The sequence below is a fragment of the Candidatus Pacearchaeota archaeon genome, from assembly GCA_038874355.1.
GTDB lineage: Archaea > Nanobdellota > Nanobdellia > Pacearchaeales > GW2011-AR1 > JAVZCO01.
The window spans coordinates 1-56,763 of sequence record JAVZCO010000001.1 but is presented as its reverse complement, the minus strand read 5'-3'; the positions used below and the strand labels follow the sequence as shown (position 1 = coordinate 56,763).

The 56,763-nt window shown below is 23.8% G+C and carries 64 protein-coding genes and 4 tRNA genes; 35 read left to right on the top strand and 33 right to left on the bottom strand.

What is annotated here, in order from left to right:
- The first annotated feature begins 134 nt into the window (after window positions 1-134).
- The 5 genes from QW117_00340 (at window position 135) to QW117_00320 (ending at window position 3,070) form a co-directional block, all read left to right on the top strand.
- Entirely contained in the window at window positions 135-446 is a 312-nt protein-coding gene (locus QW117_00340) for a DUF5320 domain-containing protein (protein ID MEM3405414.1), read from the top strand.
- Between the two features lie 58 nt (window positions 447-504).
- On the top strand, window positions 505-816 hold the full coding sequence (locus QW117_00335) for a DUF134 domain-containing protein (GenBank protein MEM3405413.1): 312 nt from the start codon (window positions 505-507) through the stop codon (window positions 814-816).
- Between the two features lie 172 nt (window positions 817-988).
- Complete coding sequence (locus QW117_00330) at window positions 989-1,285, top strand: DUF4405 domain-containing protein (GenBank protein MEM3405412.1); 297 nt, start codon at window positions 989-991, stop codon at window positions 1,283-1,285.
- Window positions 1,286-1,296: 11 nt separating this feature from the next.
- On the top strand, window positions 1,297-2,724 hold the full coding sequence (gene metG / locus QW117_00325; GenBank protein ID MEM3405411.1) for a methionine--tRNA ligase: 1,428 nt from the start codon (window positions 1,297-1,299) through the stop codon (window positions 2,722-2,724).
- A gap of 7 nt (window positions 2,725-2,731) precedes the next feature.
- The gene (locus QW117_00320) at window positions 2,732-3,070 is read left to right on the top strand and encodes a hypothetical protein (GenBank protein MEM3405410.1); all 339 of its coding nucleotides are present in this window, start codon (window positions 2,732-2,734) and stop codon (window positions 3,068-3,070) included.
- Between the two features lie 171 nt (window positions 3,071-3,241).
- Here QW117_00320 and minD read toward each other — a convergent pair whose 3' ends face one another.
- From minD to QW117_00300, 4 genes are all read right to left on the bottom strand, one after another.
- Entirely contained in the window at window positions 3,242-4,003 is a 762-nt protein-coding gene (minD, locus tag QW117_00315) for a cell division ATPase MinD (GenBank protein MEM3405409.1), read from the bottom strand.
- Window position 4,004: 1 nt separating this feature from the next.
- The gene (locus QW117_00310) at window positions 4,005-4,439 is read right to left on the bottom strand and encodes a hypothetical protein (GenBank protein ID MEM3405408.1); all 435 of its coding nucleotides are present in this window, start codon (window positions 4,437-4,439) and stop codon (window positions 4,005-4,007) included.
- A gap of 59 nt (window positions 4,440-4,498) precedes the next feature.
- Window positions 4,499-4,972: a hypothetical protein gene (locus QW117_00305; protein ID MEM3405407.1), complete on the bottom strand. Its 474-nt coding sequence runs from the start codon at window positions 4,970-4,972 to the stop codon at window positions 4,499-4,501.
- Window positions 4,973-5,059: 87 nt separating this feature from the next.
- Entirely contained in the window at window positions 5,060-5,215 is a 156-nt protein-coding gene (locus QW117_00300; GenBank protein MEM3405406.1) for a hypothetical protein, read from the bottom strand.
- Between the two features lie 75 nt (window positions 5,216-5,290).
- On the opposite strand from QW117_00300, the gene QW117_00295 reads away from it, so the two are divergent.
- From QW117_00295 to radB, 9 genes are all read left to right on the top strand, one after another.
- The gene (locus tag QW117_00295; GenBank protein ID MEM3405405.1) at window positions 5,291-7,660 is read left to right on the top strand and encodes a valine--tRNA ligase; all 2,370 of its coding nucleotides are present in this window, start codon (window positions 5,291-5,293) and stop codon (window positions 7,658-7,660) included.
- A gap of 34 nt (window positions 7,661-7,694) precedes the next feature.
- Entirely contained in the window at window positions 7,695-8,783 is a 1,089-nt protein-coding gene (gene prf1 / locus QW117_00290) for a peptide chain release factor aRF-1 (GenBank protein ID MEM3405404.1), read from the top strand.
- 11 nt (window positions 8,784-8,794) lie between these two features.
- Complete coding sequence (locus QW117_00285; GenBank protein ID MEM3405403.1) at window positions 8,795-9,397, top strand: SMC-Scp complex subunit ScpB; 603 nt, start codon at window positions 8,795-8,797, stop codon at window positions 9,395-9,397.
- A 100-nt stretch (window positions 9,398-9,497) separates the two neighbouring features.
- A complete protein-coding gene (locus QW117_00280) occupies window positions 9,498-10,619 on the top strand; it encodes a glycosyltransferase (protein ID MEM3405402.1) in 1,122 nt (373 codons plus the stop codon).
- On the top strand, window positions 10,613-11,299 hold the full coding sequence (locus QW117_00275) for a hypothetical protein (protein ID MEM3405401.1): 687 nt from the start codon (window positions 10,613-10,615) through the stop codon (window positions 11,297-11,299). Before QW117_00280 ends, QW117_00275 begins: the two co-directional genes overlap by 7 nt.
- Window positions 11,300-11,347: 48 nt before the next feature.
- Entirely contained in the window at window positions 11,348-12,226 is an 879-nt protein-coding gene (locus QW117_00270; protein ID MEM3405400.1) for a hypothetical protein, read from the top strand.
- A 140-nt stretch (window positions 12,227-12,366) separates the two neighbouring features.
- A complete protein-coding gene (locus QW117_00265; GenBank protein ID MEM3405399.1) occupies window positions 12,367-12,633 on the top strand; it encodes an RpoL/Rpb11 RNA polymerase subunit family protein in 267 nt (88 codons plus the stop codon).
- A 1-nt stretch (window position 12,634) separates the two neighbouring features.
- Window positions 12,635-13,192 (top strand): AmmeMemoRadiSam system protein A, encoded by a 558-nt coding sequence (gene amrA / locus QW117_00260; protein ID MEM3405398.1) that lies wholly within the window; start codon window positions 12,635-12,637, stop codon window positions 13,190-13,192.
- 133 nt (window positions 13,193-13,325) lie between these two features.
- Window positions 13,326-14,054 (top strand): DNA repair and recombination protein RadB, encoded by a 729-nt coding sequence (radB, locus tag QW117_00255; GenBank protein ID MEM3405397.1) that lies wholly within the window; start codon window positions 13,326-13,328, stop codon window positions 14,052-14,054.
- Here radB and topA read toward each other — a convergent pair.
- From topA to QW117_00225, 6 genes are all read right to left on the bottom strand, one after another.
- Window positions 14,051-16,228, bottom strand: a complete 2,178-nt coding sequence (gene topA / locus QW117_00250) for a DNA topoisomerase I (GenBank protein ID MEM3405396.1) — start codon at window positions 16,226-16,228, stop codon at window positions 14,051-14,053. The genes radB and topA overlap by 4 nt on opposite strands.
- Window positions 16,229-16,238: 10 nt before the next feature.
- Entirely contained in the window at window positions 16,239-16,844 is a 606-nt protein-coding gene (locus QW117_00245; GenBank protein ID MEM3405395.1) for a metallophosphoesterase, read from the bottom strand.
- The gene (locus tag QW117_00240) at window positions 16,841-17,266 is read right to left on the bottom strand and encodes an NUDIX domain-containing protein (protein MEM3405394.1); all 426 of its coding nucleotides are present in this window, start codon (window positions 17,264-17,266) and stop codon (window positions 16,841-16,843) included. Before QW117_00240 ends, QW117_00245 begins: the two co-directional genes overlap by 4 nt.
- A 247-nt stretch (window positions 17,267-17,513) precedes the next feature.
- Window positions 17,514-18,803 carry a serine--tRNA ligase gene (serS, locus tag QW117_00235; GenBank protein MEM3405393.1) on the bottom strand — a complete coding sequence of 430 codons (1,290 nt, stop codon included), beginning with the start codon at window positions 18,801-18,803 and terminating at the stop codon, window positions 17,514-17,516.
- Between the two features lie 30 nt (window positions 18,804-18,833).
- Window positions 18,834-19,061: a hypothetical protein gene (locus QW117_00230; GenBank protein ID MEM3405392.1), complete on the bottom strand. Its 228-nt coding sequence runs from the start codon at window positions 19,059-19,061 to the stop codon at window positions 18,834-18,836.
- Between the two features lie 310 nt (window positions 19,062-19,371).
- Window positions 19,372-20,544, bottom strand: a complete 1,173-nt coding sequence (locus QW117_00225; GenBank protein ID MEM3405391.1) for a methionine adenosyltransferase — start codon at window positions 20,542-20,544, stop codon at window positions 19,372-19,374.
- A 188-nt stretch (window positions 20,545-20,732) separates the two neighbouring features.
- Here QW117_00225 and QW117_00220 point away from each other — a divergent pair, with 188 nt between their 5' ends.
- Both QW117_00220 and QW117_00215 read left to right on the top strand, forming a co-directional pair.
- Complete coding sequence (locus QW117_00220; GenBank protein MEM3405390.1) at window positions 20,733-20,999, top strand: winged helix DNA-binding protein; 267 nt, start codon at window positions 20,733-20,735, stop codon at window positions 20,997-20,999.
- A 153-nt stretch (window positions 21,000-21,152) separates the two neighbouring features.
- Window positions 21,153-21,227 (top strand) — tRNA-Lys (locus QW117_00215).
- Window positions 21,228-21,291: 64 nt separating this feature from the next.
- On the opposite strand, the gene QW117_00210 is transcribed toward QW117_00215, so the two are convergent.
- Window positions 21,292-21,600 carry a transcription factor S gene (locus tag QW117_00210; protein MEM3405389.1) on the bottom strand — a complete coding sequence of 103 codons (309 nt, stop codon included), beginning with the start codon at window positions 21,598-21,600 and terminating at the stop codon, window positions 21,292-21,294.
- Between the two features lie 46 nt (window positions 21,601-21,646).
- On the bottom strand, window positions 21,647-22,246 hold the full coding sequence (locus tag QW117_00205; GenBank protein ID MEM3405388.1) for a signal peptidase I: 600 nt from the start codon (window positions 22,244-22,246) through the stop codon (window positions 21,647-21,649).
- Between the two features lie 111 nt (window positions 22,247-22,357).
- Between QW117_00205 and QW117_00200 the strand changes: the two genes are divergently transcribed.
- Both QW117_00200 and QW117_00195 read left to right on the top strand, forming a co-directional pair.
- Window positions 22,358-22,834 (top strand): hypothetical protein, encoded by a 477-nt coding sequence (locus tag QW117_00200; GenBank protein ID MEM3405387.1) that lies wholly within the window; start codon window positions 22,358-22,360, stop codon window positions 22,832-22,834.
- Window positions 22,835-22,836: 2 nt separating this feature from the next.
- A complete protein-coding gene (locus QW117_00195; protein MEM3405386.1) occupies window positions 22,837-25,134 on the top strand; it encodes a CDC48 family AAA ATPase in 2,298 nt (765 codons plus the stop codon).
- Between the two features lie 24 nt (window positions 25,135-25,158).
- On the opposite strand, the gene map is transcribed toward QW117_00195, so the two are convergent.
- Genes map through QW117_00180 form a run of 3 tightly spaced genes read right to left on the bottom strand, consistent with a single transcriptional unit; the run spans window position 25,159 to window position 27,202 of the window.
- Window positions 25,159-26,046: a type II methionyl aminopeptidase gene (gene map, locus QW117_00190; GenBank protein ID MEM3405385.1), complete on the bottom strand. Its 888-nt coding sequence runs from the start codon at window positions 26,044-26,046 to the stop codon at window positions 25,159-25,161.
- Complete coding sequence (locus QW117_00185) at window positions 26,043-26,258, bottom strand: hypothetical protein (protein MEM3405384.1); 216 nt, start codon at window positions 26,256-26,258, stop codon at window positions 26,043-26,045. Before QW117_00185 ends, map begins: the two co-directional genes overlap by 4 nt.
- Window positions 26,255-27,202, bottom strand: a complete 948-nt coding sequence (locus tag QW117_00180; GenBank protein ID MEM3405383.1) for an RsmB/NOP family class I SAM-dependent RNA methyltransferase — start codon at window positions 27,200-27,202, stop codon at window positions 26,255-26,257. The genes QW117_00185 and QW117_00180 overlap by 4 nt, the downstream gene beginning before the upstream one ends.
- 54 nt (window positions 27,203-27,256) lie before the next feature.
- On the opposite strand from QW117_00180, the gene QW117_00175 reads away from it, so the two are divergent.
- Window positions 27,257-27,835, top strand: a complete 579-nt coding sequence (locus QW117_00175; protein ID MEM3405382.1) for a rubrerythrin family protein — start codon at window positions 27,257-27,259, stop codon at window positions 27,833-27,835.
- Between the two features lie 16 nt (window positions 27,836-27,851).
- Here the strand turns inward: QW117_00175 and QW117_00170 are convergent, their stop codons facing one another.
- Both QW117_00170 and QW117_00165 read right to left on the bottom strand, forming a co-directional pair.
- Window positions 27,852-30,329, bottom strand: a complete 2,478-nt coding sequence (locus QW117_00170; GenBank protein MEM3405381.1) for a right-handed parallel beta-helix repeat-containing protein — start codon at window positions 30,327-30,329, stop codon at window positions 27,852-27,854.
- 50 nt (window positions 30,330-30,379) lie between these two features.
- The gene (locus QW117_00165; protein MEM3405380.1) at window positions 30,380-32,821 is read right to left on the bottom strand and encodes a DNA-directed DNA polymerase; all 2,442 of its coding nucleotides are present in this window, start codon (window positions 32,819-32,821) and stop codon (window positions 30,380-30,382) included.
- A 109-nt stretch (window positions 32,822-32,930) separates the two neighbouring features.
- Between QW117_00165 and QW117_00160 the strand changes: the two genes are divergently transcribed.
- The 5 genes from QW117_00160 to QW117_00140 all read left to right on the top strand — a co-directional run bounded on the left by QW117_00160 (window position 32,931) and on the right by QW117_00140 (window position 36,110).
- Window positions 32,931-33,305 carry an FHA domain-containing protein gene (locus QW117_00160; protein ID MEM3405379.1) on the top strand — a complete coding sequence of 125 codons (375 nt, stop codon included), beginning with the start codon at window positions 32,931-32,933 and terminating at the stop codon, window positions 33,303-33,305.
- A 1-nt stretch (window position 33,306) separates the two neighbouring features.
- Window positions 33,307-33,702, top strand: a complete 396-nt coding sequence (locus QW117_00155) for a hypothetical protein (protein MEM3405378.1) — start codon at window positions 33,307-33,309, stop codon at window positions 33,700-33,702.
- 7 nt (window positions 33,703-33,709) lie between these two features.
- A complete protein-coding gene (locus tag QW117_00150; GenBank protein ID MEM3405377.1) occupies window positions 33,710-34,246 on the top strand; it encodes a hypothetical protein in 537 nt (178 codons plus the stop codon).
- A gap of 35 nt (window positions 34,247-34,281) precedes the next feature.
- Window positions 34,282-35,307 (top strand): flap endonuclease-1, encoded by a 1,026-nt coding sequence (gene fen, locus QW117_00145; GenBank protein MEM3405376.1) that lies wholly within the window; start codon window positions 34,282-34,284, stop codon window positions 35,305-35,307.
- A gap of 89 nt (window positions 35,308-35,396) precedes the next feature.
- Window positions 35,397-36,110 (top strand): hypothetical protein, encoded by a 714-nt coding sequence (locus QW117_00140; protein MEM3405375.1) that lies wholly within the window; start codon window positions 35,397-35,399, stop codon window positions 36,108-36,110.
- Between the two features lie 53 nt (window positions 36,111-36,163).
- On the opposite strand, the gene QW117_00135 is transcribed toward QW117_00140, so the two are convergent.
- Complete coding sequence (locus QW117_00135; protein ID MEM3405374.1) at window positions 36,164-36,775, bottom strand: hypothetical protein; 612 nt, start codon at window positions 36,773-36,775, stop codon at window positions 36,164-36,166.
- 156 nt (window positions 36,776-36,931) lie between these two features.
- Window positions 36,932-37,705, bottom strand: coding sequence for a hypothetical protein (locus QW117_00130; protein ID MEM3405373.1), 774 nt, complete (start codon window positions 37,703-37,705; stop codon window positions 36,932-36,934).
- 199 nt (window positions 37,706-37,904) lie between these two features.
- Here QW117_00130 and QW117_00125 point away from each other — a divergent pair, with 199 nt between their 5' ends.
- A complete protein-coding gene (locus QW117_00125) occupies window positions 37,905-38,687 on the top strand; it encodes a hypothetical protein (GenBank protein ID MEM3405372.1) in 783 nt (260 codons plus the stop codon).
- Between the two features lie 113 nt (window positions 38,688-38,800).
- Here the strand turns inward: QW117_00125 and QW117_00120 are convergent, their stop codons facing one another.
- Window positions 38,801-39,055, bottom strand: a complete 255-nt coding sequence (locus QW117_00120) for a hypothetical protein (GenBank protein MEM3405371.1) — start codon at window positions 39,053-39,055, stop codon at window positions 38,801-38,803.
- A gap of 77 nt (window positions 39,056-39,132) precedes the next feature.
- On the opposite strand from QW117_00120, the gene QW117_00115 reads away from it, so the two are divergent.
- The gene (locus tag QW117_00115; protein ID MEM3405370.1) at window positions 39,133-39,939 is read left to right on the top strand and encodes a hypothetical protein; all 807 of its coding nucleotides are present in this window, start codon (window positions 39,133-39,135) and stop codon (window positions 39,937-39,939) included.
- On the opposite strand, the gene QW117_00110 is transcribed toward QW117_00115, so the two are convergent.
- Complete coding sequence (locus QW117_00110; GenBank protein ID MEM3405369.1) at window positions 39,936-41,141, bottom strand: PD-(D/E)XK nuclease family protein; 1,206 nt, start codon at window positions 41,139-41,141, stop codon at window positions 39,936-39,938. The two genes, QW117_00115 and QW117_00110, sit on opposite strands and share 4 nt — an antisense overlap.
- A gap of 104 nt (window positions 41,142-41,245) precedes the next feature.
- On the opposite strand from QW117_00110, the gene QW117_00105 reads away from it, so the two are divergent.
- On the top strand, window positions 41,246-41,809 hold the full coding sequence (locus QW117_00105) for a hypothetical protein (GenBank protein MEM3405368.1): 564 nt from the start codon (window positions 41,246-41,248) through the stop codon (window positions 41,807-41,809).
- Between the two features lie 39 nt (window positions 41,810-41,848).
- On the opposite strand, the gene QW117_00100 is transcribed toward QW117_00105, so the two are convergent.
- Entirely contained in the window at window positions 41,849-43,159 is a 1,311-nt protein-coding gene (locus QW117_00100) for a DUF87 domain-containing protein (GenBank protein MEM3405367.1), read from the bottom strand.
- A gap of 146 nt (window positions 43,160-43,305) precedes the next feature.
- Here QW117_00100 and QW117_00095 point away from each other — a divergent pair, with 146 nt between their 5' ends.
- Window positions 43,306-44,217: a thioredoxin domain-containing protein gene (locus tag QW117_00095; protein ID MEM3405366.1), complete on the top strand. Its 912-nt coding sequence runs from the start codon at window positions 43,306-43,308 to the stop codon at window positions 44,215-44,217.
- 141 nt (window positions 44,218-44,358) lie between these two features.
- Here the strand turns inward: QW117_00095 and QW117_00090 are convergent, their stop codons facing one another.
- On the bottom strand, window positions 44,359-45,516 hold the full coding sequence (locus QW117_00090) for a replication factor C large subunit (protein ID MEM3405365.1): 1,158 nt from the start codon (window positions 45,514-45,516) through the stop codon (window positions 44,359-44,361).
- Window positions 45,517-45,575: 59 nt separating this feature from the next.
- Window positions 45,576-46,541: a replication factor C small subunit gene (locus QW117_00085; protein MEM3405364.1), complete on the bottom strand. Its 966-nt coding sequence runs from the start codon at window positions 46,539-46,541 to the stop codon at window positions 45,576-45,578.
- Window positions 46,542-46,808: 267 nt separating this feature from the next.
- Here QW117_00085 and QW117_00080 point away from each other — a divergent pair, with 267 nt between their 5' ends.
- Window positions 46,809-47,105, top strand: a complete 297-nt coding sequence (locus tag QW117_00080; GenBank protein MEM3405363.1) for an MGMT family protein — start codon at window positions 46,809-46,811, stop codon at window positions 47,103-47,105.
- Between the two features lie 2 nt (window positions 47,106-47,107).
- Here the strand turns inward: QW117_00080 and QW117_00075 are convergent.
- The 4 genes from QW117_00075 to QW117_00060 all read right to left on the bottom strand — a co-directional run bounded on the left by QW117_00075 (window position 47,108) and on the right by QW117_00060 (window position 47,799).
- Window positions 47,108-47,180, bottom strand: a tRNA-Glu gene (locus tag QW117_00075).
- Between the two features lie 19 nt (window positions 47,181-47,199).
- Window positions 47,200-47,547 carry a Sua5/YciO/YrdC/YwlC family protein gene (locus QW117_00070; protein ID MEM3405362.1) on the bottom strand — a complete coding sequence of 116 codons (348 nt, stop codon included), beginning with the start codon at window positions 47,545-47,547 and terminating at the stop codon, window positions 47,200-47,202.
- The gene (locus QW117_00065) at window positions 47,538-47,717 is read right to left on the bottom strand and encodes a Sua5/YciO/YrdC/YwlC family protein (GenBank protein MEM3405361.1); all 180 of its coding nucleotides are present in this window, start codon (window positions 47,715-47,717) and stop codon (window positions 47,538-47,540) included. Before QW117_00065 ends, QW117_00070 begins: the two co-directional genes overlap by 10 nt.
- A 9-nt stretch (window positions 47,718-47,726) precedes the next feature.
- Window positions 47,727-47,799 (bottom strand) — tRNA-Gln (locus QW117_00060).
- Window positions 47,800-47,866: 67 nt separating this feature from the next.
- Between QW117_00060 and QW117_00055 the strand changes: the two genes are divergently transcribed.
- The 4 genes from QW117_00055 (at window position 47,867) to QW117_00040 (ending at window position 49,003) form a co-directional block, all read left to right on the top strand.
- Window positions 47,867-48,151 (top strand): hypothetical protein, encoded by a 285-nt coding sequence (locus tag QW117_00055; GenBank protein ID MEM3405360.1) that lies wholly within the window; start codon window positions 47,867-47,869, stop codon window positions 48,149-48,151.
- Window position 48,152: 1 nt separating this feature from the next.
- Window positions 48,153-48,347, top strand: a complete 195-nt coding sequence (locus QW117_00050) for a hypothetical protein (GenBank protein ID MEM3405359.1) — start codon at window positions 48,153-48,155, stop codon at window positions 48,345-48,347.
- A 34-nt stretch (window positions 48,348-48,381) separates the two neighbouring features.
- Window positions 48,382-48,466 (top strand) — tRNA-Thr (locus tag QW117_00045).
- A 48-nt stretch (window positions 48,467-48,514) separates the two neighbouring features.
- A complete protein-coding gene (locus QW117_00040) occupies window positions 48,515-49,003 on the top strand; it encodes a hypothetical protein (GenBank protein ID MEM3405358.1) in 489 nt (162 codons plus the stop codon).
- Here the strand turns inward: QW117_00040 and pheT are convergent.
- Genes pheT through QW117_00025 form a run of 3 tightly spaced genes read right to left on the bottom strand, consistent with a single transcriptional unit; the run spans window position 48,984 to window position 52,406 of the window.
- Window positions 48,984-50,618: a phenylalanine--tRNA ligase subunit beta gene (gene pheT / locus QW117_00035; GenBank protein ID MEM3405357.1), complete on the bottom strand. Its 1,635-nt coding sequence runs from the start codon at window positions 50,616-50,618 to the stop codon at window positions 48,984-48,986. The two genes, QW117_00040 and pheT, sit on opposite strands and share 20 nt — an antisense overlap.
- A 1-nt stretch (window position 50,619) precedes the next feature.
- On the bottom strand, window positions 50,620-50,880 hold the full coding sequence (locus QW117_00030) for a hypothetical protein (protein ID MEM3405356.1): 261 nt from the start codon (window positions 50,878-50,880) through the stop codon (window positions 50,620-50,622).
- Window positions 50,877-52,406 carry a phenylalanine--tRNA ligase subunit alpha gene (locus tag QW117_00025; protein MEM3405355.1) on the bottom strand — a complete coding sequence of 510 codons (1,530 nt, stop codon included), beginning with the start codon at window positions 52,404-52,406 and terminating at the stop codon, window positions 50,877-50,879. Before QW117_00025 ends, QW117_00030 begins: the two co-directional genes overlap by 4 nt.
- A 50-nt stretch (window positions 52,407-52,456) precedes the next feature.
- Between QW117_00025 and amrB the strand changes: the two genes are divergently transcribed.
- Window positions 52,457-53,284 (top strand): AmmeMemoRadiSam system protein B, encoded by an 828-nt coding sequence (gene amrB, locus QW117_00020; GenBank protein ID MEM3405354.1) that lies wholly within the window; start codon window positions 52,457-52,459, stop codon window positions 53,282-53,284.
- Between the two features lie 6 nt (window positions 53,285-53,290).
- Here amrB and QW117_00015 read toward each other — a convergent pair whose 3' ends face one another.
- Both QW117_00015 and pyrH read right to left on the bottom strand, forming a co-directional pair.
- Window positions 53,291-53,746: a hypothetical protein gene (locus tag QW117_00015; protein ID MEM3405353.1), complete on the bottom strand. Its 456-nt coding sequence runs from the start codon at window positions 53,744-53,746 to the stop codon at window positions 53,291-53,293.
- A 99-nt stretch (window positions 53,747-53,845) separates the two neighbouring features.
- Entirely contained in the window at window positions 53,846-54,532 is a 687-nt protein-coding gene (gene pyrH / locus QW117_00010; protein ID MEM3405352.1) for a UMP kinase, read from the bottom strand.
- Between the two features lie 207 nt (window positions 54,533-54,739).
- Here pyrH and QW117_00005 point away from each other — a divergent pair.
- The coding region (locus tag QW117_00005; protein ID MEM3405351.1) for a hypothetical protein at window positions 54,740-56,763 on the top strand (2,024 nt) is incomplete at its 3' end.

Genomic DNA, 56,763 nt, shown 5'->3' with positions numbered 1-56,763 from the left:
AACAAATTTAAAAATAAAAAGATTTCTTTCTTATTATTTTAAAATCTTATAAAAAAGTAAATAAAAAATAGAAAGATTTATAAACTATTATGAATATATATTCATAAATAAATTTATATAAGGAGGTAATAAAAATGCCGGGAGGAGATGGAACAGGACCATTAGGAGAAGGAAAAATGACAGGAAGAGGATTGGGTTATTGCGCAGGATTTAATATGCCTGGATATATAAACAATTTTCCTTGTTTGAGATTTGGGTTAGGGTTTCGAAGAGGTTTTGGAAGAAGATCTTTTAGGGCAAGAAGGATGCAGCAAATAATTCCAATTACTAATTATCCAATTAAAATGACAAAAGAACAAGAAAAGCAATTCCTTGAGAGAGAATTAGAAATATTAAAAGAAGATATGAAGGAAATAGAAAAGAGATTGAAGGAAATATCTAAATGAATTATTTTTTATCTTTTATTTTAGTTATATTTATATATAATATTAATATTAATTCGATATGGTCAGACCAAGAAAATGTAGAAGAATCTTCTTTAAAACACAAATAACTTATTTTAAGCCAAGAGGAATTCCATTAAGAAATTTAGAAGAAGTTGTATTAACTTTTGACGAGATAGAAGCGATAAGATTAGTAGATTATGAAGGAATTGAACAAAAAGAAGCAGCAAATAAAATGAGAATATCTCAACCAACTTTATCAAGATTATTACTTTCTGCAAGAAAGAAAATATCATCTTCTTTAATTGAAGGAAAAGCGATAAAAATTGAAGGTGGAAATTTTATACTACAAAAAGAAGGAAAAAAATCTTAAAAAATTTCAATAAAAGAAAAGCAAAAGAAAAAATAAAAATTACTAATGAAACATAATTTTTAATATTTAATACAAGAAAATTTCTTTATTATAAAAAATAAAACTAAATTTTTAAAAAATCTTTGATTAAAATACAATTAAATTTAAAAAATATATTCTATTAAATATTAAAATGGAAAAAATTAAATTAAATTATATAATTGATTTTTTAATGGGTATTTTTTTTATAATTACATTCATAACTGCTTTAGTTATTTTTTTCTTTTTTTCTTGTGGAATGAATTATGGAGATCATAAAATATTTTTAGGAATTAAAAAAAGAGTATTGTTGAATTTTCATAACTATAGCGTTATAATATTCTTTATTTTAGTAATTATTCATTTTATTTTACATTGGAAATGGATAGTTTGTATGACAAAAAATATTTTTTATAAAAAAAATTATAAATTAAAAGAAAGTAAAAAATAAAAAAATAAAAAATGAAAAATAAGTTTTATATTACAACTGCAATAGATTATGTTAACGCAAATCCTCATATAGGTCATGCATACCAAAAAATAATTGCAGATATTCTGGCGAGATACTACAAACTGAAAGGATATGATGTATTTTTCTTAACAGGAACAGATGAACACGGACAAAAAATATCATTAAGTGCAAAAGAAAATAAAAAAGAAGAAAAAGAATTTGTTGATGTGATGTCTAATAAATTTAAAGAAAGCTGGGAATTATTAAATATAGAATATAACAGATTTATAAGAACGACAGATAAAGATCATGAAGAGTTTGTTAAAGATTTTATAAAAAAAATAAAAGAAGATATTTACAAAGATTTTTATGAAGGTTATTATTGTGTAGGATGTGAAGAATACAAAACAGAAAAAGATTTGATTAATGGAAAATGTTCATTACATCCAAATAAAAAAATAGAAATATTAAAAGAAGAAACATATTTTTTTAAATTAGGTAAATATAGAAAAAAACTTTTAGATTTATACGAAAAAAATTCTACTTTTATTTTACCAAAAGAAAGAAGAAATGAAATAATAAATAGAGTAAAAGAGGGACTAAAGGATTTAAGTATTACAAGAAAAAATTTTAAATGGGGAATAGAGTTTCCTTTTGATAAAGAACATGTCGTATATGTTTGGTTTGATGCTTTATTAAATTATTTAAGTGCTGTAAAAAATAATAAAAAATATTGGCCAGCAGATGTCCATTTATTAGGAAAAGATAATGGATGGTTTCATACTGTTATTTGGCCAGCAATGTTAATGGCAGCAAAAGAAAAATTACCAAAAACTGTTTTTATTCATGGTTTTTTAACATTTAATGGGCAAAAGATTAGTAAAAGTTTAGGAAATGTAATCTCTCCTAAAATTCTTGTAGAAAAGTACGGATGTGATACAATAAGATATTACATCGCAAGGAATTTTGTTTTAGGAGAAGATGGAGATTTTTCAGAAAAAAAATTAATAGAAAGAAATAATAATGAATTAGCAAATAAATTAGGAAATTTAGTTTCTAGAGTTTCTGCATTAGCTGAAAAATATGGATTAGAAAAGACAGAAAATAAAATAATCAAGGAGTTGAAATTAAATGAAATTGAAAGAAATATAGAAAATTATGAATTAGATAAGGCATTAAATTTAATTTTTGAATTTATAGATGTTTGTAATGAATATGTTCAAAAGAAAAAACCATGGGAAACTAAAGATAAGAAGATTTTATACGAGTTAGCAGATAGCATAAAATCTGTTTCTATATTATTATGGCCCTTTATTCCAGAAACAAGCGAAAAAATTTCTAAAATTTTCAATTTTGAAATAAAAAATTTAAATCAAATAAACGAACCATTAAAGATAAATAAAATTAAAAAAGCAGAAATTTTATTTAAGAAAATATAAAATTAAAATGGAAAATATAAAATTTTCTGAATGGCAAAAATTAGATTTAAGAGTTGGAAAAATAATTAATATAGAAGATATAGAAGGAACAGATAATTTATATAAAATTGAGGTTGATTTAGGAAAAGAATTAGGAAAAAGAATAATATGTGCTGGTATAAAAAAATATTATAAAAAAGAGGAACTAAAAAATAAAAAGATAATTCTTTTTACAAATTTAGAACCAAAAATAATAAGAGGAATTAAAAGCGAAGGAATGTTACTAGCAGTAGTTGAAGAAGAAAATAATAAGGTAGTTTTAATTATTCCAGAAAAAGATATAGAGTTAGGAAGTAGGGTTAGTTAATTTGTATGAAAATAAAAATAAGATTAAGTTTGGATTTTTAAAAAGTTTTTTGGAACGATCCTAAATTTAAACTATAAGAAGAAAATAGAAGATTAAAAAATTTGTTATAATTGGTTTAATAAAAATTTTCTCAATAAAGATATATTTATTTCTTCCTATAATAAAAATTAATTATTTTTTTAAACCTAATCTTTCTAAAAATCTTTCAAAAAATTTCTTTTTTCTCCTTTTTCCTAATAATTTTGCAGCAACATCTATATAGGATTTTGAAGCTTTACTTCTTGGGTGAGTATGTATAACAGCATTTCTTTTTGCTAAAGATTTATGAACTGATTTGTCTTCAGGTATTATTCCTAATATTGGAACTTCTAACATCTCTTGTATGCTTTTAATACTCATTTCAGAATCATCATAAGTAACTCTTGTAACTATTGCTCCTAAAACTTCTTTGTCTAGATCTTTTGCTATTTTGATTGTTTTTAAAGCATCTGTTACAGATAATATATTTGGGTTTACTACAACAATAACACCATCGCTTACTTCTATCGGTTTAATTGATTCTTCTCCTAATCCAGCAGCAGAATCTAAGATTACATGATCTGATATTTTTTTTAAACTTTCCATAGTATCTTTTAATAAATGATAATTAATTTTTTTTAGATCTTTTAATGATAAAGAAGAAGGAACAATTTTCATTCCAGAATGATGTTCATATATAGCATCTTCTATTCTTGCTTTTTTTTGTAATACATGTGGTAAAGAAATTGGAACAACAGGAGCGCCTAAATATAAAGATAGATTTGGTGTTGTTAAATTAGCATCAACTATTATAACATCACTTTTGAATTTTGTTAAAGCAGCTCCTAAATTTATTGTTGTTGTTGTTTTTCCTGTTCCACCTTTACCAGATACAATAGCATAAATTTTTCCCATGTTATAAAAATTGTTTGACTTCTCTTATAAATCTTTCTATTATTTCATTATATTCTTCCAATTTTTCTATATCAATTGTTATCCATTCACCTTTATGTAAAATCTTAACCGCAACATTTTTTCTAAATTCATTTTCTCTAATTTTTTCTATAACCGGAATCTTTTTTAGAAATTCTAATAGATTTATTGCTTCTATAATGTTTGTATTTTTTTTAAAAATTTTCTTACAAACATCTATTTTCATTTTAGGAACATGAGGAATATTTTTTATTATATTCTTTTTTTTAGCTTTTTCTAATAATTTTTCTAATGAGATTTCTATAATATTTTTCCACTTTTCTAATAAATTCAAAATTACATCTGTTGTTTTTGTATACTTCAAGCTAACATAAAACAGATGATCTGCTGAAATTTTTTCTTGTAATATTTTCTCCATCTTAACTTTTTTTAAGTAAAAATTTTTAATATTAACTTATATTTATATCTTTCTCTTAATTAGGAGTTAATTTTTGTTCTTACTTTTCTTAAAAAATCTTTTGTTTCTATTATATATTCTTTTATTTTTTCTATAGATAAGATTTCTGTTTCAAAATTATCTCCCATTATGACTATTTTACCATCCTTTATAAATTCAAAAGGACTCTTTTTATGTTTTTCAGTTATTTTTAATATTTCTATTATTTTTTCTAACTGATTTAAACTTATACTATAAGTTGGGGCTATTTTTTTGAATATATTAAAATTTTCTTCAGCATTTTTAGATATAATTATTTTTTTGTTATAAGCTTCATATTGTAAAATAGAATTTATTATATTTATTAAAGCATTTTGTAATTCTTCTAATGCTTTTAATAGTAATCTTTGTTCTTTAATTAAAGGAAAGGTTACATAAACTAAATGATCTACTGTTTGTAAATATTTTTTAGCATTATCTAAGCTAATAAGAAATTTTTCTTTATCCTCATTCATAATAAAAATAAGAATTATAACTTAATATATTTTACCTTTTAAGTAATTAATTTCAAAAATAAATATAATTTTAAAATAATAAAAAGTTTATTTTAAGAATATCTTGAGAAAAATCCATATCCCTATTATTCCTAAGATGAAGAAGATAACATGAGCTGGAGTTAAGACTACTTTAGAAGGATAATCTTCGTCATATCTTAATAAGCCACCAGTTCCTATAGGAAGATTAATTCTATCTGACATTTTAAATAAAATATTCCTTTTATTTATAAATTTAACTAAAAGAAGATTTAAAAATAATTATACTTTATAATAAATATGAAAATTGAGGAAGAATATAATTCAACAAAAGAAGAACAAAATATATTAAAATTTTGGGAAGAAAATAATATTTTTAAATTCAATAAAAAAACAAAAAAACCTATATTTTCTATAGATACACCCCCACCTACAGTTTCTGGAAGGATGCATATGGGCCATGCATTTTCTTATTCTCAACAAGATTTTATTGTTAGATATAAAAGAATGAATGGTTATGAGATATTTTATCCTTTTGGAACAGATGATAATGGATTACCAACAGAAAGATTAATAGAAAAAATGTATAATATAAGAGCAAAAGATATTTCAAGAGAAGATTTCATAAAATTATGTTTAGATACATTAAAAAATAAATTAATACCTTTGTACATTCAAGATTGGAAAAGAATAGGAATAAGTTGTGATTGGAATATAATCTATTCTACTATAGATGATAATTCTAGAAGAATATCTCAATGGAGTTTTATTGATCTTTATAAAAAAGGAAGAGTTTACAGAAGAGATGCTCCTTCTATGTGGTGTCCTGTTTGTGAAACAGGGATTTCTCAGGTAGAATGCCAAGATAAAAAAGTCAAAACTTATTTTAATAGAATACTATTTAAAGTAGAAAATGAAGATGTTGCAATAGATACCACAAGACCAGAATTATTACCGGCTTGTGTTGCAGTATTTTATAATCCACAAGACAAAAGATATAAACATCTAAAAGGAAAAAAAGCAAAAGTTCCTTTATTCAATTTTGAAGTTCCTATTCTAGAAGATAAGAGAGCTGAAATTGAAAAAGGAACAGGAATAGTAATGTGTTGTACTTTTGGTGATCAAACAGATATGGAATGGCAAAAAGCCTATAATTTAGAAATAAAAGAAGCAATAAAAAAAGATGGAAGAATGTCTAATATATGTGGGAGATATTCTGGAATGACAATAAAAGAAGCAAGAGAAAAAATTTTAGAAGATTTAAAAAAAGAAAACTTGTTGGTAGAACAAAGACCAATAGAACATGAAGTTAAGGTTCATGAAAGATGCGGAACAGAGATAGAATTTATTAAAACAAAACAATGGTTTGTCAAGTATCTTGATTTGAAAAATGAAATGATAAAATGGGGAAAAGAATTAAAATGGTATCCCGACTTTATGATTAATAGATATATTAATTGGATAAAAGGTTTGCAATGGGACTGGCTTATATCAAGACAAAGATTTTTTGGTGTTCCTTTTCCTATATGGTATTGTAAAAATTGTAATGAAATTATTTTAGCAGAAGAAAAAGATTTACCTGTAGATCCATTAAAATCAAAACCGAAAAAGAGATGTATTAAATGTAATTCTTCTGATTTTGAACCAGAAAAAGATGTTTTAGATACATGGTTTACATCTTCTTTAACTCCTAGATTAGCAGTAGAAAAAATGCCAAAAGAAATAGAAGATAAATTATTTCCAATGTCTTTAAGGCCACAGGCATCAGAAATAATAACTTTTTGGCTTTTTAATACAGTTGTAAAAAGTCATCTGCATTATAATAAAAAACCATTTAGAGATGTAATTATATCTGGTTTTGTTACATTAGGAAGAGAGAAAATGTCTAAAAGTAAAGGAAATATTGTTGAACCTGAAGATGTTTTAAAAAAATATTGTGCAGATGCTTTAAGATTTTGGGCGGCTTCTTCTAAATTAGGGGAAGATGTAGAATATCAAGAAAAAGATTTAGTTGCAGGAATGAAATTTATTAAAAAAATAATAAATGCAAGCAAATTTGTTTTTATGAATCTAAAATATATAAAAAAACCAAAAGAATTAAATTATATAGATAGATTATTCCTAAACAAATTAAATTTGTTAATAGAAAAAACAACAAAAAATTTTGAAAATTATAGTTATTCTCAAGTAAAATTATTAACAGAAAATTTTTTTTGGAGAGTTTTTTGTGATAATTATTTAGAAATAGTTAAATATAGAATTTATAATGGGACAAAACATGAAAAAGAATCCGCTTATTTTTCTTTATATAATGGATTATTAACAATAATAAAAATAATGGCTCCTATAACACCATTTGTTACAGAATATATTTATCAAAAATATTTTAAAAAATATGAAAAAGAAAAATCAATACATATAACTAAATGGCCTAAAAAAATAAAAATAAAAGGTAATAAAAATGATGAAGAAAATTTTGATAAAATATTGGAAATTATAAGTAAAATAAGGCAAGAAAAAAGTTTAGCTAAGAAATCTGTAAAAGCAGAAATTATCTTAACTTTACCAAAAGAAGACAAAAAATTAATTGAAAATTGTTTTAATGATTTTAAAGCAGTAGTTAATGCTAAAGAAATAAAAGAAGGAAAATTCAAGGTAGAATTTCTTTAACTAAATTTATAAATATAATTAACTATTTCAAAACATGTCAATATCTTTATACGAACTTGAATCAATCTTAGAAGAATTAAATAAAATTAAAGGAAGACATACAGAACTTATTTCTGTTTTGATACCAGCAGGAGCAAATATACATATTGTTGCAGATCAATTAGAAGCAGAAAAATCTACAGCAGATAATATAAAAAGTAAAACAACAAGGAAAAATGTTATAGATGCATTAGAAAGTATAATAAGAGAATTAAAATTATATAAAAAAACACCCGATAATGGATTAGCTATTTATTGTGGGAATATTTCTGAAACAGAAGGTCAAAATAATATTAAACTATGGGCTATAGAACCTCCACAGCCATTAAAAGTAAGATTGTATAGGTGTGATAAAGAATTTGTTATCCAGCCATTAAAAGAAATGTTAGAAGCAAAAGAGGTTTATGGTTTAGTTGTTCTAGATAGAAAAGAAGCAACTTTTGGTTTATTAGAAGGAAAACAAATAAAAATATTAAGAAAGATAACCTCTGGTGTTCCAAGTAAGATAAGAGCAGGCGGCCAATCTGCTCAAAGATTTCATAGAATAACAGAAGGTTTAGCAAAAGAATTTTTTAGAAGAATAGCAGATACAATGAAAGAGCTTTATCTCAACATACCTAATTTAAAAGGAATTATGATCGGTGGCCCTATTCCAACTAAGGAAGATTTTTTAAAAGAAGGCCAGTTAATCACTTCCTTAAAAGAAAAGATAATTGCTGTTAAAGATTTAGGTTATGCTGATGAACATGGAATAGAATTATTAGTAGAATCAAGTAAAGATGTTATTGCAGAACAAGAGATAACAAAAGAAAAAAAATTGGTAGAATCTTTTTTTGAAATGATAGGAAAAGGAAAAAAAGCTATTTATGGAAAAGAAAATATATATAAAGCAATTAATTATGGAGCTGTAGACACTTTACTATTAAGTAAAAAATTAAAAAAAGAAGAAATAATAGAAATGCAAAAAAAAGCAGAATCTATATCCGCTAAAATTGAAATAATATCAACAGAAACAGAAGAAGGAGAACAATTTTATAATCTAACTAAAGGTTATGGAGCTATTTTAAGATTCGATATACAATAAAAATAATAAAAATGGAAGAAAAGAAAAAAGAAAAAGAAGAATCAACAAAAGAAGAAGCAAAGAAAGAAATTGAAAAAGGAAAAATAGAAATTGATGAAATTAGAGAAAAAGAGTATTTAAGGAAATTAGAAGCAGCTTTGTTTGTTTCAGCCAGATGGTTAAGTATTCAAGAATTAGTTATGTTAACGAATATTAATCCAATTCTTTTAAAGATTCTTTTGGCGAAATTAAAAGAAGAATATGAAAAAGAGGATAGAGCAATAATTATTTTACAGAGAAATGATTTATGGAAGATGGATGTTAAGCAGGAATACCAAAAAATAACAGAAAAACTTGTTTCAGGAAGTTCTGAATTTAGTAAAGCTGAGCAAGCAACTTTAGCTTTAATAGCATATAAACAACCAATAAAGCAAAGTGTAGTAGTAAAAATAAGAGGAAATAAAGCATATGATCATATAAAAAAATTTTTGCAATTAAATTTAATAAAATCAAAAAAATTAGGCCATACATTAGAATTAAGTTTAAATGAAGAATTTTATAATTATTTTTCAATAAATCCTAACGATGTTGGAGAAGGAGAGATTAGAGAAATTAAAGAAATAAAAAAGGAATAATAAAATGGAAATTTTACCAAAAATATACTTAACCTATATGTTTATCTCTTTATATTTTTTCTTTTTTTTTATAATCCTTTATATTAGGAACAAAGAAAAAATGTTTTTTTATCCGAAATCTAACAAAAGATATAGTGTTTCTGTTTTAATACCAGCTTATAATGAAGAAGATTCTATAGAAGAAACACTTAAGCATGTATTAAAATCCGATTATGATAATATAAAAGAAATTATAGTAATTAACGATGGTTCAACAGACAATACAAAAAAAATAGTAGAGAATATTATAAAAAAAGAAAAATTAGTTAAACTTTTAGATAAAAAAAATTCTGGAAAAGCAGATTCTTTAAATCAAGCAATAAAAATAGCGAAAGGAGAATTAGTGTTAATATTAGATGCTGATAGTTACATCTGTGAAGATGCTATAAGAAAAATGGTAGGTCTTTTTGATGATAAAAAAGTGGCAAGTGTAACAGGAAGAATTTTAGTAAAAAATAAAGAGAAATTATTAGAGAGATTACAAGCTGCAGAATATGCTATGATAGCATTTTCTAGAAAGCTATTAGAATTTGTAGATGGAATTTGGGTAACTCCAGGTGCTTTAAGTATGTATAGAAAATCTGCTCTAATTAAAGTAGGGGGATTTGACACAAAAAATATAACAGAAGATGTAGAAATAACTTGGAGACTTATAAAAAATGGATACAAAATTAAGATGTGTTTGGCAGCAGGAACATATACAATTGTCCCAAATAATATGAAAAGATGGTGGAGACAAAGAATAAGATGGGATATTGGAGGAATTCAGACTTTAATTAAATATAAAGGATATCTTCTTAAAAGAGGGAGTTTAGGATATTTTATTATTCCTTTGTTTAGTATATCTATGTTTTTAGGTTTGTTCGGATTAAGTGTTTTTTTTTATTTGTTGATTAGAAAGTTAATATTAATTTATAAAATAACTTATTTAAGTAAAGTTTCTTCTGTACCTATATTAACTATGAATGATATTTACATAACAGTTACTGTTCTAAACTTTTTTGGAATTATTGTTTTTCTTTTAGGCCTATATTTCACTCTAATAGGTTTAAGGGTTATTAATCCTGGTATAAAGAAAAGCTTTTTTAACCTTCTTATCTACTTATGTTTATATCTATCAATATATCCAACAGTTTTACTTGTTTCATTTTATAAAATAATAAAAAAAGATATAAAATGGTAAAAAATGAAAAAATAGTTTTTTTATATGCTTTCTTATTTGCAATTATGGTTTTTTTAATTGGAATTTTTATTGGTTTTACTATAGAAAATATTAGAAATACTTCTGCTTATAAGTTATATTTAATTTCAGAAATAAATATGAATGATATAAATCTTCAATCCCAATTACTTAACTATTTTGAAATAGATAACTGTAATTTTTATGAAGAAAAAAATATTTTCTTTTTAGATAAAATATATGAAGATGCAAAATTACTTTCAAAATATGAACAATCTAGTAAAATTTCAGATATTATTAAATTAGAACATAGGAAATTTGATTTTTTAAGAACATTATTTTGGTTAAATAGTGCAAGAATAAAAGAAAAATGTAATTCTAGCTACATAAACATAGTTTATTTATATGACTATAATAATCCGTCTGTTGATCAAAGAGCAAAACAAAATGTTTATTCTAAACTATTAGAAGAATTAAAACAAAAATATGGTGATAAGATAATCTTAATTCCTATTGCAGGTGATAATAATTTAACAAGTGTAGATATTCTGCTCGATAGATATAATATAACAGAGCTACCAACTATACTTATAAACGAAAAAATAAAAGTAACTGAGATGATTAATTTACAAGAATTGGAAGAAGTAGTACAAAATGAATTAAAGAAAAAGGATAAATTTTAAATATAAAAAAATAATAATATTTAAATATGTAATTTATTATTTTTTAAAATGAAAGAATGTTATTTTTGTGGAAAAAAAGATGAAGAATTTTTAGATGTTATTTATGGAAAAGAGATAATAAAATGTTGTTATATATGTTCTAAAAGAGAAAATTTACCTGTTGTAAAAAGGCCAAATGAAAATCAAATAAAAGAAAGTGAAAAACCATATACAGTTTATGAGAGATTAGTAAGGATGGCTAAATTGCAAGGAAAACCAATAGAAAAAAAAGCAGAAAATTTTATTAGTAAAGAAATCACTTTAGAAAAATTAAGAAAACCTAAAAATTATGAAGAAATAACCTCAAAAAAATATTGGACAGGAGAAAAAAAAGAAGAAATAGAAAGAATAGATAGCAAAAAAGAAATCTATATGGAAAAAAAGCCTCTGATGATAAGAGAAGAATGGAGTTATTCTGAAGAAGAAATTAGTTTTTCTCCAACTATAGAAATAAAGAAAGAAATTCCAAAAGGTTCTTATATCTTGAAATTAGATAAAGATAAAATAAAAAACTTGACAATAGGAGATTTACAAAAAATGAAAAAAATGAAAGAAATAATAGAAAAAGAAAATAGTATAAAAAGAGAAGAATCATTAGAAAAAGAAATGAAAGAAAAAACAAAGCATGATTTAATAAAGAAATCAGAAAAAGATTTAAGCTTAAAGGAAATTAATGATATAATCTGGAGAAGAAATAAAGAGTTAAAAGAAAAAAAGAAAAAGGAAGAAAAAGAAGAAGATAAGGAGATATTAGATCTAAAAAAAGAAATTCTTGAAGAAAGTTCAAAAGAAATAGAACCGAAAAAAAAGAGAGAAAGCTTTTTTTCAAGGATAAAAAAGAAATTCAAAAAAAGAAATACCTACGAAAAAATTGAAAACAACAATTAAAGAAGAACAGAAATAATAATCTTATAAATAATATAAAAATATTTAAGATGAAAAAGTACCTGTAGATATTTTAGAAGATAATTTACTAAATTTATAATAATCGTTATATTTAAAAATGTGTTAATTCTCTAAAATTTAAGATGAAAGTTAATTATTTAAAGGAAGAAAAAAATGAAATTGAATTGGAATTAGACAATACAACAATTGCGGAAATTCTAAGAGTTTATTTGGCAAAAGACGATAATGTAGATTTTGTTGCATGGAGAAAAGAACATCCAACAAAAAATCCTATTTTGAAGATAAAAACTTCTAATAAAAGTGCCAAAAAAGCTTTATTAGATGCGAAAGAGAAAATAGAAAAAGATTTAGATAAGGTATTAGATGAATTTAAAAAATCAATAAAATGAGATGGAAGAAAAGATATACAATTTAGAAGAACAAAAAAAATTATTACAACTAGCACGACAAGCAATAGAAGAAGAATTGAATATAAACAAACCTACTCTTCTATTAGAAATAGAAAAAAATAAACTTTTTCGGGAATTTAGAGGGATTTTTGTAACGTTAAAAAAGAATGGAAAGTTAAGAGGATGTATAGGTTTTCCTTACGCTACAAATTATCTCTATAAAAATGTTTATGAAGCTGCAAAAGAAGCAGCTTTTAATGATCCTAGGTTTCTACCTGTAACAAAAGACGAGTTAGATAAAATCAAAATAGAAATATCTATTCTAACAAAACCGACTAAAGTTAATAGTTTAAAAGAAATAGTTATAGGAAAGGACGGATTAATGTGCAAATATTTAACACGAAGTGCATTACTGCTGCCGCAAGTTGCAAAAGAATTAAACCTAAACAAGATAGAATTTTTAGAAGCTTTATGTGATAAAGCGGGTTTGCCAAAAGGAACGTGGCAACAAAAAGGTTTTGAACTTTATAAATTTCAAGCACAAATTTTTAGTGAATAAATAATGAAAATATCATTTTAAATAATTAAAAAACTGGAAACATTAAGTAATTCATTCAGTAATTTTTTATTTAAATTAATAATATAAAATCTATTATATAAATGCTTTTTAACTCTTTTTTCTTATTTAAATTATGAACAAAGAAAATAAGATATCTGCTGGAAGTTATGATTTAAATAAATGGTTATATGGAGGTTATGAAAAAGGAGTTATAACGACAATTTATGGAGAGGCCGGAACTGGAAAAACAAATTTCTGTATTTTAGCTGCTGTTAGCCAAGCAAAAAAGGGATATAAGGTTATTTATATTGATACTGAAGGAGGATTTTCTATAGAAAGAGTAAAACAACTTGTTCCTGATAATTATGAAGAGGTTCTAAAAAATATTTTACTCTTACATGTTCTGGATTTTAAGGAACAATCTAAAATAATAAATAGACTAGAAAAAGAAATAAATCAAAATAAAATTTCTTTGATAATAATTGATGGAATGACCATGCTTTATAGATTAGATCTTGCAGAAGCAAAACAGAATAGTAACAATGTACAAGAAATTAATGCAGAGCTTGCAAAACAAATGAAAATACTTGCAGAAATAGCCAGAACAAAAAATATAGCTATAATCATAACAAATCAGGTATATCATGATTTTATTAGCGAAGAAGATTTTAAAAAAGGAAAAAAATCAGAAATAAAAATGGTTGGAGGAGATATTTTAAAATACTGGAGTAAATGTTTAATAGAGTTAAGTAATGTGAATGGTAAAAGAATAGCTAAATTAATAAAACATAGAAATTTGAAAGAGAGAAAATTAAATTTTATTATAACAGATAGTGGAATAAAAAAAAGAGGATTATTTTAAGATTCTTTTTTGCATTGAGGGTTAAAACAAAATTCCCAAGGTTTTTTTCTTTTCTTTATTAATATTAATTTAGGTAAATTGCATTTTTCACATAAATTTTGAGACTTTTTTATTAAACCTTTAGGAAGAGTAAATGTTATTTTGCATTCCGGATAATTGCTACAAGCAACAAAATATCTTTTTGATTTTTTATTGTATAATAATCTTAATTTTCCCTTTCCACAATTTTTACAATCTATTATTTCATTTTCCAATTTTTCTTTTTCATTTCTTTTTCTTTCTGCTTCATTTAATTCTTGTCCAATCTCTTTCTCTTTTTCTTTAAATTGATTCGCTATCGATTTTATTACTTCTTTTGCTTCTTCTATTATTTTTTTTTGTTTTTCCTTTAGATTTTTTTTACTTTCTAAAATATTTTCTATTTCCTTTTCAAATTTTCTTGTTAGTTTTTCATCAATTATTATAGGAGAATATTTTTTTAAAGTTTCAATTAAAGAAATTCCAAGTTCTGTTGCTTCTATATTTTGACCTTTTATATAACCTCTATCATATAAGGTTTGAATTATTAATGCGCGAGTCGCTTTTGTTCCTAAATTTCTTTTTTCTAATTCCGCTATAATTGAAGCTGGAGTATACCTATTAGGAGGATTGGTCATTTTTTCTTCTATTCTACTATCTATAATTTTATATTCTCCATTTATCGTAGGAATTTCTTTTTCGCTTATTCTTGATTTATATATATTTAACCATCCTTTTTCTTTTATCTCTACTCCTTTTTTCAAAAATTTTGAATTATCTATTATTGCTGTTATTATTTTATTTTCTATTAAAGCGTCTGAAGCAAAGCAGGATAAAAATCTTCTAACTATCAGATCATAAATTTTTCTCTCTTCAGAAGAGAGATTTTGCGGAATCTCTCCGGTTGGATAGATAGAAGGATGAGCAGGATCAGATTTCTTGCCTTCAATTGGTTTTTCTCTATTACATAAAATAGTTTCTTTATAAATAGAAGAAAGTTTTTCAATTATCTTTTTAGGTTTTATAGAAGGTGGGATTTTTTGTGATGAAGTTCTAGGATAAGAAATAAAACCATTTAAATATAAGTTTTGTGCTATTTGTAAAGTAACATTAGGATTTATCCCATAAAATTTGTATGCTTCTAATTGTAAGGAAGTTAAATCAAAAGGTGGTAAAGGTTTTAATTTTTGTTCTTTTACCTCTGTTTTAACTTTTACTATTTTTCCTTTTAAATGTTTAAAAAGAGTAAGTTCTGATTCTTTTGTTATATTTTTATTTAATTTTAATTCTATCTTTTCTTTATCTTCATTTATTACTAGGTATACTTGCCAATAAGGAGTTGGATTAAAATTTCTTATCTCTTTTTCTCTTTCAACTATCAAATTTAAAGCCGGTCCTTGAACTCTACCTATAGACATAATTTTAAATTTTCCAACAGCTTTTATAGAACTCATTAAAGCTCTTGATAAATTTATTCCATAATACCAGTCTAAAAAATGACGAGTTTCTCCTGCAATAGCTTGCGGCCAATCAATAGTATTCATCATTTTATTGTAAGATTCTTCTAACTCTTCTGAAGTTAGAGTAGAAAATTTCATTCTTTTTGCGTCTCCTCTTCTTGCTATCCCCCTTATTATGTTTAATCCTATAACTTCCCCTTCAATATCATAATCTGTAGCGATTATTATTTCTTTAGCGTTTTTACATAATTTTGCTAGAGTTTGATAATAATTTTTTGTCCATTTGCCATTTTCTTTTTTAAAAGAAGGAACCCAATTTATATCGAAAATTGGATAGGAAGAATCTTTTCTTTCTTGATCCAGAGTAAAAAGATGACCAGCTGCAGATGCAACTAATATTAATTTATTGTCATATACCAATTCATAATAAGGGATTCCTAAAAAATTTAATTTTTTTTGTTTTCCTTTTCCTAAGGCTAGAGCTATTTTTAGAGCAGCTTGTGGTTTTTCTGTAATTATTAAATAATAATCTTTTTTTATTTCTTCTTTTTTTTCATCAGCAGTTTTATTTTCGGAATTTTCAACTTTTTCGATATTTATTTTTTTTATAGGAATTTCAACTGTACGTTTTACATTAGAAACATCTATTGGTATTACTTCAGAATTTTTTTGTTTCCTTATAATTTTATTTTCCATTTGATAATTTTTATATTTCTATAATTTTTCCTTTTCTTCCAACATTTATAATTTTAGTTTTTCCTATTTTTCCTTCTATTCCCTCAGCTTCATGAATATGGGAATGAATTAATATATCTGGTTGAAATTTTTCAATAGCTTTTCTTATTGCTTTACTGCCAGTGAATCCAGAAAATTCCGATTTACTTCCGGCAGGATGCATGTGGGTTACAATTATTTTTTTCTTTGAGTTTTGAATATACTTATTAGCTTTTTTTAAAGTCTCAAATAATTCTTTTTCGGTTGTATTGAAATTTACTGCACCACCAGCACCAATTATTCCAACATTTTTATATTTTAAAGCATAACCATGTAAGTTTTTTACATTATAAAAATTTGATAAAAAATCTATTGTTGCAATATCTTCATGATTTCCATGAATCAATAAAATTTTTTTATTAGTATCTTTTAAAGGTTTTATTATATTTTTTGTTTCTATAAAACCTAAAATATCACCAGTAAGTATAATTAAATCGACATCTTCTTTTTTTGCTTTTTCTGCCAGTTTTTTTACTAATTTAGAACCTCCATGAATATCACCCGCTGCTAAAATTTTTATTTTTTTTTCTTTTTTCATTTTAAAATTTTATTAGCTATTTTTAATATCTTTTTTGCATTATCATAACTTAAAATATTTTTTGCTTTAATATAAGGAAGCCATTTGTAAGAGGAATGTTCTTTACTTAATTTTATTTTTTTACTTCCTACCTCAACTAAATAACATCTTGCTATAAATCCATTTTTTTTAAATATTTTTTTATATTTATCTGGATAAATGAATTTATCAATTAGATTTAATTTTTTTATTTTTAAAGGTGTTAAATTTGTTTCTTCTTTTAGTTCTCTTTTTATCGCTTGTAAATCATTTTCTTTTTCTTTTTTTCCACCTTTAATTAATTCATAACCTTTCCATCTAAGTTTTCTTTTCAAAACTAAATAAAGAATTCTATTTTTTTCTTTTTTATAAACAACCAACCTAATTCCCTTTCTGTACTTCATCTTATCTTATTATTTTGATTCTTATTTTGATGAATATAAATCATCTAACCTTTTAAACATTATTAATATAAGATGTAAAAAATTAAAAAAAATTTTGTAATTGATTTTATTATTAATAAAAATAAATTTTAATTCTAATAAAATTATAAAAATAACAAATATAAAAGATATAATAATAAGGAAAAATTGATTGATATATATTTATATTGCTTTATGATTATTTCTACAATAAGAAGGAAAATTTATTTTATAATTTTTTTCTTTTTATTTCTTTAAATCCTGTATAAGGCCATAAAACTTTAGGAATTTTAACAGAACCGTCTTTTTGTTGAAAATTTTCAAGAATCGCTACCATTATTCTTGATGTAGCTAAAGCCGTGTCATTTAATGTATGTAAAACTCTTCTTTCTCCCTTTCTATTAACGCATTTTATATTAAGTTTTCTTGCTTGATAATCTGTACAATTACTTAAAGACATGACTTCTCCATAATCTTTTGTTGTTGGTCTGTAAACTTCTAAATCTGCGCTTCTATATTTCCAATCTGATAAGTCACCAGAACATATTTCTACTACTCTATAAGGCAATTCTAATAATTGCAAAATTTCTTCTGAATTTTCTAGTAATTCTTGGTACATTTTTTCTGAATCTTCTGGCTTACAAAAAATAAATTGTTCAACTTTATTAAACTGATGAGTTCTCCATAAACCTTTTTCGTTTATTCCATGACTTCCTACTTCCTTTCTGAAACACATAGAGTAAGAAAAATATTTTTTTGGCAATTCTTCTTCTGGAATTGTTTGGTTTGCATGCATTGCTAATAAAGATTGTTCTGCTGTTCCTATCAAATGTAAATCTTCTCCTACAATAGAATAAACAGATTGTTCTATTGCCTCTTTATTCATAGAAGCAAAAATTGCCCCTTCTTTTAACATTAAAGGAGTTTCTATATATTGATATCCTTTTTTTCTCATAAAATCTATAGCAAATCTTATTAAAGCTTGATTCAACAAAGCAAGTTCTCCTTTAAGATAATAAAATCCATTTCCAGAAACTTTAGCAGAAGCTTCAAAATCTACTATATCTAGATTTTCGGCTATTTCAACATGATTTTTAACTGGAAAGTCAAATTTAGGTATTTTTCCAACTTTTTTTATTTCTTTATTTTCAGAAGCATCTTTTCCTAAAGGGGTTTCTTTTGAAATTATATTAGGAATAACTAATAGAATTTTTTTTATTTCTTCTTCAAATAATTTTTCTTTTTCTTCTAAAATTTTTATTTTTTCAGGTAATTCTTTTGCTATCTTTAAAAGCTGTTCTACCTTTTTTTTATTATTGCTTTTTTTTGCTTCATTTATTTCTTTACTTATCTTATTTCTTTGTGCTCTTAAAGAGTCCGCATCCAATTTTATCTTACGCCATTCTTTATCCAATTTTAATAACTTATCAACTAGAGGAATTTTATTCTCTTGAAATTTTTTTCTTATATTATCTTTCACCAATTCAGGATTTTCTCTTATAAATTTTATGTCTAACATATTTTTTCATTATTTTTTCATTATTTAAATTTATCTTATTTTACTTTCTATATAACTTAAAATTTCTTCTAATTTTCCATTACCAATATTTTCTTCAATTCTTATTTCTGTTATAGCAGAAAAGGGTTGTATATATTTATTTAATGGTTTAAATTGTTTTATTTTTAAAGAAATATTATATTTTTCTTTTATAAATTTTGAAATTTCTTCTATATCAATTATATCTTCTTCATAGTTATGATATAATGTTAATATCATTTTATATTTTATTTAAATTTATATCTAAGAAATGTAACAAATCTTTAACAAATACTACACGAATATGAAATTAAAGAAAACTTTTTATTGAAAGAAAAACTTTTATCATATAAAATTATTAAATTTTTTGAATGATAATTTTTCATAATAAAAAAAATAAAATTATAATATTTAAATTTTTCTATAAAAGATTTTATTAAATTGAAAGATAATAAAGAACTTATCGAATAAACTTTATTAGCTTTGAAAAGTTCGCTAAATCCCTCTTAATGATATTTTTTTATTCTCTTTAATTAAAAATCTTATAAAATCAGCATATCTTAAATTTTCCATTAATGATTCCGTTAATTACACTTTGTATATTATCTAGCCAATAATTAGCTATATTTTTTATTCTTCTAGAATTAACAAATCTTTCTTTAACTTGTATTACTAATATCTGTGGCTCATCTATTGGTGAGCCTATTCTACTTAGAATTTTAACATAACACTCTTTAACTAATTTTTTTGATACTAAATCAGAAGCTATTATATTAGCAAGAACATTATATATTTTTCCTACATGATTTGTAGGATTTTTTCCAGCAGCAGCTTCCATAGACATGTATCTATCTGCTGTTATTAATCCATTAACTCTGTTTCCTCTTCCTACTTGACCATCATCGCCCATCTCTGCTGATAATCCAGTTGTTGTTAAATAAATATCACTTTCACATTTTGCTTTTTCTACTGATTTATCTAAAGCATTTATTATTATCTCATCACATTTAAACAATTTTAATAACTCTTTTCCTAAGAATTCTTTTTTATTAAAATAATCTTCTATGTTATTAATATATTTGTCTATAAATGCTATACTACATGTTATAATTAATTTTCCATCTTTTTTTAAACCCATAACTTTAATGTCTTCTCCAATCCAAGGATATTTTTTAATAGTGTTTTTAGAATTAAGAAAATTTGCTATTTTTAAAACAATAGATTCTAGTTTTGAGTAAGGAGCATATCCAATTCCAAAGCTTGTATCATTTGCTTTCAATTTTTCTGAAGAAAAAACTTCTTTTAAATTATCAGAGCCTTCTTCTATTGCACATTCTATTTTATAATCTTTTTCTTTTAAAGCATGAAAATTTTTTAAATAATTTTTTGCTTCTTCTTTTACAATATTCTTAATATTAATTTTAGTTTTTCCTACTCTGGTTGTAGCTCTTCCACATATTATTATTCTTATTTTTTTTATAATCTTGCCGCCTTTAAATTTAGGAATACTTTTTCCTGCAACTAATAAAGCTTTATCAATATTATGATGTAAAATTTTCCCAAATTTTTTTATATACTCCTTACACAATCTTCTAGAAACTCTCTCACATATCTCATCACATATAGTATCAGGATGCCCAATACCTTTTCTTTCTACTATCTCTATAGGTTTTTTTTCTGTTAGAGGTTCTTTTATTCTTTCTATGAATATATTTCTTTTCATACAATTTAGAAAATTTATTTAGAATATATAAATATTTTTATTTTTTAAGATTTCTTTAAAATAAGAAAATATTTAAAAATTGTTGTAACTATAAAATTACTAAAAAATCTAAAAATAGAAAGATTTATATACTAGTCTAATATATAGATTATAGTAATATATAAAATTAATTTAAAAAATAAATAAAAATGAAAAATAATTTTGATGTTTTTTTCAGATCTAAGCCAGCAATGATGTTAATAAATTTGAAGAAAGGAAATAGAGCAAAATATGGATCTATTTTAAGTAAAGAAGTAGATTGTACTTATAGCCATGCTGTAAAAATTTTGCAGCTATTGGAAAAAATGGGGCTTGTTATCTTTGAGAAAAAAGGAAGAATAAAAATTATTAAATTAACAAAAAAAGGAGAAGAAGTTGCAAATAATATAGAAAATATAAAAAGATTAATAGAATAATCTTAAGATATTTACTTACTATCTAATAAACTTTTAAATAATGATTGATAATTGAAGATTCGTTCTTTATTCTTTTATAGAAATTTATAAAATATCTTAAAAATTATTAATAAACAAAAAAAATTTAAAATTATCTTTTTTTATATAAAATAAGGTTCCGTAGCTCAGTCTGGTTAGAGCACCGCACTCTTAATGCGGGTGTCAGGGGTTCGAATCCCCTCGGAACCATTTTTATAATTTTCTTAAAAATAAAATATTTTTAATATAATAAATATCATTGTAAGTTATTAATTTAAGTGTATTCCCTCCAAGTATAATTACATTTTTTGCATTTGAAAAATCTTGTTTCTGCTTCATCACTTGCGCGAGTTTGAGCTGTCCAGAAGTAAGCTTCTTTATTTCCGCATTTACTGCAGACTGCAGAAACAGTAGGAAAAACATCAGTATCTTTTTCTTTTATTATGCCTATCTTTTTAGCTCCTTCAATTTTTTCTGATACTTCTATTTTAATTTTTTCTTTTACTTTCTTACCACATCTAGCACATTTATAACCCGAATCTGTCTTTAATAAAACAGACCCACATTTTTTACAAAATTCCATTTTTCTTTTATAGTTATTGTATATTTAAATTTTACTATTTTTTTATTTATTCTCCTATTATTTTTGCCGCGAAGACACGAGGATAACCTATTAAAGGGATTTTAATTATGGCTTTTCCTACTATTTGTTCTTCTTCTATTTTTTCTTCAAAAGGTAATTGAGAAGGATTAGCGTCACCCTTTGTAGAATAAATTATTTTTCCATTTTCTTCTTTTATGGAGATTACTCTATGAATTATAGGTCTTTTTTGATTTGCTTCAAAAACAATTACATCTCCTACTTTTATTTTCCCTCTTTTTGTTAAAACTATTATATCTCCTATTTCCATTCCAGTTCTAAAAGGAAATTCTTTAAATTTTTCTTTAGTTATATTGTTTTGTAAGTACCAATTTTTTGCTTTTTCCCAATAATTGTCAAATGCATATTGCATATAAAATAAATTTCCTATTAAATTATCATGATGCATACTTCCGCTTTCTATTACTACTAAAGTTTTATCACATCCGGAAATTAGATTTATAAGAGGAAAAAATATAAATTTTATAAATAAAAAAGTTAAAGGAAGAATTATAAAAAGAAAAATTAACCAAGATTTTAAAGAATCGTCGTTCCAAAATTCTATAATTTTTATTTTTATATTTTTCATTTTCATTTTTATTTAGCTTTATATATAAATCTTATTATTTTTTTAAAACCGAAAAATTTATAAAGTATGTATATACATATAAGTATATATTAAATAAATATACAAAATAAAATGGCAGATATATTTGATAATATTGTTTTGTGTAAACAATGTAATAAAAAAATGAAAAAGATGGTAATGGAAAAAGAAGGGTTTCCTTTAAGGATTTTATATTGTGAAAAATGTAAGGAAAAAATAATACATCCTTCTGATTTAGAAGAATATAAAAAATTTTCTCAATTAAAAAGTAAGCAATTTGATGTAAAATTAAGAATGGTTGGAAATAGTTATGCAATAAGTATACCTAAAGAGATTGTTGAATTTATAAAAGAACAAGAAAAAATTATAAATAATGTTGTAAGGTTATCTTTTGAAAATACAAAAAGATTAAGTTTATTTTTTGGTAATATTCCTAAAGAAAATAAAAGAATAATTAAATCAAGAGAAATAAAAATAGAGAAGAATGGAAAAATTTTTCATGCTAAACAATTTTATGATTCTGCACATCCTGAAAAAAATAAAATAAAAATAATTGAATCTAAAGAATAAAAATGGCAAAAGAAGAAGTAAAACTTAAAGTTGTAGAAGCATTACAAGATGACGCATATAAAGGAATCGCTAGAATTGACTCTAGTATTATGAAAAAATTAGGAGTAAATAGAGGAGATGTTATTTCTATAAAAGGAGGAAGAGAAACTTTTGCTATTGTTGATAGAGCTTATCCTGCAGATATAGGAGAAAATATAATAAGGATAGATGGAATAATAAGAAAAAATGCTAAAACAGGGATAGGAGAATTAGTTAGTGTTTCAAAAGCAGATATAAAAGAAGCTAAAAAAGTTGTTATTGCTCCTGCTCAAAAAGGAATCATGGTACAAGCAGATCCAGATTTATTAAAAAAAGGATTATTAGGAAGAATTGTTACAAAAGGAGATCTTGTTGTTTTGGGTGGAGTTCAAAGAAGAAGAGATATAATAAGCGAGGAATTTGGAAATTTAGACGAGATTTTTGGAAATTTAGACGAGATTTTTGGGAATATGGGATTTAGAAGTTTTAGTGGAGGTATTTCTCAAATTAAATTTGTTGTTATAAGTACAAATCCTTCTGTTCCAGTAATAATAACAGAGAATACAGAAGTTGTATTAAATCCAAAAGCAGTAGAAGTTAGTGAAGAAAAAGTTCCAGATGTTACTTACGAAGATATAGGAGGATTAACAGAAGAAATAAAAAAAATAAGAGAGATGGTAGAATTGCCATTAAAACATCCAGAAATATTTGAAAAATTAGGGATAGAACCACCAAAAGGAGTATTACTTTATGGACCTCCAGGAACAGGTAAAACATTATTAGCAAAAGCAGTTGCAAATGAATCAGAAGCTAATTTTATTTTAATAAATGGACCAGAACTTATGAGTAAATTTTATGGAGAAAGTGAAAAAAATTTAAGAGATAAATTTGAAGAAGCAGAAAAATCTGCTCCAAGTATTATATTTATAGATGAAATAGATGCAATTGCTCCTAAAAGAGAAGAGACTGTAGGAGAAGTAGAAAGAAGAGTTGTTTCTCAATTATTAACTTTAATGGACGGATTAAAAAGTAGAGGTAAAGTTATAGTTATCGGAGCAACAAACAGACCAAATGCTATAGATCCTGCTTTAAGAAGACCAGGAAGATTTGATAGAGAAATTGCAATTAATGTTCCGGATAAAAAAGGTAGATTACAAATTCTTAAAATACATACAAGAGGAATGCCTCTTGCTAAAGATGTAAATTTAGAAGAAATAGCAGAAAAAACTCACGGTTTTGTTGGAGCTGATTTAGCAAGTCTGGCAAAAGAAGCAGCAATGGCTGTTCTTAGAAGAACTTTACCAAAAATAAAGATGGAGGAAGAAAAAATTCCTAAAGAAATTTTAGAAAGTATGGAAGTAACAAAAAAAGATTTTCAAGAAGCATTAAAAAATGTAAGACCGAGTGCAATGAGAGAAGTTTTGGTAGAAACTCCTAATGTTAAATGGAATGATATTGGAGGATTAGATAATATAAAACAAGAATTAAAAGAAGCTATAGAGTGGCCTATTAAACATCCAGAAATATTTGATAGAATGGGGATAGAACCACCAAAAGGAGTATTACTTTATGGACCTCCAGGAACGGGTAAAACATTATTAGCAAAAGCAGTTGCAAATGAATCAGAAGCTAATTTTATTTTAGTTAAAGGTCCTGAATTATTAAGTATGTGGGTTGGAAAAAGTGAGGAAGGTGTAAGAAAAATTTTTGAAAGAGCAAGACAAGTTGCTCCTTGTGTTATATTTTTTGATGAAATAGATTCTCTAGCTGCGAGAAGAGGATTAGACATTGGAAGTAGAGTTCATGATCAAGTATTAAATCAATTACTTGCAGAAATGGATGGTTTAGAAGAATTAAGAGGAGTTGTTGTAATTGGTGCTACAAACAGACCAGATATATTAGATCCTGCTTTGTTGAGGCCAGGAAGATTTGATAGATTGTTATTAGTAACTCCACCTTTAAAAGAAGGTAGATTACAAATTCTTAAAATACATACAAGAGGAATGCCTCTTGCTAAAGATGTAAATTTAGAAGAAATAGCAGAAAAAACAGAAGGATATGTTGGAGCTGATTTAGAAGCCGTATGTAGAGAAGCTGCTTTATTAGCCTTAAGAGATGATATAAATATAAAAGAAGTTAAGAAAAAATATTTTGAAAAAGCTTTAGCGAAAATAAAACCATCTTTAACAAAAGAATCAATGGAAAAATATAGAAAAATAGAAGAGAATTATTTAAAATCTGCAAGAGCAGCTTTAGAAAGCCCAACTCAGTATTTAGGATAAATGTTAATTAAATTAATGAATTAATTAAGTTAGTATTTCTACTTTTTCTCCGTCAAAATATATTGTATTTTCAGCTTGTGAAACTATGTTATGGGATTTTTCTATTAATATAGGATATTCTTTTATTATTCCTTGAGATTCTAAAAATTTCAAAATAACTAAAGATTTATTTCCAAATTTTTTTACTATCCATCTTGAAGAAAATGGAAGAGTTTTATACTCTTTTTCTATATAAGATAAAATTTCTTTTTCTTCTTTACTCCTTACAGATTTTAAATTAATTAAACTGTAAATACCACTTCCTTTACTTTCATAAATCCTACCTTCTCCGGTAGTAGAAAAAGGTTCTATTGCATATATGCCTTCTTTTAATTTATTCTTGTTATTATTATCATAATTTGGTATAGTAATTCCTGCATGAATTAAATAATGTTTTATTTCATGTCCAGCTAAATTAATAATAGGAGAAAATCCAAATTCTTTTATTTTTTCTGAAATTATTTTTCCAATTTCTCTAATCTCTATATCTTTTTTTATTACTTTTATTGCTTCATTTAAAGCAATTTCTGAAGATTTTATTAATTTTTTATTAATTTCGTTGTTTTCTAAATCTAATGCTATTGCAGTATCAACTATATAGCCATTAATACTAATCCCTATGTCTATTTTTAATAAACCTTTAGCAATTTCTTTTTCATTTGGTAAGGGAGAGTAATGAGCAGCAATTTCATTTATGCTTAAATCTACTGGAAAAGCAGGTTTTGCACCTAATTCTATAATTTTATTTTCAATTTTTTCTGCTATATCTATAAGAAGCATATCTTTTCTAATTATGTCTTTACAATATTCTTTTATTTTCTTTGCTATTTGACCAGCTTTTCTGTAATGTTCTAATTCTTCTTTTTTTATCATTTTATTTCAAATAAAAAAATCCCTATCGATTCTATTCTTGCTATTTTTGATAATTCTAAAATTTGATTAGTATTTAAATTTCCTGTATAAATATATATTTTTTTATTAATTTTAATAAATCTAGAATTTTCAAAATTTTGAAAATTTTCTATGAAAATATTTCTTAAAATCTCTTTTTTTTGTTTTTTGTTAAGGAAACTTATTTTTGTCATTTTTTCTTCAGTTTGGCAATAAAAAATCCTTCTGTATTATTGTCATGAGGATATATTCTATTACATAATTTAACTCTTTTATCATATTTTTTTGTATACCATTCTGTAATTCCTTCTCTAGTTTTTATTGGCAAATCTATTCTTATCAAATCAACATCAAAATTTTTTAAAGCAAAATCTATAACTTCTTCGTTTTCTTCTGGAGCATGAGTGCATGTAGAATAAATCAATTCGCAATTCGATTTTAATAATGATAAAGCGGAAGCTATCATTTTTTTTTGTAAAGAAGAAAATTTTTTTATCATTTTTATATTCCATAATAAAAATGTTTTGTTATCTGTTCTTAAAGTTCCCTCTCCGGAACAAGGAGCATCCAAAAGAATCTTATTTATTTCTATGTTTTTATTTTTTAATTTATTACATAATTGAATAGCATCATTTCTTGTTACAATAACATTTGTACAAAAACACCTTTGTAAATTTTCTTTTAATATAATTATTCTTTTTTTATCATTATCATTTGCTATTATAGTTCCTTTATTATTCATTATCATACTTAAATGAGTTGTTTTGCTTCCAGGAGCAGAACATAAATCTAAAACAATATCATTTTCTTTTGGAGATAAAGCAATAGAAGCCATCATGCTGCTTAGTTCTTGAATATAATATAAGCCATCTAAATGTTCTTCACTTTTACCCAATTCTCCAGGTTTTAATTTATTTTCAATAATCATAATATAAGGATATTTCTTATAAGGTTGAATTACAATCCATCCTTTTTTTTCTAATTTATTTTTTAATTCTTCTGGAGATATTCTTATTGTATTACATCTTATTATATTTTTTGGTGGAGATTTTAGTATAGAAAAATAGTTTTTATAATCTTCTTCATTGTATAATAATTTTTTCATTCTTTCTTTAAACAGAGGTTTTGGAAAATACATAAAGAAGATATAGAAGAATATATTTATAAATTCGTCTCTTCTAATATAAGAAGAATGAAATTAAAAGGAAGCGAAACAGAAAAAAATCTTTTGAAGGCATTTGCTGGAGAAAGTCAGGCAAGAAATAGATATACTTATTTTGCTTCTGTTGCAAAAAAAGAAGGTTATGAACAAATTTCAGCAATTTTCTTAGAAACAGCAGATAATGAAAAAGAGCATGCAAAAGTTTTCTTTAAATATTTAAATGAAATAAATAATAAAGTTGAAATTACGGCAAGTTACCCTGCTGGAAAAATAGGAACAACAGAAGAAAATTTATTTGCTGCAGCAGAAGGAGAAAAAGAAGAATATTTTGATTTATATCCTAAATTTGAAAAAACAGCAAGAAAAGAAGGATTCAAAGAAATAGCAAATTCTTTTAGAGAAATAGCAGAAGTAGAAAAACAACATGAAAAAAGATATAGAAAATTATTAGAAAATGTAAAGAAAAAAGAAGTTTTCAAAAAAGAAAAAATTATGAAATGGAAATGTAGAAATTGTGGCTATATTTATGAAGGAAAAGAAGCTCCTAAAGAATGTCCAGCTTGTAAACATCCTCAATCTTATTATGAATTATTTTGTGAAAATTATTAAAAGAATATTAAAATAATTATTTTAATGGAAGTTTATCTCCGAAAGAGTATCCCCCATAAGTCCATAAATTAAATTCGCTATCACAGATTCCATCCCTATTATTATCAGGACATTTTTGGCTGAATCCAGTTCCATCTGGTTTTGCCCAGTAATTTCCTCCAAGATAATTTCCTCCTCTTATATTTTTTCCAGAAATTTTGTTTATATTTAGAAGAGTATAGCAAACTTCTAAATTTTTCCCATCTCCAGTAATCATACCATAGCTAGTCCCACTTCCATCTTTAACTTTAATTGATTCATTACAATTGAATAAATTATTATAAACCAACATATTATGACTTTTAGAAGAACACCAAAATCTCCAAGGTAAATTTATACAAGAAGATACATTACTATAAACTTTATTTGAAGAAATTTCTTTAATCCCAGCAGTCCATACATTTATCAATCCAAGAGCAGAATTTTTAATATTACTATGAATTGTATTGTTTTTTATTATATTCCCTCCTTTAGTAGAAAAAATATCTGTATTAAAATCTATTCCATTATAAATAAATCCATATATCTCATTTCCTTCTATTAAATTATTCCCTAAATCTAAAATAAAATATATTCCTTTTTCTGAGACAAAATCTTTAAAGTAAGTAGAATAAATAGAAGACGGATATCCTTTATAATATCCCTTTATTTTGTTATTTTTTATTATACTCTCTTCACTAGCATGAAGAAAAATTGAACCGTAAATAAAGCTTTTTTCTATAGTATTATTTTTAGAATAATACTGAATATTTACAGCGGTAGGTGTTCCAGAATAAATTTCTTCTATTTGTGGAGGATAGTAATATTTTGAACTTCTATTTGTAATATCTGACCTATTCTCTATTATTATTATAATATTTTTGAATCTGTTAATATTCATATCGCTAAAAATATTATCTTTTGAATAAAAAATCGTTAAATCCTTTGAATTAATTTTTTTAAAATCTGAATTTTTAGTTGCAGTTACTACTAAACTTCTAGATATGTTTATATTCTCAAAAGAAGATTCCTTTGCGCCACATATAATAAGATCGCTAAATGATTTATTTTGAAATTTACCTCTATAGTTATTATATAAAAAAGAAGGTTCGTTTTTGTCTCCAAAAACGTTTTTTAAATAACTATTCTTACATTCCAGCTCATTTTGATTCATTATAATAATATTACTTATATAATTATTTTTTATTATAGAGTTTTCTATTCCTAAATTCTTAGTTAATTGAGAAAAAACACCATTAAAATTATCAATTAATCTAGAATTATTCAAAGTTATATTTTCTCCTTGATAAGTTCTTATTGCATTTTTGCTTTTTTTAATATCTATATTATCTAATTTTAGATTATAAGTATTTTGTGTATAAATAGATATGGCATCTAAATTATTTATTAATTTTGTATTTTCTATTACAATATCTTTTGAATCTTTAATTTTCAACCCTATATTATTCCAACCAGAAATAATACAATTCTTTACCTTTACATTCCTTGAATTTTCAATAAAAAGTCCGACTTTATACATTTCATCAGTGGGAGAGTATTCTCCTTCAATCATATAATTATCACAATCTAAAATTATATTTTGTCCATTAATATATATACACCCAGAAGTAATCCCTCTAGTATAATTACCACGAGAATTAAAATATCCTGTAGCATTAATTATATCTTTTCTTAGATAATAAACCCCGGGACTATTTATGTAAGAACAGTCCTCTATTCTTTTTGCTCCAGAAGGTATTGATTCAATAATGTTTAAAGTTGTATTATCTTCGCATTTTTCTTTTTTTATAACTTTGTCCCTCTCAGCTCCACCATGTACCTTATCTAAAAAAGTTATATTACATCTTGGTCTTTCTGAGCATTCTGATTTATACTCGATTTTGTATCCTTCATATTCTTTTTCACATCTTAAAGAATATATATTAGTCATATTCTTTGGGAGGCATTTATTATTATTACATTCGTAATCTGATTGGCAACTTCCACAGTTTATAGTCCCTCCACATCCATCATCTAAATACCCGCAAACATTAATTCCTTCTTCTAAGCATAACTTAGGAGAACAATAATCTTCATCCCTCTCAATTAAGAACATAATCTCATTATATTCGTTCCATCTTTTAAATAATATTTTAGAAATATTTATATTATTACTATCGTTAAAACCAATTAATCTAGTATATTCTATAATTCCTTCTCTATTTTCAATTTTCTCTTTAGATTCATTTAATCTATCAAATTTCTCTTGAGACTTATTTATTGTATAACTTTTATTATAATCAATTAAAGAATTATTTTTTGAAGATTCTTTTATTCTTTTTATTAGATCTTTACTAAAAATTGCTTTTCCTGTTTGATAACCTTCTTTCTGACCATTCTTTAAAAATAGTATAAAACTAAGAGAAATTATTAAAGCTAATAAAAAAAATATCCTAAATATAACCTTTTTTTTCATTTTTTGTTATTTATTATAAGATTATTATCTTTATAAATTTTTTTATAATTTTAATAATCTAATAATTTTTTTTGTTTTTTTCCATCTAGAATTTCTTTGAATATTTCTTTTACATTTATATTAAAAATTTCAAATATATTCTCTACTGCTGGAATAATTTGATGATTAACATAATAATTTATATCATAATTATAATCTTCTTGCGGTAATTTTGCCCTTTCTCTTATTAGTACTTTTTTTTCATTTTTGATGGTTTCTCCTATATAGTACATTATTAACATTCCAACATTTACAGGAATTCCTAATTTTTCCATTTTTTTTGCTATTGTGACATGAGGAGATTCTGATTTATATTCTGATAATGGTTTTTTTAATTGTGTTTTTATTAAAAGTTTATTTTTTTCTACTTCTCTTCTTTTCAGTTTTTTTATTATTTCTTGAACATATTTTAATGCATTTTTTTCATTTCCTTCTAGTAAAATCATTCTTAACACATTATTTTGAACCTCTCTTGCTAATTCACACCAATCTCTTCTAACTGTTTCAAAGCCGCGGATTTTTAATTTTCCTTCATAATTTATTAAAGCATATTTTTTCTTTGCTCCAAAATCATGTGTTCTTTTTGTTACCCATATTCCTCGTTTATAAAAATCTTCTAATTCTAATTCCATAATTCCAGGTAAGTCTTTGTTAAGTTTTTCTAAAAAAATGAGAGTTTCTTTTTTATTTTTGTTATTTAATGAAAAAGCAAATCCGTCGGTATCTGCATATATTATAGAATATCCTTCTTTATTAGTTTTTTCTATAACCTCTTTTATTAATTTTCTTGCTATAGCAGCAGCTGCTGCTGCAGCTTCTACACAATAGTATCTAGCACCAAAAAAACCATTATAACCATAAAAAGCATTTGCTAGTAATTTGAATGCATTACTTCTTGCTTTTAATATCGGATCTGGATTATTTTTTAATTCTTCTTTATACTTTTTTCTTAATATTATTATATCTTCTAAAAGTTTTGGCATAAATCCTTTCTTTTTTGAAAAATAAACTTTTTTATTTTCTAAATCTATTTCATAAGAATCTTTTTCTTTTTTTTCTAGAAAAGTAGAGAGAGATAAATTAAAAGAGACTATAATAGAAGGATACATGCTTGTAAAATCAAAAAAAGCTATATTTTCATATAATCCTGGTTTTGGTTGTAAAACAAAAGCTCCCTCATATTTTTCTCTTTTAATCCTTTTTTCTATTTCTTCATTAATTGGTTTTCTTTCTGCTATTTCATTAAATTTGTAAAGATGATGAATAATATAATTTTCTACCGCTTGAGATATTCCAAATCTACTAATATTGTATAAAGGTTCATGAATTATTCTTGTGAATTCTAGCATATCTGGCCATAATTTTTGGAATAATTTGTAAGTAAGTAAAGAATCCTGCAAGCAATAATCAAAATAATCTTCCCAATCTTCTTTTTTTAATTTTTTTTCATTTATATTATTTTTTTTATCAAAATTTAATTTTTTCTCTCCTAAAAGTTCAGAAGAAACTTCATTCAAAGACAAAGTTTCTGATTGCAAATATTGAGAATAATAAGTTTCTATAAACTTTAAAAGATCTACATGAATTCTTCCTTTTATTTTTGAGTGCTTTTCTGTTCTGCCGGAAAATAAAACTTTCGAATTATCTCTAGATAATATAAAATTAATTTTTAATTTTTCAGCTCTTGTTCTTAAGTAAGGGAAGTCAAAACCATCTGAAAAATATCCGGTTATTATATCAGGATCTATTTTTTTTACATAATCTTGAAATTTTTCTATAACTTCTTTTTCATTACGACAATATTCAACAAAATCTTTTTTGCTTTCATGTTTCCATGTCAGAACTTTTTTTATATTATCAGAAACAAAAGATATCATTAATATTTCCCCCTTTCCAATTTCAAAATTATCCGTCTCTATATCAAAAGATAAAACTTTAGGAAAAAATTTTTTTATATTTTCTTTTTCTTTATTATATATTTTTTTTATTTTAAAAACAAAATTTACATTAAGAGAATTTAAAATTCCAAATAAATCTTTTTCTGTAATAAATTCTACTTCTATATCATACCAAAAAAGAGGTTTTAATTTTTTTTCAATTATATATTTAGTTATAATATTAATATCTCTTTCTTTTGTTTCAATATTTTTATCAAATTTTTTTATTTTTTCTTTTATATTTTCTATTTCTCTGAGATTACAATATACTTTTATTGCTTCAACTTCCCTCCCCAGAAAATTTTTTTTGATTATTTCTGCTTTTTTTATTTCTTTTATGCTTTTTATTTTTTTTAATAAATCTTCAGGTTTTTTACATAAAACATAAAAGAAATTCTCATATTCGTCAATTAAACAACAATTTTTTCCTTCATCATTTTTTCCAAAAATTTTTAAATAAATTCTATTTTCAAATTCAAAATAATCATAATCTAAAGGTATAAATGAAATTTTCATATCAGATTAAAAAAGAAATATATTTTATTAATGTTGCTTATTTTTTGTTATTTCTTATTAGTAATAACAAAAACGAAAGATTTATAAATACCATATAATTATATATACTATGAAAAAATCAAAATTAATTGAAGGGATTTTAAGAGAAGAAAACGAAAAATTTTATCAACTTCCAGAAATTCAAAGATCTTTTGAATTAGATAATAATAATACTTTTTATACTATCGGAAGAAATGAAAAATGTGATATAAAAGTACCAAATGGAATTTTAGATGTTTCTAGATTACACGCTGTCCTAAAATTTAATAATGGAAACTGGGAAATTTATGATATGGGAAGCCTTTTTGGAACTTATGTAATAAAGAAAGGAGAATCAAAAAAAGAAAAAATTGAGAATAAATTAACTTTAAGTCAAGGGGATATTATTTTACTTGGTAGTTTATATTGTTTAAAATATATAGAAAATAAAGAAAATAAAAGATAAAATGATAAAAGAATGTATAAAAAGAAAAAATAATAGAATTAAATCTTTTTTAAAGATTGGATCTTCCCTCGCTCTTACTCTTTACATAGGGGGATGTATATATAAAACAAAACAACTTAATTATCAACTAAAACCATTAATAGAAAAATTTGAAAAAATTGCAAAAGAAGGGCCCTCTAAAACAGATATTGGAGAAATTTCTTATGACGGAAAGCTAAAAGAAATAATAATGGAAAGAGACGAGTATATTAAATCTTTAGGATGGGGTTGTCATGGTGGGAAGTGGATAGTTGTTCCATATGATAAAGGATATGCTTTTAAAATGGAAAATGCTAGTGTTATTAACCCATTCATTAAAATTAAATCTCTAGACGAATTTTTGGAAAAATATAAATAGAAATAAAATGAAACAAAATTTAGAAAAAGCAATACAGAAATTTATCATTACAAGAAATTATGAAAAATTAGAAGATTTAAGAAAAAAATCTATTTCTAATCAAGATCCTTTGACTTACAAAATTTTGTGTGATGAATTAGGAATAATTGAATTAGAAGATAAATTTCTTTATGATTTAGGAACTTTGATAGAGGAAGAAAAAAGATACAAAAAAAATATTAAAAAAATCTCAAAATATGAGAAACATCCATATTATCCGGAATATAATATCCCAAAAGAATGCCCAGAAGATTTTTTTGAAGCCTTTGATTTTGCTAAACAAGTAAAATTTAAAGAAAGAATATATCAAGAATTAGTTAGAGGAATAAGAGGTCCTTATTATAAAACTTTTTTTGAATTTTATAATCCTAAAACAAAAGAAGGAATTTCAAAAATGAGAAAATATTTAAAAAATAAATTTCCAAAAAATAAAAAAGAGATAAATAGTTTAGATCCGAAAAAGATAATTCATGCTTATTACTCAATTAGAGGTGTTTGGGGATAGAAAAAATTTATTAACTTCTTTTTCTTTTTAAAAGGATGGGTTTAAATATATCTGATATAATTCCAAGAAAATCAATAGGTTTTGAAGATTTGAAAAATAAAATAGTTGCGGTAGATGCTTTTAATGCAATATATCAATTTTTATCTACGATAAGACAAAAAGATGGTACACCTTTAATGGATAAAAAAGGAAATATTACTTCTCATCTTTCTGGATTGTTTTATAGAAATCTCTATTTATTGCAAGAAGGGATAAAATTAGTTTATGTTTTTGATGGAAAACCACCCGAATTAAAAAGAAAAACAAATGAAAAAAGACAAGAAATAAAAGAAATTGCAAAAGAGAAATATGAAGAAGCAATTTTATCTGAAGATTATGAAGCAATGAGAAGATATAGTCAACAATTAGTAAAAATCGACGAGAAGATAATAGAAGAAAGTAAAGAACTTTTAGAAGCTATGAGTATTGCTGTAATTCAAGCACCTAGTGAAGGAGAATCACAAGCAGCTTATTTATGCAAAATAGGGAAAGTTTATGCTGTTGCTAGTCAAGATTATGATTCTTTGTTATTTCAATCTCCAAGATTAATTCAAAATTTAACATTAGCAAGAACAAGAAAAACTGTTTCTGGAGTTATCTATATTTCACCAGAAATTATCTCTTTAGAAAATGTTTTAAACACTTTACAAATAAATCTTGACCAGCTGATATGTTTAGGAATTTTAGTAGGAACAGATTATAATCCCGGAGGAATTAGAGGAATAGGGCAAAAAAAAGCTTTAGAAATTGTAAAAAAGTATAAACAACCTTATTTAATATTTAATCATTTAAAGAAGGACATTGAAAAATTGCCAGATGATAAAAAATTTGATTGGGAAGAGATCTTTCAATTATTTCATAAACCAGAAGTGAAAGATTTTGAAATTATTTTTCCTAAATTTGATGAAAATAAAATAAAAAAAATATTATTAAGCAGAGATTTTTCAGAAGAAAGAATAAATAATGCCTTATTAAGATATTATGAGGAAAAAAAGAAATCACAACAGAAAACTTTATTTTAATTAAATTTTTTAAGATTAGAAAGTATTCCTTTAAAATTAGAAAAAAATAAATAAAGAATATTTATAAATATTGAATCTTATATAAGATTATGAAGAAAAATTTTGTAAGATTATCTTTAGTTTTATTACTTTTAATAGCTTTTTTTATTAAATTAAATTTTATTAAAGCACAAAACGAATTACCTTCAGATTATCCCCTTTCAGAAGAAGATATGCAAAGAATAGAACAATTCCCAGATACAATAAAAAATAAATGGGAATACTTACAAAAAGAATGGAAAAATATCTTGCTTAAGAATAAACTTATTAATGCTACAGATAATTTTATGCAAAAACCAATCCCAGATACTACTTTTAGAATATTTTTTGGAGTAAATTGGAATGTTGAATATTTCTTTACTATTATTGGAATTATTATTTTATGGATAATTATCTTTTTTACAATGGTTAATCTTTTAAAAGCAATTCCTCTCTTAGGGGAAGAAAATAAAAATTTTATAAGATTTTTACCTTACATTGGTTCTTTATTATTTTCTATCTTAATAGCACAATTAAACTTTTATTATAATATTATAGTTTGGTTAGGAAAATTGATATTTAAAAATGAAAATAAATTTATTAGATTTTTATATCTTTTCTTGATTATAATTATATGTATTACCATAATAACTTTATCAGATATTATATATAAATATTCTAAAAAAAGAAAAAAGGAAGAGGAAGAAGAAGAAAATAAAAATAAAATAGAAAAACATGAACAATTTATTGAAGGAATAAAAGAAGGAAAAGGATTAATTTCTTAAAATGTCTATTTAAGATATATAATTCAAATTCAAAAAAATAAATAAAATTTATTTTATAAACTATTGGCCTTTCTTATCTTTTTATTTATTTCAGTTTCTGTTCCAATATCTCTTCCAATACTCCTTATTTTTTCTTTTTCTATCCTATTTTTTATTATCTCAGAGAGAGAGTAAAAAATAAAAATTATAAGAAAAAGAATAAGTATTATAAAAAAAAATTTTAAATAAGAAAGTTTTGTAAAATCTAGAAAACTTAATAAAGAAGTAAAAAAAGAAGCACTAAATTGTATTATTCCTGTTATAGATACTAAGCATGTTATTATAATTGCTATTAAAAAACTTATTAAATTTTTATTTTCAAATAAAGATATAAATTGGATAATAATATAAAAAATAATTATAAATCCTATCCATATTACAGATAAGATAATTAAATTTTCAAAAGTTGTTTTTTCTTCTTCTAATCCAAATAAAATTTTAACAATTTCTTGAACAGAAGAAGGAAGTTTTATTTCTTTATGTAAAGCTTTATACATATCAGATGATATATTATTTGTATCAATGTATAAATTTTTCTTTAACCCCTCTGTAACATTTATCTCTTTTTGAGCATAAATGAGATTAATAGCTAAGAAAAATAATATAAAAATTATAAATTTTTTCATTAATATATTAAGAAAAAAGAGTATTTAAAATTATTTTATTAATTTTTTTATAGAAATAAAACAAAAAAAGAAAATAAAAATTTTAAATGAAAATAAAAAACTAATTTTATTATATATAATAGAGATAGTTTGTTTTAAATCTAAAATTTTATATTATTAACTTTTTTTTAATTTTTTATTATTTTTTTTAAGTTGATCTATTCTTTTCTGCAATTCTTCTCTTTCTTTTTCTGTTACTGCTTTATCAAGTTTTTCTTGCAATTCTCTTATTTTCATTTCGTTAAGAACAATTGTTTGTTTTTTAAATTCTTCAGTATTTCCTGATAAAGCAGAACCAATAATTTTCCAATAAATCCATCTTTCTAAAAATAACCACATAATAGATACAATAAGAGTTATAGGATATACCCATGTCATTACAGCATTAACAGGAAGAGTGAACCATTTAACAGCAACATAAACTGCAAAACCAGCTATAATCATTTTATTAACAAAAGTAGCCATTACCGCATTTGCTTCTCTTAATCTCACTGTAAAAATAATAATTATAACAAGAGGAAAAAATGTTGTTAAAATAACACCCATTGCTTCGTAAGTTACTAATATTCCAAGAATATCTTCTGGTTTCACAAAAATAAAAGATAATATTCCAACTATTACAGATATCAATCCTCCTATCCCAGGATTTGTATTTATTATAGGAATAAAACTGATTATAGAATAAACTAATAATATGATTAATATAGTAAGGAGAATTTTAGCAATTCCTGTTTTAACATCATTCGATAATCCAGAAGTTTGTTTATTAATATTAGAAAAAAAAGATTTTATTTTATCTTCTGCTGTTTGAGCACTTACAACATTAATTAAAATTGTTATTAAAAATAATGATATAAGTAATAATGTAAAAATCTTACTTATTTTTTTCATATTTTTTTAAAGAAAAAGAGGTTTATAAATATTTTTATAATAGTATATACATTAAAACCAAAGAATGATAAAAATATAAAATAATTTTGCTTATTTATATTATTACTTAATTTCTAGGAATAATTTTTATAATATCATTTTATTTTTTATTAACTTTACTAAACCAAATATTTTTAAGCATAAAAAACATAGTAAAAATATGAAGAAAAAATTAGATTTAATATTTTTAAGTTTAGTGATAATTATGGCGATAACAAGTTTAGTTTCTGCTCAATGGTATAAAGATAAAGAATTTTTTTCAGGAGCTTCAGAAACAATAATTCAATGGATAAAAGATATTTTTGGTCCTTTTTTTCAAACTTTATTGGGAACCGGGAATTTTGACGAATTTTTTTGGGCTAAAATATTATTTTTAATTTTAGCATATGCAATATTTTATCTTTCTTTAATTAAAGTAGAGATGTTTCGTAATAAAGAAGGGGTTGCCGCATTAATTTCCATTATTGTTTCTATATTTGCAGTTAGATACATGAGTAAAGAAGGATTTTTTTCATACATTTTAATGCCCTCTGGAACATTAGGAATTTCATTAGCTATTTTTTTACCCATTCTGATTTATTTCTTTTTTATACATAATTCAATTTCAAGCCCTATTGGTAGAAGAGCCGGGTGGTTAGTTTTTTCTGTAGTTTTTTTAGTTTTATGGTTGAATAGAGCAGAAAGAATTTCTTCTGATATGAATTGGATTTATGGAATAGGTGCTATAATAGTTTTAATTAATTTGATTTTTGATGAGAGAATACATGAATATTTTGGAATAACTCAAGCGAGAGCAGCAAGAAGAGCAAGAATAAGATTACAAATAGCAGAATTAGAAGAAAGAATATCAAGATTAAGAAGCCTACCAAATCCTTCAAGAATAGTAGAAGATACAATAAGAGATTTAGAACATCAATTACAACGTTTGCATAGAAGATTATAGTTTTTCTCATTAAATAAAACTTTATTACTAAAAAATTCTTACTTACAATATTGTTCTGAAAATATTTAAGATTTTTATTTAATTTAATTATCAAAATAAACTAATCTTAAAAATTATTTGCTTTCTCTATAACCAACAATTTTTTTCCCTGTTTTGTCATATATTGGAAGATGTTTTTTGTTTTTTGATGAAGAATAATTTGTTAGAATAAATCCTATTATAACTAATATTATGCCAACAACCGGAATAAATTTTATATTAATATTATTTATAAGAGGAATATTCATTTGAGAATTCTTTAAAATAAGCCCTGAAAATAAAATAATCACTCCAATTAACATTAAAATATAACCTAATGCTTTTGACATTTTAGCTCTTTTTTATTTTAATTATTTTAAGAATAATATATTTATAAATATTATTCTTTTTTAAAATTTATAAAAAAATGATAAAAAAAATTATAAAAGGTTACGATATTATTGGTAATTTAGCTATTATAAAATTTGATTTTTCTGCTAAGGAAAAAGAAAAAAAACAAGAAGCAAAGAAATTTTTATTAAAAAATAAAAATATTAAAACAATTTTAGAAAAAAAAGAAAAAATAAGAGGAAGATTAAGAACACAAAAAGTTAAATATATCCTAGGAGAAAAAACCTTTGAAACTGTTCATAAAGAAAGTGGATGTTTATTTAAATTAGATATATCAAAATGTTATTTTTCTCCTAGATTAAGTAATGAAAGATTAGAAATAACAAATACTATAAAAAAATTAAAGAAAAAGAAAAATATTCTTGTTATGTTTGCCGGAGTTGCTCCTTATAGTATAATTATAGCAAAAAATAATAAATCAAGCATGATATATTCTAATGAATTAAATAGAATTGCAAATAAGTATGCAAAAGAGAATATAAACCTTAATAAAATAAAAAATATAAAATTAATACCAGGAGACGCAAAAAAAATTCTAAAATTAATAAAAAAATATAAAGCTCCAAATAAATATGATATTATTGTTATGCCTCGACCAAATATACAGTACAATTTTTTAAAAGAAGCTTTTACTTTAAGCAAAAAAGGAACAGTTATCTTTTTTAGAGAATTTTGTAGAGAAGAAAATTTAAATTACAAAATAAAAAATATAGAAAAAGAAGCAAAAAAACAAAAAAAGAAAATAAAAATATTAAAAATAACAAAAACGAGAGAAATTTCTCCTTATGTTTTTAGGTATATGGTACAAATTAAAATTATTTAAAAGTTATCAAATAAAGAAAGTTTTTTTACTTTTTCAAATTCAGAAATGTTTTCTATAGAGTAATCAATTAATTTTTTAACAAAATCTTTTCTTTCAGATGTTAGTAATTCTGCACAAAGAGGAGCCCAATCACAATTGTTCCTATTACAATGATAACCTATAAAAGGAACAAAATTACCCTTTCTTATTTCTTGATCTGCTTCATGTACAGTATTAATTAAATAATAAAGATCATTTTCATTTCTTGTTACTTTAATTTCGCTTCCATTTTCTAGACTATAAATTTTCATTTCTATATTGTTTTTTGGATTTGGAGAAATATTTTGAAATTCTCTTTTTATTAATTCTAAAAAGGAAAAATAATATATTGTAAATTGTATACCCAATTCTTTAATAACATCCTTTCTATCTTCTATTCTGTTACTTCCTGTTTTATAATCAGTTATAATTATTTTTCTTTTGTCATCATCTTCTTCAAAATCAATTTTATCGAATATTCCAGTGAATTTATAATAAATCTCTTTTTGATTTATATTTTTTGATAATATAACATTAAAATTTTCTTCAACAAGAGCAGGTTTTGGTTTCATTTTTTCTCTTTCAAAAAAATCTTCCAACATTTTTTTTCCCTTGTAATATAATGAATACTTTAAGTCTTCGTAAGGAAACCAACATTTTCCAGAATAAACAGAGCCAAACCACCTTGCTTTCCATCCAAGAATCTTTTTTTTCTTTTTCTTTCCGTTTTCTATAATTTCTACTTCTCTTCCATTAATTATTTCTTCTTTAGAATTTAATAGTCCTAAATTAATATCTCTTAAGATTAAATGAATATCCTTTCCCATCATTAATCTCCAATGATAAGTTGGTGGTTTTAAATGTAATTTATATTTTAATAAAAAAGCAAACTTACACCCTTTATATGTATTTAATTTTGATGCACTAACTGTTCCTATTCCTTCTTCTAAACATTTTTCAAAAGAGAATATTTTTTTCTCTATTTCCCTTTCTTCTTTTTTTATAAGAGCCGATTGCTTTAATTGTTCCAAAAATTCTTTTTCATAAAGCAATAAAGAACCTTCTATTTCCTCTCTTGATTTTTTAGTTCTCTTTATTCTTTTCCATATACTTTGTTCTTTTGGAAGATAACTTAATTTTTCTTTTTCCAAAATTTTTTCAATTAAATATTTTGAATTTCTCATTTTCTTTTTAATTACTTGTTAAATTAGTATATAAAAATTAATAAACTTAAAAATATATTTTTCTCTTTACTAAATCTTAAAAAATATAAAATAATAAATAAAAAATGAAAAATTTTATAATAGATGTAGATGATGTTATATTACAATATGTCCCAGCTTTAATTAATTATTTTAATAAAAAATTTAATTTAAAAATAAAAAAAAGACAAATTAAAAGCTGGGAATTTTCGAATTATATACCCTTACCAAAAGAAAGAGTTTTAGAAGTTTGGGAAGAATTTATTAAAGACAACAATTTTCATAATTTAAGATTGGTAAATTATTGTAGAGAAGGAATTAAAAAATTATCAGAATATGGAAATATATATTTAGTAACATATAGAAGTAACGATTTAAAAGAAAAAACAGAAAAAAATTTAAATAAATTATCAAAAGTTTGGAAAGATTTAATTTTTACTAATAAAAATAAAAAAATAGATATATGTAAAAAATTAGATGCATTTTTAATTGTTGATGATTCTCCAATAAGTGTAAGAGAAGCTAAAGAAAGTAATATTATTTCATTTCTTTTTGATCAACCTTGGAACAAAAAAGAAAATAAATATTCTTATAGAGTAAAAAATTGGAAAGAAATTTTATTTCTAATAGAAAACAATAAAATTTTTTAATTTTTAATTAATGAAAAGATTAATTTTTAATGAACTTACTTAAATTCTTTTTTCGATTTTTATTGATGTTGGGGCTTCTCCTCCATGCCATGTATAACGTGGATGTACTCTAAATGGATATATTCTTTCACTATTATCATCTAAAATTATTGCAGATCCTTTGAGAGAGGGTAATTCGTCCATATATCTTTTTATACTTTCTAGAAGATAAGATTGCATTATTTCATTTAATGCTTTTATATCTACAGCTGATGTTACTCTATGACTTATAATTATATCTGCTTGTGTTGTAGCATCTCTTGCTAAAGCACCTGGTTGTTGTGTTGCCATCACTAAAGAAATACCAGGTTGTCTGCCTTCTCTTAATAACTGTATTAAGCTCTCTGTGGCAGGCGTTTTTCCTTCATTAGGTAAAAATTCGTGAACTTCATCTAAGAAAATCCATACGAGAGGCATTTCTCTTTCTTGTTTGAAAGCAAGATAGTCCTGGCCATGTTGAAGAGCAAGAATTTCTTCTTTCTTTCTTGCAAGCATTCTTTCATTAAATAATTTTCTGCATATTAAACTTATAACTAGAGCTCTAACATTAAAAGCAGCTGTCGAACTATACATACTTAAATCAAGTATAGTTGTAACTCCACTTTTTATTAATTCATTTATAAAAGTGGTTTTTTGTTTTTTATTAGAAAAAATTTTCCATGATGATGCAGCTTCGAATAAACCTATAGCTATATTTTTTGTATTTTCATTAGCATTTGAATTTTGTATTTCTTTTATTATATCTTCTATAAAGAAATTCTCTTTTTCTTCTTTGATTTTTGTTATTACTCTTTCTATTAAGATAGCTACAGGATCTATAATATTCAAACCAAAAGTTATTATCCAATCTTCGGCATTAAGATCAGAAACGCTTAAAGCAAATTTTTCATCTATGGGGATTTCTCTTTTTTCATAATCTTGAAAGTATCCATAAGGGACAAAAATTTTTACAGGAATTGACTGTGGTTTTGAATTCCATTCTCTTAATAATTCTTTATCTTTTTCATTTTCGTATTTCATTGTCCAAAAAATACCCATCGTATCAAAAATTAAAGATGCAATATTTACTCTTTCTTCTTCTGGTAAGAGAGAAAGTTCTTCTGCTATAACCCCTAAAGTATAAGATTTCCCAGACCCCCTTTTTCCAGCAATTAATATAACATGGCTTCTTGCAACATCTAAATAAATAGGATTACTTAAAGAAGTATATTGTTCCATTTTTACATAACTTTTTCCTAAAAAAACCAAACCTTTTTTTCCAAATATTTTTTTATCGTATTCGTCTCTCCCTATAATTATATCATATGGCATTTTGAAATTTTCTTTTTTGTAATTATAGAAATATTTATAAATATATAAATATAAACCTTTTGATAGCAACTAAAAAAAGTTTGAAATATAAAAATTAAAAGCGAAAGATTTATAAAACATTTTTACTAAAAAATAGTAACAAAAAAATGAAAGAAGAAAAAAATCAAATTAATGTTTGGAAAGTACTAACAATAGTTTTTGCTATTCTATTTTTAATAGCAATTATTTTTGCTTTTAAAGGAAATATAACAGGAAATGTTATAAGTGAAGAAAAAGCTTCTGAAAAACTTTTGAATTATTTAAATAGCCTTACTGGTGGGGGTGTTAGTTATGTTTCTTATGAAGATTTAGGAAATGTATACGAGATTACAGTAAAATATCAAGGGCAAGAAATACCTGTGTATATTACTAAAGATGGAAAATATATTATTCAAGGAATCTCAGAAATCCAAGAACCTAATACAATTACAGGAAATGTTGTTCAAGAGCAACAAGAAGTTCCAAAATCAGATAAACCAAAAGTAGAATTGTTTGTTATGACTCATTGTCCTTACGGAACACAGGCAGAAAAAGGAATTCTAGAAACAATAAAAACATTAGAAAATAAAATTGATTTTAAAATAAGATTTGTTCATTATTTTATGCATGGCGATAAAGAAGAAGATGAAACTTATACTCAAGTTTGTATAAGAGAAGAACAATCATCTAAATTTAATGATTATTTAGCCTGTTTCTTAGAAGATGGAAATTCTTCAAGATGTTTAAATAAAGTTAATATAGATAAAACAAAATTAGATTCTTGTAAAGCGAATAAAGCAAAATCTTATTATGCTATTGATTCTCAATCATCAAAGCAATATGGTGTGCAAGGAAGTCCGACACTAATAATAAATGGAGTAGAAGTTTCATCTGGAAGAAGTCCAGCAGCTTATTTATCAACAATTTGTTCTGCATTTAATAATAAGCCAAACGAATGTTCTTTAAGTTTATCAACAACAACACCTTCTCCTGGTTTTGGTTATAACGCTGGAAGCTCTTCATCTGGAAGTTGTGGTTAATGAGAAAAAATTCAGAGCTTCTTTTTTTATAGAATCTTCTATTTTTATTTTTTAGTTACACTTTTATTATATAGATAGGTCAATTATAAAAATACAAAATCTTTAATTCAATCTTTAATAAAAATTGTTTTTTACTATTTCTTATTCTTTTAAGAATAATATTTCCTCATTCTCAAGTTTTAATTCTTTTTGTATTTTTTCATTGCTTAAAATAATTTGTTTTATTATTGGAAATTCTTTCATTGCAGTTTTTAAAGAAATATGACAGTAATGAGCATATTTTTGTGCTATGTTTTTTTTATAAATATTTTTTTGATTTATAGCCCATATTTTTAATATCCTTGTTGGTTTATTATATTTTATAAATCCTATTCTTCCTTGCTTTTTTGATGCAGAAATACCAGCAGACAATAAAAAATTTCTATAGAACATAAATCTCCAATATTGTTGTCTTATTATCCTTCTGTTATAAATATCTGCTTTGCTTAATATTTCAAAAGCATTATATAATTCCTCTTCTTTATAAACATTTGGAATATTTTCTTCTATCCATAAACAAATTTCATCCAAATCCATATCGGTTTTTTCAAATAATTCCAAAACATCTTTTCTTGTAACTTCTTGAAAAATTATTTTCATAATATTAAAAATAGGAATCTCTTTTTCTCTTTCTGAGATTTCAATTGCAGAAACACCTTCTACTAATGTTTGTAAATCATTTAAAGCCGCTCTTATGTCACCATTAGCTTTTATTGCTAAAACTTTTAATTCTTCTTCATTAATTTGTAATTTTTCTTTTTTTGTTATTTCTTTTAATAAAGATAAAATTTCTTTATAATCTATTTCCTTCATTTCTATAAGTTCAGATTTTTCCCTCAATAAAGAAAATTTTTTGTCCCAAATATTATTTGCTGTAATTATGATAGGAAAATTTGTTTTATCAATAAGGACTAAAAGTTCTTGTAAACCACCTTTATCATCTTTAGTTATCCCATCAATTTCATCTACTAACAAAACTTTATTTTTAGCAAATAAAGAAGATTGCTTAGAAGCAGAACCTAATATTTTTTTAATTTGTTCTTTATCTCTTAAATCAGAAGCATTAATCTCTAATATTTCTGCATTCATTTCTTTTGCAATAACATATGCAAGAGATGTTTTTCCCACACCAACAGGTCCATACAATATTATAGCTTTTTTTTTAGGAAAATTTTTCAAAAAAACTTTTATTTTTATTATTGCTTCTTCTTGGCCTTTAATATCTGCAAAACATACAGGTTTATATTTATCAGTTAACATTTTTTATTTTAATAACCTAAATTTCTGTTTATTAGATTTTTGTATTTAATGGATAGATATTATTCCATCTTTCCTTTTCCAACTAGTACAAAATAAGCTAATAAAGCTTCTAGTTGAATAAATTCGTCACTACCTTCTACTATTCTAAATTCTATTTCACCTGTTTTGTCTATTAATTTAACTTTTAAAATAGGATCTATATTTAATTCCCATATTTCTCTTTGTATCTCTTTTATTACATCTACCCCCGAAATAGATTCTTTTAACATTATCTCCAATAATTTATCCCTCGCATTTTTGAAATTACCCGCAAGAGCATAATTTAAAACAGCCCTTATCTCTTTTGGTTTGGCTTTTCCTAAAATTGTTTCTATTATCTCTTTTGTTATTTTTCTTGAAACAGATGTTGTTGCTTGTAATAAGTTTATTGCTCTTCTACAATCCCCTTCTGAAGCCTCATATAATTCTTCTATTCCATCTTCTGTTAATTCTATTTTTTCTTCCCCTGCTATTTTTTTTATAACTTTTTCTACATCTTTTTTATCCAATAATTTAAATTTAAAAATTGCACATCTACTTTGTATAGGGTCTATTATTTTACTTATATAATTACAAGATAAAATAAATCTACAGTTACTTGAAAAATTCTCCATTGTCCTTCTTAATGCTTGTTGTGCTTCTCTTGTTAAGGCATCAGCTTCGTCTAAAAATATGACTTTAAAAGGAACTCTTCCTAGAGATTTTGTTCGTGCAAAATCTTTTACTTTTTGTCTTATAACATCTATACCCCTTTCATCACTTGCGTTTAATTCTAAATAATTCTCTTTCCAATTATCTCCATAAAGTTCTTTTACTATAACTAGAGCCAAAGAAGATTTACCAGTTCCAGCAGGACCTGCAAATAATAAATGAGGTATGTTTAAAGAATTTGTTAAATTTTTTATTCTTTTTATTATTTCTTCTTGACCAACTATTTCTTCAAATGTTTTTGGTCTATACTTTTCTGTCCATACTTCACTTGTCATAATACTTCTTTGAAAAGAGTTTTTATAAATGTTGCTGTTATAAAAGAAAATTAATTTTTTAAAATAATATCATTACCTTTTTAAAATAAGAAAATACTTTTATTGTGATCTTAATCTTTTCATCTTTCTTTTTCTTTTAGTTTCTCTTAATCTTTTCCTTTGCCATTTCCATCTCATCTGTCTTTTCTTTTTCCACCTTCTACTACTTCTTTTCATATTTTTACAAAAAGAAAGAGGTTTATAAATTTTTATTTTTTATTTAATAAAATGAAAAAATTTCAAAAAAAAGATAAATTAAGAAAATTAATTTACGAAGAGGTTAAAAAAATTCCTAAAGGTAAAATAAAAACTTACAAAGAACTTGCATTAAAATTTAATACCCACCCAAGAATAATTGGAATTATATTAAGAGAGAATTATAATAAAAAAATTCCATGTCATAGAGTAATAAAATGTAATTATCATGTTGGTGGTTATAATAGAGGAATAAATAAAAAAATTAAATTATTAAGAAAAGAGGGAATTAAAATAAATAAAAAAGGAAATATTATTTTTAATTCTTAAAATGCCCTCGCCGGGATTCGAACCCGGGTCAAAGCCTCGAGAAGGCTTTATCCTTAACCTCTAGACGACAAGGGCGTAAAAAGAGATATATTTCTTATCTTTTTAATTCTTTCCCATCATAAAAAACTATTATTGAAGGTTTCCCAGATAATTTTCCTGCATCTATTATAACATCTACTTTATTTAATATCTCTTTGTTTATTTCTTTTAAAGATTTTGCAAAAGGTTTTCCAGATATATTTACAGAAGTTGTTATAAAAGGGACTTTTGATAATTGAATAATCTTACAAAAATTGTTATTTGGAATCCTTACTCCAATAAATTCTGTTGGGGAAACGTGTTTAAGAAAATTTTTTCTTTTTTTCTTTAAAATAAGAGTATATTTTCCAGGAAGATATTTTTCAACTATTTTTTTATTAGCTTTCGTATTTCTTAAATCCAATTTTTTGATGGAGCTATAATAGATAAAGGTTTATTTTTATCTCTTTTCTTAATTCTTTTTATTTTTTCAACAGATTTTTTGTTTAATGCATTACATCCTATACCATATATTGTATCTGTTGGATAAATAAAAATTGCTCCTGATTTTATTAATTTTATTATCTTTTTCATTTTTAAAAATAGCCCCACCAGGATTTGAACCTGGGTCACAGCTTCCAGAGAGCTGTATCCTTGACCGCTAGACCATGGGGCTTCGAATCCTTTATTTATCTAATATAGTAAAATATATAAATCTAATTTAATTAAAAAATGTATAAAAGATGGTATGGATAATAATATTAATAGCTATAGTTTTTATTTATTTAATAATAAAAATAAAACATGCGCATAATAAGTTTTTTATAACTTTAATAATACTTGCTTTGTTATTTTTGTATTTGAGTATTTATTCTGTTGTTAAAACAAATAATATAGATGTTAAATCTATGGATGGAATGATTATGGCAGGAAAAGCTTATATTAAATGGGTAGGGAATGTTATAGATAACACAAAGACAATAATAGGAAATGCTATAAGACTTAATTGGGGTCCTCCAAGAGTATAAAATGAGATTAATATTTATTATATTACTTTTTCTAATTTTTGGAGCTTTATTTATCTCTGTAGAAAAAAATTTATCTTTAAGAGATAAAGATATGGAAAAACTTATCTTTTTTTATAAAGAATGGCTTTTTAATTTAAGAGAAAATTCGAAAAGTATAATTGGATATGTTTCTAAATTAGAGTGGCTTCCTAAATAGATTTATATATCAATTTTTATAAACTTTAGTATATGCCTCTGTAGCTCAGTGGTAGAGTGTTTCCATGGTAAATTTTTCCAGAAAGGAAAAGGTCGGGAGTTCGATTCTCCCCAGAGGCTTTTTTATAATTTAATAAATTTTATAAACATATAATAACTATTTAAAAAATGAAAAAAGAAAAAACAAGATTAGAAAATTTTAAAGAAAAATATGAAATAATAAGAAGAAAATATAATTTGCCAAAATTTTCTGATATCAATAAAGAATTTGAAATAGAAAAAATATGCAGAAAAGAAACAGAATTTTTGATAAGAAATATAAGAAGAGAAATAATAGAAAGGATAACCCACTATTTAAGATTTTTAGAAGCACTTATAAATCCTTCTAATGCTCCTTTATTATTCTTTGCTCTAGCAAACAAATTAACAGAAAAAGAGAAAAAAATATTGAATGATTTATATTCAACTTTAAGTAGTTATTTAGTAAAAAGCATTTATTTAGATAATATAAATGAAGAAGAAGAAGATGTAAAATTGATAATGGAAATATATAAAAATTGGACAAATATCAAAAATAAATTTAATGATATAATTAAAGTTCTTGATGAAGATTATAGAAATAAAAAAGAGAATAAATTTAAGGGTTATATATATTAAAAATTTCTTCTAAATTTATTTCAAATAAAGAAGTTGGCATTTTTATTTTAAATTTTTTTAAAATTGCTGGATGAATTTCTCCTATAAAACCAACATCTTTATTATTTATCACTATTTTTCCAACTCTCCCTTCTATAAAATAATTGTTTTGTGTTTCTTCTACTTCAAAACTAATTCTTAGCATTTTACATATATATTCTAATACTTGTTTTATTTTTGTAAAATTAGAATCTAGAGAACAAATAGTAACAATTAACCTTTCTTCTTCATTAATCTTATCATTTTTCAAATTAAAAACCTTACCTATTTCAAATATTTTTTGTGGATATTCTGCTTTTATATTCTCTGATAAAATTTTTATTACACAAGGTACTAAAGAATGTCTTAAAATAGAATAATCTGTTTTGCTGTTTTCAACTTCTATTAAATTTTCATTTTTTTCGTTAGAAATTTTTTTTATTAATTCTCTATTAATTAAATGATACGAAGAATTTTCTATAAATTCTAAACCGATTAACAAATCTGAAATCTTCCTCTTTATTTTCTCTCTTGAATTTTCTTTTCCGATAGTAGATATTGAAGGAATTTCTGGAGGGATATTATCATAACCATATGCTATTGCAATATCTTCAATTATATCTACCTCATGTAAAATGTCTACTCTATAAGGGGGAATTAAAACTTCTTTATTTATATAAGAATAATTCATTTTTTTAAGCAATTTTTTTATCTCTTTTTCTTTAAGATTTAAACCTAGAATTTTATTTATGTTATTTATGTTTATTTTAATTTTTTCTTCTTTTAATGCTGGAGTAATTATTTTTTTATTAGGATAGATTAATTTTACTTCATAAGCTATACCATTCATATCAATAAACATGCAAACAAGAATATTTAAAATTTTTTTTAATACTTCAAGATTAAAACCAGAACATTCTATAAAAATATCTTTAGTTTTTTCAGTTATTTTTCCAGTTTCATTACTATTTATTATAGGAGGCATAGATAATATATTATTAGCAGAATCTATAAATATAGGGAAAAGTTTTTTTCCTTTTAGTAAAGGAGCATATGCTTTTCCTGTTGGATGTTGTTCTAATATTTCATTTCCATACATTTTGGTATTTGAATCTAAAGGAACAAAATGAATTTCAGAAGGTTTTTTTGCTAAATATCTTATTGGAAATTCTATCTTCTCTAATGGATATATTCCTATAGCAGCTTTTTTTCTATTTCTTGCTATTGTTGCATGTAATTTTTCCTGAACATCAATAACATCTTTTATTTTTTCATCATCAAATTTTATATTTTTTACTACAGCACAAACTGTATACGGTCTTATATCTTTAACATTTTCATCAATATAAACTAAATAATTTGATTTTTTTACCTCATATTTTTTTTTGTATTCTTTTCCTAAAAATGATAAGAAACTTCTTTTAAATCCTTCAAAAGAAAATAAATCTGGGCGATTAGGAAATATTTCTATACTTATTTCATTTTCTGTTAAATTTTCAATAGGAGTTCCAAATAAATTTATTTTTTCTTCTATCTCGGGAGTTATTTTTGTAATTTCCTTTTCAAACCTTTTTCTTGAAAATGTTGCAATTGCCATTTTATTTCCATTTATCTCTTTCTAACATTAATCCTATTATAGAATAGCCGGCAATATCTTTCCAAGAATCTTCTCTTGGTTCTTTTTCAAAATCTTTTTTATTCTTTAATAAATATTTTAGCCTTTCAATTTTTTCTGTTATTCTAATAATAATTCCTTCTTTTCCTATTTTTATTATATTCTCATCACCATACATTTTATTTTTTTCTATAAGCAATTTCTCTATTTCTTTTATTATTTTTTTTAATTCTTTTTTATTCATTTTATCCATAATTTCATATTTCTTAATTTATTTAAATCATTACTATACATATCTCGTAAGTCTTCTATTTCAAAATATTCTCTTATTATTCTTTCAAATCCCTGGCCCCATGCAAGAACTGGAATATATTTGCCTAATAGAGGAACAACTACTTCTGGTCTAAAAATACCAGCACCTCCGAGTTCTATCCATTTTTTTTGTTTTTTATCATAAACTTCTATTTCTAGAGAAGGTTCTGTATATGGAAAATAACTTGGTCTAACTCTAATTTTTTCATAACCCATTTTTTTATAGAACTCTGTTAAATACCCTATAAGATGTCTTAAATTAACATTTTCATCAACAACAATTCCTTCTGTTTGAGTTAATTCAAATAAGTGATTTATATCTAGAGTTTCATTTCTGAAACATTTTCCTATTGCAAAATATTTTTTAGGTAAATCTTCTTTTTTTAATTTTGATAGAGCTAAAGCAGAACAGGTTGTTGTATGAGTTCTTAAAACGAGTTTTTTTGCTTCTTCTTCATCCCATTCATAGTTCCATCCTTTACTGTTATTTACTCCTTTTTCATGCGCTTTTTTTACCACCTCAACAATTTTTTTATTTTCTATTTCTTTTTTGTAAGGTAAGAAAAAACTATCTTGCATTTCTCTTACAGGATGATCTTGGGGTGTAAATAAAGCATCAAAATTCCAAAAGCTTTCAACAATTAAATTTGATGTCATTTCTTCAAAACCCATCTCAATCCATATCTTTCTTGCATATTCTATGGCTTGATTAACAAAATGTTTTTTTCCCCCATATATTGAAGGAACCTTACTTTTAATATCGTATCTTCTAAATTTTTTATTTTTCCATTCTTCTTTTTTTATTACTTCTGGTGTTACACTTTCAATATAATCTTCTCTTATATAAGAAGATTCTTTAATTATTTTTTTTCCGAGTTCTGTTATTTCTATTTTTATATCTATTACATTTCTTTCTTCTATTATTTGTTTTCTTTTTTTTAAAATAGAAAGAATTTTTTTCTCTTCATTACTAAGATCCTTTTCTTCTAAAGGTAATTTTTCTAAAAATTTTTCTTCTGGAAATTTTTCATAAAATCTGGAAGAATTTTTTTCTATTAAGAATATATTTCCATTTTTTATTTCAATCATATTTTTTTCTTTTAGAGTTCCTATTGCTATCTTTATTTCATTATTATTTAATTTTGTTTTTTCTTTTGCTTCTTCAATCAGAACAGGTTTTTTTTCTTCATAAAGATAATTTAATAATTTTCTTTCTGGTAATGCTGTTTTTTTATAATTAATTCCATTAATTCCGAGATCTATTATTTTTTTTCTTTCTTGTTTTATATTTACTATTTTTTTATTTGATAAAAATTGTAATGCCCTTAAACAAGAAGTTTTATCTATTTTTGATTTTTCTACTATAGTAGAAAAATTTTTTTCTTCTATATATGGAAGAATTTTTCTTTCATTTGGACTTAAAGATTCTATTATTTTTAGAATTTCCTCTTTATCCATGACAATATAAGAGAATACTATTTTAAAAACCTTATTCTCTTTCTTTTATTATGAGAAAACCTGTAGCAAAAGGAAGTTTTTATCCTAGCAATAAAGAAGAAATAAAAAATTTTATATCCAAATACATTATAAGAGAAAATAAAAAAAAAGAAAATGTAAAAATTGCTATTGTTCCTCATGCTGGTTATTCTTTTTCTGGAAAACTTGCAGCAAAAGTTATAGGAAAAATAAATAAAAAAGAAAATTTTATTATTATTGGTGTTAATCATTCTTCTTTAGGAAATAAAATAAGCATATCTAAAGAAGATTTTGAAACTCCTTTAGGTATAGTAAGAAATAATTTAGAATTGTCTAGACTTTTATTAAAAAAATTTAAAGAAATAAAAATAGATTCTGATTTTAATGAAATTCCCCATAATTATGAACATAGTATAGAAGTTATTTTGCCTTTTTTACAAGAAAGTCAAAAAAATTTTAAAATTATTTCACTGCTAGTTAAAGATTTAAGTTATGAAGAATGTATAAAAATAGCCGAAATAATATCGAAACTTATAGATGATAAAACATGTTTATTAGTTTCTTCTGATTTTACTCATTATGGTTTAGTTTATGATTTTGTTCCTTTCTATAATAACATTAAAGAAAATCTTTATAATTTGGATAAAAAAGTAATTAATGAAATTTTAAATTTAAACAGCAAAAAAGTTTATGAATATGCAATAAAAACAACAATATGCGGGTTATATGGTATAACAATTGCAACAGAATGTGCTAAAATAAAAAACTTAAGATCAGAGCTTATAGATTATTATACTTCTGGTGATGTAACAAAAGATTATAATATTGCAGTAGGATATGCAGGAATTATTTTTTATTAGAACTTTCTAATTTAATGCTTCTTTTGCATTCTTTGTATCACAGCTAAGGGTTAATAAAAAGGAAAAAATATTCTTTTTATTTTTATTAGTTAAAATTTTAAACTTTACCTTATACTTCTTACATAATTTAATATTTTGTATCCATCTTGAAAGTAAAATCGCTTTTTCTTTTTTATCTGTTCTTTCTAATTCAGAAAAATCAAAAGCTATAATTACATTATTTTTCTTTGCTATTTTACATAATATATGATTTAAACTAGAATCCCTTTGTCTTAATGTATCTTTTTTTTGTTTATGATTTAATATAAGCATATTTACTTTTTTATTTTCTAATATTTTTCTATTAAATTCAATATCTTTTCCTAAAACAATTATTTTTTTATTTAATTTAGAAAAAGAATCAATTTTTTTTCTTGCTTCTTCTATATCATTTGCTTCTATTATATCATCTTTTATTATCATTTTATAACCTAAAATAATTATTAATAAATTTATTAAAAGAAAGTTTATAAAATCTCTTCTTGTTTTCTTTTATTAAATTAATTTGAATTAACATATCTATTAATCAGAAATAATTGTTCCTTTAAAGTTTTTTCCTTCTAATAAGTTTTCAAGATTTTTTAGATCTTTTCCTAATATGTAAGTTTTTATTTTGTATTTCATTATAATTTTAGATGCATTTTGATCAAGAATAAAATGTTGTCCTGGAATGAATTTAGTTTTATTTGCTAATTTATAGAATTCTTCCCAAGAAATTTTATTTATTAATTTTGCATCTTTATACTTTAAAGGATCTTTATCATACAATCCAGAAACCGCTGTTAAATTTATAAACTCGCATTTAAAAAATTTAGCTAGTTTTGCTGCTGTGGAATCAGAAGTTTGGTTTGGCGCATATCTTAAAGCTCCACAAAAAACAACATCATTCTTTTTTAATAAATTCTTTACATGAATCATATCGTGTGGTATTCCTTCATTTGCATCTTTTCCAAAAAAATAAGTCATAAATCTTGCATTTAATCTTGTTATTGATATACCAATGTTACTTTGTAAGTAATAAGATTTTTTTATTTCTTTTAAAGCTTTAATGTATTTTCTTGCTATACTCCCACCACCACAAACAATAATAAACTTATATTTTTTCATATATTTTTTTATTACCTTACAAAAGCTTAATAAAAATTTAGTATCAATTTCATTAGGAATTATTAAACTGCCCCCTAAGCTAATAATTACAACTTTTTTCATTATTTTTTTAAGTAGGATAACTTTAAAAACTTTCTTATGATTATATAAAAATGGGCTTCAAAGAATAAAAACTGGAAAATACCTATATAAATGCTTATAATAATTGTAAGGTAACTATTTTTTAAAATACAAATATTTATAAATAATTTTTACTTAATTTTTTGAGAAAAGAGAGATAAAAAATAATCATTATTTATACTAAATATTATGGTATATAAAAAATATATAAAAAGAGGGAATAAAGTATTTGGTCCTTATTATTATGAAAGCCATAGAGTTGGAAATAAAGTTATTACAACTTATATAAAAAATCCACCTAAAAAAATAAATTATCCTACAAAAAATATATTTATTATATCTTTTACACTACTTTTTTTTATTGCAATTTTTCTTTTTCTTTTTAACATGAGATTCACAGGACATGCAACAATAGAAATTAATCCCGTCTATAAAGAAAACGAAACTCTTACAGGAAATTTTAATTTGCTTGTAAAGTCAGGAGAATTGATTCCTGCTAATACTTTAGTAAGAATAAAATTAAATGAACAAGAAAAAATAATACCAATAAGTGAACTAATAAAAGAAGAATCTAAAGAAGGAAATTATTATTTAGAAAATACAAATATAGATGGAAGAGGAGAAGGATATGGTTATATAGGAAAGAAAATAACTTATCCTGAAATTAGTTTTATATTAAGAATTTATAAGTCGAAAGAAAAAGAAGAAACAAAAGAAAGATTAGAACAACCAACAATTCCAACTGAAAATCAAACAGAAGAAACAACACAAACAGAGCCAACACAAACAGAAGAAAAAGAAGAAACAAAAGAAGAAACATCTCCAGAGCTAACACAAACAGAGCCAACGCAAACAGAAGAAACAAAAGAAACAGAGCTAACAGAAAAAGAATCAGAAGAACTAACAACACCAATTGAATCAGAAACAGAAGCAAGCTCTCAAGAGAGTGAATTATCAGAAGCCAGAGCGAGCGAAGCGAGCGGAAGTGCGGAGTCAAGTTCAGAAAGTTCAAGTTTGATAACAGGAAATGTAATAAAAGAAAATGAATATGAAATAAAAGGTAAAGTATCCAAAGATAATCCATTTGAATATAATTTAGAAGATAATGAAGATATAGAAATAATAGAAGAAAGCATTTTTACAGATAATGAAAAGCTTGGAATTGATGTTTTGGATATTAAAAAAAATAAAAATAAGATAAGAATAACAACAGATTATTATAAGGAAGAAAAAGGATTTGGAAAAGAATATCTAACAGACGAAATACATAAGATAAAAATAGATCTAGAGCAATTTGATATCAAAGCAGAAAAAGGAACCTTAAAAGTAGAATTGATATATAATAATGAAACTATAATAGAAGAAAAAGAAAACATAGCAATAGAAAAAATAAAAAGTGAAATTCAAGAAAATATAACAGAAGAAAATGTAACTTTAACTTTATTACAAAACATTCCAGACATAACAATAGAAGAAAATTCTTATTATAAATTAAACTTAAGCGAATATTTCTATAGTAATAAAGAAATAACATACAACATAATAAAAAATGAAAACATAAATACAGAAATAGAAAATAATATTCTAACAATAAAACCAAAAGAAAACTATACAGGAACTTCTATAGCTAAAATTATAGCAAAATCAAATGAAAATACAACAATAGAAACTAATGAATTTAATGTTATAGTAACAGAAACAAATGTATCAATTAATATAACAACAATACAAATAACTAATGTAAAAATAAATGAGCCAGTAAAATTCAAGAAAAAAATACAATTAAACAAGCCATTAGATGAAATAAAAATTACCTTACCAATAGAAGCTGAAAATATCTCTATTAAAAAGATAGAAACAGAAGAAACACAAACAGAAGAAGAAACAACACAAACTGAAGAAAGATTAGAACAACCAACAATTTCAACTAAAAATCAAACAAAAGAAACTGAAAAAGAAGAAAAAACAAAAGAAACAAAAGAAGCAAACTACCAAATTAATAAGTTAACAGGAAATTTAATATTAGAAATACAAATAAAAAAGAAACAAAATATATTTAGTAAATTAATAAATAAAATAAATTTAATAGGAAAAGTAATAGAAGAAAAAGAAAACATCGAACAAGAAATAAAAGAAATAATAATACAAGATAATGCTACAGAATATGAAATTGAATTTGAAATGCCTCCTGCTATTGCAAATGAAACAATAAT

Excerpts from the sequence above, each read along its gene's own strand:
- QW117_00115 (MEM3405370.1), top strand. The coding sequence starts at position 39,133 with ATGATAAAAAAAATTATAAAAGGTTACGATATTATTGGTAATTTAGCT.
- QW117_00335 (MEM3405413.1), top strand. The coding sequence starts at position 505 with ATGGTCAGACCAAGAAAATGTAGAAGAATCTTCTTTAAAACACAAATA.
- QW117_00105 (MEM3405368.1), top strand. The coding sequence starts at position 41,246 with ATGAAAAATTTTATAATAGATGTAGATGATGTTATATTACAATATGTC.
- QW117_00200 (MEM3405387.1), top strand. The coding sequence starts at position 22,358 with ATGGCAGATATATTTGATAATATTGTTTTGTGTAAACAATGTAATAAA.
- amrB (MEM3405354.1), top strand. The coding sequence starts at position 52,457 with ATGAGAAAACCTGTAGCAAAAGGAAGTTTTTATCCTAGCAATAAAGAA.
- metG (MEM3405411.1), top strand. The coding sequence starts at position 1,297 with ATGAAAAATAAGTTTTATATTACAACTGCAATAGATTATGTTAACGCA.
- QW117_00085 (MEM3405364.1), bottom strand. The coding sequence starts at position 46,541 with ATGACAAGTGAAGTATGGACAGAAAAGTATAGACCAAAAACATTTGAA.
- QW117_00110 (MEM3405369.1), bottom strand. The coding sequence starts at position 41,141 with ATGAGAAATTCAAAATATTTAATTGAAAAAATTTTGGAAAAAGAAAAA.
- QW117_00240 (MEM3405394.1), bottom strand. The coding sequence starts at position 17,266 with ATGAAGTACAGAAAGGGAATTAGGTTGGTTGTTTATAAAAAAGAAAAA.
- QW117_00175 (MEM3405382.1), top strand. The coding sequence starts at position 27,257 with ATGAAATTAAAAGGAAGCGAAACAGAAAAAAATCTTTTGAAGGCATTT.
- QW117_00015 (MEM3405353.1), bottom strand. The coding sequence starts at position 53,746 with ATGATAATAAAAGATGATATAATAGAAGCAAATGATATAGAAGAAGCA.
- QW117_00080 (MEM3405363.1), top strand. The coding sequence starts at position 46,809 with ATGAAAAAATTTCAAAAAAAAGATAAATTAAGAAAATTAATTTACGAA.
- QW117_00310 (MEM3405408.1), bottom strand. The coding sequence starts at position 4,439 with ATGGAGAAAATATTACAAGAAAAAATTTCAGCAGATCATCTGTTTTAT.
- QW117_00125 (MEM3405372.1), top strand. The coding sequence starts at position 37,905 with ATGAAGAAAAAATTAGATTTAATATTTTTAAGTTTAGTGATAATTATG.
- serS (MEM3405393.1), bottom strand. The coding sequence starts at position 18,803 with ATGTTAGACATAAAATTTATAAGAGAAAATCCTGAATTGGTGAAAGAT.
- pheT (MEM3405357.1), bottom strand. The coding sequence starts at position 50,618 with ATGGCAATTGCAACATTTTCAAGAAAAAGGTTTGAAAAGGAAATTACA.
- QW117_00135 (MEM3405374.1), bottom strand. The coding sequence starts at position 36,775 with ATGAAAAAATTTATAATTTTTATATTATTTTTCTTAGCTATTAATCTC.
- QW117_00155 (MEM3405378.1), top strand. The coding sequence starts at position 33,307 with ATGATAAAAGAATGTATAAAAAGAAAAAATAATAGAATTAAATCTTTT.
- QW117_00185 (MEM3405384.1), bottom strand. The coding sequence starts at position 26,258 with ATGACAAAAATAAGTTTCCTTAACAAAAAACAAAAAAAAGAGATTTTA.
- QW117_00285 (MEM3405403.1), top strand. The coding sequence starts at position 8,795 with ATGGAAGAAAAGAAAAAAGAAAAAGAAGAATCAACAAAAGAAGAAGCA.
- QW117_00050 (MEM3405359.1), top strand. The coding sequence starts at position 48,153 with ATGAGATTAATATTTATTATATTACTTTTTCTAATTTTTGGAGCTTTA.
- QW117_00270 (MEM3405400.1), top strand. The coding sequence starts at position 11,348 with ATGAAAGAATGTTATTTTTGTGGAAAAAAAGATGAAGAATTTTTAGAT.
- QW117_00030 (MEM3405356.1), bottom strand. The coding sequence starts at position 50,880 with ATGAATAAAAAAGAATTAAAAAAAATAATAAAAGAAATAGAGAAATTG.
- pyrH (MEM3405352.1), bottom strand. The coding sequence starts at position 54,532 with ATGAAAAAAGTTGTAATTATTAGCTTAGGGGGCAGTTTAATAATTCCT.
- QW117_00195 (MEM3405386.1), top strand. The coding sequence starts at position 22,837 with ATGGCAAAAGAAGAAGTAAAACTTAAAGTTGTAGAAGCATTACAAGAT.
- minD (MEM3405409.1), bottom strand. The coding sequence starts at position 4,003 with ATGGGAAAAATTTATGCTATTGTATCTGGTAAAGGTGGAACAGGAAAA.
- QW117_00165 (MEM3405380.1), bottom strand. The coding sequence starts at position 32,821 with ATGAAAATTTCATTTATACCTTTAGATTATGATTATTTTGAATTTGAA.
- QW117_00280 (MEM3405402.1), top strand. The coding sequence starts at position 9,498 with ATGTTTTTTTATCCGAAATCTAACAAAAGATATAGTGTTTCTGTTTTA.
- QW117_00025 (MEM3405355.1), bottom strand. The coding sequence starts at position 52,406 with ATGGATAAAGAGGAAATTCTAAAAATAATAGAATCTTTAAGTCCAAAT.
- QW117_00205 (MEM3405388.1), bottom strand. The coding sequence starts at position 22,246 with ATGAAAAATATAAAAATAAAAATTATAGAATTTTGGAACGACGATTCT.
- QW117_00120 (MEM3405371.1), bottom strand. The coding sequence starts at position 39,055 with ATGTCAAAAGCATTAGGTTATATTTTAATGTTAATTGGAGTGATTATT.
- QW117_00295 (MEM3405405.1), top strand. The coding sequence starts at position 5,291 with ATGAAAATTGAGGAAGAATATAATTCAACAAAAGAAGAACAAAATATA.
- map (MEM3405385.1), bottom strand. The coding sequence starts at position 26,046 with ATGATAAAAAAAGAAGAATTAGAACATTACAGAAAAGCTGGTCAAATA.
- QW117_00265 (MEM3405399.1), top strand. The coding sequence starts at position 12,367 with ATGAAAGTTAATTATTTAAAGGAAGAAAAAAATGAAATTGAATTGGAA.
- QW117_00065 (MEM3405361.1), bottom strand. The coding sequence starts at position 47,717 with ATGAAAAAGATAATAAAATTAATAAAATCAGGAGCAATTTTTATTTAT.
- QW117_00305 (MEM3405407.1), bottom strand. The coding sequence starts at position 4,972 with ATGAATGAGGATAAAGAAAAATTTCTTATTAGCTTAGATAATGCTAAA.
- QW117_00230 (MEM3405392.1), bottom strand. The coding sequence starts at position 19,061 with ATGATATTAACATTATATCATAACTATGAAGAAGATATAATTGATATA.
- QW117_00055 (MEM3405360.1), top strand. The coding sequence starts at position 47,867 with ATGGTATGGATAATAATATTAATAGCTATAGTTTTTATTTATTTAATA.
- QW117_00040 (MEM3405358.1), top strand. The coding sequence starts at position 48,515 with ATGAAAAAAGAAAAAACAAGATTAGAAAATTTTAAAGAAAAATATGAA.
- QW117_00090 (MEM3405365.1), bottom strand. The coding sequence starts at position 45,516 with ATGTTAACTGATAAATATAAACCTGTATGTTTTGCAGATATTAAAGGC.
- QW117_00140 (MEM3405375.1), top strand. The coding sequence starts at position 35,397 with ATGAAGAAAAATTTTGTAAGATTATCTTTAGTTTTATTACTTTTAATA.
- QW117_00225 (MEM3405391.1), bottom strand. The coding sequence starts at position 20,544 with ATGAAAAGAAATATATTCATAGAAAGAATAAAAGAACCTCTAACAGAA.
- topA (MEM3405396.1), bottom strand. The coding sequence starts at position 16,228 with ATGGAAAATAAAATTATAAGGAAACAAAAAAATTCTGAAGTAATACCA.
- QW117_00130 (MEM3405373.1), bottom strand. The coding sequence starts at position 37,705 with ATGAAAAAAATAAGTAAGATTTTTACATTATTACTTATATCATTATTT.
- QW117_00320 (MEM3405410.1), top strand. The coding sequence starts at position 2,732 with ATGGAAAATATAAAATTTTCTGAATGGCAAAAATTAGATTTAAGAGTT.
- QW117_00160 (MEM3405379.1), top strand. The coding sequence starts at position 32,931 with ATGAAAAAATCAAAATTAATTGAAGGGATTTTAAGAGAAGAAAACGAA.
- amrA (MEM3405398.1), top strand. The coding sequence starts at position 12,635 with ATGGAAGAAAAGATATACAATTTAGAAGAACAAAAAAAATTATTACAA.
- QW117_00100 (MEM3405367.1), bottom strand. The coding sequence starts at position 43,159 with ATGCCATATGATATAATTATAGGGAGAGACGAATACGATAAAAAAATA.
- QW117_00340 (MEM3405414.1), top strand. The coding sequence starts at position 135 with ATGCCGGGAGGAGATGGAACAGGACCATTAGGAGAAGGAAAAATGACA.
- QW117_00095 (MEM3405366.1), top strand. The coding sequence starts at position 43,306 with ATGAAAGAAGAAAAAAATCAAATTAATGTTTGGAAAGTACTAACAATA.
- prf1 (MEM3405404.1), top strand. The coding sequence starts at position 7,695 with ATGTCAATATCTTTATACGAACTTGAATCAATCTTAGAAGAATTAAAT.
- QW117_00170 (MEM3405381.1), bottom strand. The coding sequence starts at position 30,329 with ATGAAAAAAAAGGTTATATTTAGGATATTTTTTTTATTAGCTTTAATA.
- radB (MEM3405397.1), top strand. The coding sequence starts at position 13,326 with ATGAACAAAGAAAATAAGATATCTGCTGGAAGTTATGATTTAAATAAA.
- QW117_00220 (MEM3405390.1), top strand. The coding sequence starts at position 20,733 with ATGAAAAATAATTTTGATGTTTTTTTCAGATCTAAGCCAGCAATGATG.
- QW117_00150 (MEM3405377.1), top strand. The coding sequence starts at position 33,710 with ATGAAACAAAATTTAGAAAAAGCAATACAGAAATTTATCATTACAAGA.
- QW117_00300 (MEM3405406.1), bottom strand. The coding sequence starts at position 5,215 with ATGTCAGATAGAATTAATCTTCCTATAGGAACTGGTGGCTTATTAAGA.
- QW117_00245 (MEM3405395.1), bottom strand. The coding sequence starts at position 16,844 with ATGAAAAAAGAAAAAAAAATAAAAATTTTAGCAGCGGGTGATATTCAT.
- QW117_00275 (MEM3405401.1), top strand. The coding sequence starts at position 10,613 with ATGGTAAAAAATGAAAAAATAGTTTTTTTATATGCTTTCTTATTTGCA.
- QW117_00180 (MEM3405383.1), bottom strand. The coding sequence starts at position 27,202 with ATGTATTTTCCAAAACCTCTGTTTAAAGAAAGAATGAAAAAATTATTA.
- QW117_00210 (MEM3405389.1), bottom strand. The coding sequence starts at position 21,600 with ATGGAATTTTGTAAAAAATGTGGGTCTGTTTTATTAAAGACAGATTCG.
- fen (MEM3405376.1), top strand. The coding sequence starts at position 34,282 with ATGGGTTTAAATATATCTGATATAATTCCAAGAAAATCAATAGGTTTT.
- QW117_00330 (MEM3405412.1), top strand. The coding sequence starts at position 989 with ATGGAAAAAATTAAATTAAATTATATAATTGATTTTTTAATGGGTATT.